This window comes from Sphaerisporangium flaviroseum (assembly GCF_039537005.1).
Classification (GTDB): Bacteria; Actinomycetota; Actinomycetes; order Streptosporangiales; family Streptosporangiaceae; genus Sphaerisporangium; species Sphaerisporangium flaviroseum.
Genome location: NZ_BAAAZR010000004.1, coordinates 524,119 through 581,789, shown reverse-complemented (window position 1 = coordinate 581,789; position 57,671 = coordinate 524,119). Strand labels below are relative to the sequence as shown.

General features: G+C 69.0%; 49 protein-coding genes, 1 tRNA gene and 1 pseudogene (1 of these 51 running past the window's edge). 36 read left to right on the top strand and 15 right to left on the bottom strand.

The genetic code is table 11. The annotated features are described in order from the left end of the window. The 14 genes from ABD810_RS14260 to pyk form a co-directional block, all read left to right on the top strand. On the top strand, positions 1-185 hold the 3' portion of the coding sequence (locus tag ABD810_RS14260) for a CD225/dispanin family protein (RefSeq protein ID WP_344938881.1). Its footprint begins 313 nt before the window's first position; 185 of the gene's 498 nt are visible here — the last part of the coding sequence; the start codon falls outside the window, past its left edge; its stop codon occupies positions 183-185. Continuing rightward, positions 185-622, top strand: coding sequence for a DUF2752 domain-containing protein (locus ABD810_RS14255; protein WP_344938878.1), 438 nt, complete (start codon positions 185-187; stop codon positions 620-622). Before ABD810_RS14260 ends, ABD810_RS14255 begins: the two co-directional genes overlap by 1 nt. A 189-nt stretch (positions 623-811) precedes the next feature. Then, positions 812-1,636 carry an indole-3-glycerol phosphate synthase TrpC gene (gene trpC / locus ABD810_RS14250; RefSeq protein WP_344938876.1) on the top strand — a complete coding sequence of 275 codons (825 nt, stop codon included), beginning with the start codon at positions 812-814 and terminating at the stop codon, positions 1,634-1,636. 11 nt (positions 1,637-1,647) lie between these two features. After that, complete coding sequence (gene trpB, locus ABD810_RS14245; RefSeq protein ID WP_344939064.1) at positions 1,648-2,874, top strand: tryptophan synthase subunit beta; 1,227 nt, start codon at positions 1,648-1,650, stop codon at positions 2,872-2,874. A 31-nt stretch (positions 2,875-2,905) separates the two neighbouring features. Further along, positions 2,906-3,700, top strand: coding sequence for a tryptophan synthase subunit alpha (gene trpA, locus ABD810_RS14240; protein ID WP_344938874.1), 795 nt, complete (start codon positions 2,906-2,908; stop codon positions 3,698-3,700). Between the two features lie 278 nt (positions 3,701-3,978). Then, positions 3,979-4,533, top strand: coding sequence for a MauE/DoxX family redox-associated membrane protein (locus ABD810_RS14235; protein ID WP_344938872.1), 555 nt, complete (start codon positions 3,979-3,981; stop codon positions 4,531-4,533). After that, on the top strand, positions 4,533-5,285 hold the full coding sequence (locus ABD810_RS14230) for a DsbA family protein (protein ID WP_344938871.1): 753 nt from the start codon (positions 4,533-4,535) through the stop codon (positions 5,283-5,285). Before ABD810_RS14235 ends, ABD810_RS14230 begins: the two co-directional genes overlap by 1 nt. 26 nt (positions 5,286-5,311) lie before the next feature. Then, the gene (gene lgt / locus ABD810_RS14225; protein WP_344938869.1) at positions 5,312-6,610 is read left to right on the top strand and encodes a prolipoprotein diacylglyceryl transferase; all 1,299 of its coding nucleotides are present in this window, start codon (positions 5,312-5,314) and stop codon (positions 6,608-6,610) included. A gap of 145 nt (positions 6,611-6,755) precedes the next feature. Continuing rightward, positions 6,756-7,565, top strand: a complete 810-nt coding sequence (locus ABD810_RS14220; RefSeq protein ID WP_344938867.1) for a hypothetical protein — start codon at positions 6,756-6,758, stop codon at positions 7,563-7,565. Positions 7,566-7,576: 11 nt separating this feature from the next. Next, positions 7,577-8,227 carry a hypothetical protein gene (locus ABD810_RS14215; protein WP_344938865.1) on the top strand — a complete coding sequence of 217 codons (651 nt, stop codon included), beginning with the start codon at positions 7,577-7,579 and terminating at the stop codon, positions 8,225-8,227. A 328-nt stretch (positions 8,228-8,555) separates the two neighbouring features. Further along, positions 8,556-13,070 (top strand): glutamate synthase large subunit, encoded by a 4,515-nt coding sequence (gene gltB / locus ABD810_RS14210; protein WP_344938863.1) that lies wholly within the window; start codon positions 8,556-8,558, stop codon positions 13,068-13,070. A 14-nt stretch (positions 13,071-13,084) separates the two neighbouring features. Further along, positions 13,085-14,569, top strand: coding sequence for a glutamate synthase subunit beta (locus tag ABD810_RS14205; protein ID WP_344938861.1), 1,485 nt, complete (start codon positions 13,085-13,087; stop codon positions 14,567-14,569). Positions 14,570-14,762: 193 nt separating this feature from the next. After that, positions 14,763-16,493 carry a S8 family peptidase gene (locus tag ABD810_RS14200; protein WP_344938859.1) on the top strand — a complete coding sequence of 577 codons (1,731 nt, stop codon included), beginning with the start codon at positions 14,763-14,765 and terminating at the stop codon, positions 16,491-16,493. Positions 16,494-16,848: 355 nt separating this feature from the next. Next, complete coding sequence (pyk, locus tag ABD810_RS14195) at positions 16,849-18,282, top strand: pyruvate kinase (RefSeq protein WP_344938857.1); 1,434 nt, start codon at positions 16,849-16,851, stop codon at positions 18,280-18,282. Positions 18,283-18,597: 315 nt separating this feature from the next. Here the strand turns inward: pyk and ABD810_RS14190 are convergent, their stop codons facing one another. Together ABD810_RS14190 and ABD810_RS14185 are read right to left on the bottom strand one after the other, a co-directional pair. Next, on the bottom strand, positions 18,598-18,744 hold the full coding sequence (locus ABD810_RS14190; protein WP_344938855.1) for a hypothetical protein: 147 nt from the start codon (positions 18,742-18,744) through the stop codon (positions 18,598-18,600). Positions 18,745-19,979: 1,235 nt separating this feature from the next. Then, positions 19,980-20,052 (bottom strand) — tRNA-Leu (locus ABD810_RS14185). Between the two features lie 68 nt (positions 20,053-20,120). Here ABD810_RS14185 and ABD810_RS14180 point away from each other — a divergent pair. The 6 genes from ABD810_RS14180 (at position 20,121) to ABD810_RS14155 (ending at position 25,930) form a co-directional block, all read left to right on the top strand. Then, positions 20,121-20,693: an ANTAR domain-containing response regulator gene (locus ABD810_RS14180; protein ID WP_344938853.1), complete on the top strand. Its 573-nt coding sequence runs from the start codon at positions 20,121-20,123 to the stop codon at positions 20,691-20,693. A gap of 377 nt (positions 20,694-21,070) precedes the next feature. Continuing rightward, on the top strand, positions 21,071-22,231 hold the full coding sequence (locus ABD810_RS14175; protein WP_344939061.1) for a branched-chain amino acid ABC transporter substrate-binding protein: 1,161 nt from the start codon (positions 21,071-21,073) through the stop codon (positions 22,229-22,231). Positions 22,232-22,331: 100 nt separating this feature from the next. Continuing rightward, the gene (locus ABD810_RS14170) at positions 22,332-23,300 is read left to right on the top strand and encodes a branched-chain amino acid ABC transporter permease (protein ID WP_344938852.1); all 969 of its coding nucleotides are present in this window, start codon (positions 22,332-22,334) and stop codon (positions 23,298-23,300) included. Continuing rightward, positions 23,297-24,445, top strand: coding sequence for a branched-chain amino acid ABC transporter permease (locus ABD810_RS14165; protein ID WP_344938850.1), 1,149 nt, complete (start codon positions 23,297-23,299; stop codon positions 24,443-24,445). Before ABD810_RS14170 ends, ABD810_RS14165 begins: the two co-directional genes overlap by 4 nt. Further along, positions 24,442-25,224 (top strand): ABC transporter ATP-binding protein, encoded by a 783-nt coding sequence (locus ABD810_RS14160; protein ID WP_344938848.1) that lies wholly within the window; start codon positions 24,442-24,444, stop codon positions 25,222-25,224. Before ABD810_RS14165 ends, ABD810_RS14160 begins: the two co-directional genes overlap by 4 nt. After that, on the top strand, positions 25,214-25,930 hold the full coding sequence (locus ABD810_RS14155; protein ID WP_344938846.1) for an ABC transporter ATP-binding protein: 717 nt from the start codon (positions 25,214-25,216) through the stop codon (positions 25,928-25,930). The genes ABD810_RS14160 and ABD810_RS14155 overlap by 11 nt, the downstream gene beginning before the upstream one ends. 108 nt (positions 25,931-26,038) lie before the next feature. Here ABD810_RS14155 and ABD810_RS14150 read toward each other — a convergent pair whose 3' ends face one another. Next, positions 26,039-26,590 carry a DUF4352 domain-containing protein gene (locus ABD810_RS14150; protein ID WP_344938844.1) on the bottom strand — a complete coding sequence of 184 codons (552 nt, stop codon included), beginning with the start codon at positions 26,588-26,590 and terminating at the stop codon, positions 26,039-26,041. A gap of 189 nt (positions 26,591-26,779) precedes the next feature. Here ABD810_RS14150 and ABD810_RS14145 point away from each other — a divergent pair, with 189 nt between their 5' ends. The 3 genes from ABD810_RS14145 to ABD810_RS14135 are packed head-to-tail and all read left to right on the top strand — an operon-like array spanning position 26,780 to position 29,274. Beyond that, positions 26,780-27,613 carry an ABC transporter substrate-binding protein gene (locus ABD810_RS14145; RefSeq protein ID WP_344938842.1) on the top strand — a complete coding sequence of 278 codons (834 nt, stop codon included), beginning with the start codon at positions 26,780-26,782 and terminating at the stop codon, positions 27,611-27,613. Between the two features lie 3 nt (positions 27,614-27,616). Next, the gene (locus ABD810_RS14140; protein WP_344938840.1) at positions 27,617-28,468 is read left to right on the top strand and encodes an amino acid ABC transporter permease; all 852 of its coding nucleotides are present in this window, start codon (positions 27,617-27,619) and stop codon (positions 28,466-28,468) included. Between the two features lie 5 nt (positions 28,469-28,473). Then, on the top strand, positions 28,474-29,274 hold the full coding sequence (locus tag ABD810_RS14135; RefSeq protein ID WP_344938838.1) for an amino acid ABC transporter ATP-binding protein: 801 nt from the start codon (positions 28,474-28,476) through the stop codon (positions 29,272-29,274). Positions 29,275-29,565: 291 nt separating this feature from the next. Here the strand turns inward: ABD810_RS14135 and ABD810_RS14130 are convergent, their stop codons facing one another. Beyond that, the gene (locus tag ABD810_RS14130; protein WP_425566898.1) at positions 29,566-29,913 is read right to left on the bottom strand and encodes a PaaI family thioesterase; all 348 of its coding nucleotides are present in this window, start codon (positions 29,911-29,913) and stop codon (positions 29,566-29,568) included. A gap of 143 nt (positions 29,914-30,056) precedes the next feature. Between ABD810_RS14130 and polA the strand changes: the two genes are divergently transcribed. Beyond that, positions 30,057-32,759 carry a DNA polymerase I gene (polA, locus tag ABD810_RS14125; protein ID WP_344938836.1) on the top strand — a complete coding sequence of 901 codons (2,703 nt, stop codon included), beginning with the start codon at positions 30,057-30,059 and terminating at the stop codon, positions 32,757-32,759. Between the two features lie 17 nt (positions 32,760-32,776). Here polA and ABD810_RS14120 read toward each other — a convergent pair whose 3' ends face one another. Next, positions 32,777-33,538, bottom strand: a complete 762-nt coding sequence (locus ABD810_RS14120) for a DUF2127 domain-containing protein (RefSeq protein ID WP_344938834.1) — start codon at positions 33,536-33,538, stop codon at positions 32,777-32,779. A gap of 141 nt (positions 33,539-33,679) precedes the next feature. Between ABD810_RS14120 and ABD810_RS14115 the strand changes: the two genes are divergently transcribed. The 4 genes from ABD810_RS14115 (at position 33,680) to coaE (ending at position 37,667) form a co-directional block, all read left to right on the top strand. Then, positions 33,680-34,759 (top strand): polysaccharide deacetylase family protein, encoded by a 1,080-nt coding sequence (locus ABD810_RS14115; RefSeq protein ID WP_344938832.1) that lies wholly within the window; start codon positions 33,680-33,682, stop codon positions 34,757-34,759. A gap of 222 nt (positions 34,760-34,981) precedes the next feature. Then, on the top strand, positions 34,982-36,457 hold the full coding sequence (gene rpsA, locus ABD810_RS14110) for a 30S ribosomal protein S1 (RefSeq protein WP_344938831.1): 1,476 nt from the start codon (positions 34,982-34,984) through the stop codon (positions 36,455-36,457). A gap of 123 nt (positions 36,458-36,580) precedes the next feature. Continuing rightward, complete coding sequence (locus ABD810_RS14105) at positions 36,581-37,039, top strand: GNAT family N-acetyltransferase (RefSeq protein WP_344938829.1); 459 nt, start codon at positions 36,581-36,583, stop codon at positions 37,037-37,039. A gap of 19 nt (positions 37,040-37,058) precedes the next feature. Continuing rightward, positions 37,059-37,667 (top strand): dephospho-CoA kinase, encoded by a 609-nt coding sequence (gene coaE / locus ABD810_RS14100; protein ID WP_344938826.1) that lies wholly within the window; start codon positions 37,059-37,061, stop codon positions 37,665-37,667. A 156-nt stretch (positions 37,668-37,823) separates the two neighbouring features. Here coaE and ABD810_RS14095 read toward each other — a convergent pair whose 3' ends face one another. The 7 genes from ABD810_RS14095 to uvrB form a co-directional block, all read right to left on the bottom strand. Beyond that, positions 37,824-38,093 carry a small ribosomal subunit Rsm22 family protein gene (locus ABD810_RS14095; protein WP_344938824.1) on the bottom strand — a complete coding sequence of 90 codons (270 nt, stop codon included), beginning with the start codon at positions 38,091-38,093 and terminating at the stop codon, positions 37,824-37,826. A gap of 119 nt (positions 38,094-38,212) precedes the next feature. Next, complete coding sequence (locus tag ABD810_RS14090) at positions 38,213-38,668, bottom strand: hypothetical protein (RefSeq protein ID WP_344938821.1); 456 nt, start codon at positions 38,666-38,668, stop codon at positions 38,213-38,215. 9 nt (positions 38,669-38,677) lie between these two features. Beyond that, positions 38,678-39,367 (bottom strand): hypothetical protein, encoded by a 690-nt coding sequence (locus tag ABD810_RS14085; protein WP_344938819.1) that lies wholly within the window; start codon positions 39,365-39,367, stop codon positions 38,678-38,680. A 551-nt stretch (positions 39,368-39,918) separates the two neighbouring features. Further along, on the bottom strand, positions 39,919-40,878 hold the full coding sequence (locus ABD810_RS14080; RefSeq protein ID WP_344938818.1) for a small ribosomal subunit Rsm22 family protein: 960 nt from the start codon (positions 40,876-40,878) through the stop codon (positions 39,919-39,921). A gap of 15 nt (positions 40,879-40,893) precedes the next feature. Further along, positions 40,894-42,087 (bottom strand): MFS transporter, encoded by a 1,194-nt coding sequence (locus tag ABD810_RS14075; protein WP_344938817.1) that lies wholly within the window; start codon positions 42,085-42,087, stop codon positions 40,894-40,896. 523 nt (positions 42,088-42,610) lie between these two features. Then, entirely contained in the window at positions 42,611-43,522 is a 912-nt protein-coding gene (locus tag ABD810_RS14070; protein WP_344938815.1) for a hypothetical protein, read from the bottom strand. A gap of 1,161 nt (positions 43,523-44,683) precedes the next feature. Continuing rightward, positions 44,684-46,792 (bottom strand): excinuclease ABC subunit UvrB, encoded by a 2,109-nt coding sequence (uvrB, locus tag ABD810_RS14065; RefSeq protein WP_344938813.1) that lies wholly within the window; start codon positions 46,790-46,792, stop codon positions 44,684-44,686. Between the two features lie 374 nt (positions 46,793-47,166). Between uvrB and ABD810_RS14060 the strand changes: the two genes are divergently transcribed. Continuing rightward, entirely contained in the window at positions 47,167-47,541 is a 375-nt protein-coding gene (locus ABD810_RS14060) for a hypothetical protein (protein ID WP_344938811.1), read from the top strand. Between the two features lie 39 nt (positions 47,542-47,580). Here the strand turns inward: ABD810_RS14060 and ABD810_RS14055 are convergent, their stop codons facing one another. From ABD810_RS14055 to ABD810_RS14045, 3 genes are all read right to left on the bottom strand, one after another. After that, positions 47,581-48,189 (bottom strand): DUF4126 domain-containing protein, encoded by a 609-nt coding sequence (locus tag ABD810_RS14055; RefSeq protein ID WP_344938809.1) that lies wholly within the window; start codon positions 48,187-48,189, stop codon positions 47,581-47,583. A gap of 176 nt (positions 48,190-48,365) precedes the next feature. Further along, positions 48,366-49,514 carry a nitronate monooxygenase gene (locus ABD810_RS14050; RefSeq protein WP_344938807.1) on the bottom strand — a complete coding sequence of 383 codons (1,149 nt, stop codon included), beginning with the start codon at positions 49,512-49,514 and terminating at the stop codon, positions 48,366-48,368. Positions 49,515-49,671: 157 nt separating this feature from the next. Then, complete coding sequence (locus ABD810_RS14045) at positions 49,672-50,415, bottom strand: acyltransferase (protein ID WP_344938803.1); 744 nt, start codon at positions 50,413-50,415, stop codon at positions 49,672-49,674. A 155-nt stretch (positions 50,416-50,570) separates the two neighbouring features. Between ABD810_RS14045 and pyrG the strand changes: the two genes are divergently transcribed. The 7 genes and pseudogenes from pyrG to ABD810_RS14010 all read left to right on the top strand — a co-directional run. After that, complete coding sequence (gene pyrG / locus ABD810_RS14040) at positions 50,571-52,241, top strand: CTP synthase (RefSeq protein ID WP_344938801.1); 1,671 nt, start codon at positions 50,571-50,573, stop codon at positions 52,239-52,241. Continuing rightward, positions 52,238-52,888 (top strand): NUDIX domain-containing protein, encoded by a 651-nt coding sequence (locus tag ABD810_RS14035; RefSeq protein ID WP_344938799.1) that lies wholly within the window; start codon positions 52,238-52,240, stop codon positions 52,886-52,888. Before pyrG ends, ABD810_RS14035 begins: the two co-directional genes overlap by 4 nt. A gap of 32 nt (positions 52,889-52,920) precedes the next feature. Next, positions 52,921-53,835, top strand: coding sequence for a site-specific tyrosine recombinase XerD (locus ABD810_RS14030; RefSeq protein ID WP_344939055.1), 915 nt, complete (start codon positions 52,921-52,923; stop codon positions 53,833-53,835). Between the two features lie 124 nt (positions 53,836-53,959). Further along, complete coding sequence (locus ABD810_RS14025) at positions 53,960-54,853, top strand: ParA family protein (RefSeq protein WP_344939052.1); 894 nt, start codon at positions 53,960-53,962, stop codon at positions 54,851-54,853. 35 nt (positions 54,854-54,888) lie between these two features. After that, positions 54,889-55,812, top strand: coding sequence for a segregation and condensation protein A (locus tag ABD810_RS14020; RefSeq protein WP_344939049.1), 924 nt, complete (start codon positions 54,889-54,891; stop codon positions 55,810-55,812). Further along, positions 55,802-56,380: an SMC-Scp complex subunit ScpB gene (gene scpB, locus ABD810_RS14015; RefSeq protein ID WP_344938797.1), complete on the top strand. Its 579-nt coding sequence runs from the start codon at positions 55,802-55,804 to the stop codon at positions 56,378-56,380. The genes ABD810_RS14020 and scpB overlap by 11 nt, the downstream gene beginning before the upstream one ends. A gap of 272 nt (positions 56,381-56,652) precedes the next feature. Beyond that, a pseudogene (locus ABD810_RS14010) lies at positions 56,653-57,671 on the top strand (hypothetical protein); the annotation flags it as partial.

The window sequence follows — 57,671 nt, the reverse complement described above, 5'->3', positions numbered from 1 at the left end:
AGGTCAATTCGAAGTGGGCGGTAGGCGACTACCAAGGTGCCATCGCCGCGTCGGAGGAGGCGAAGACCTGGTGGAAGCGGGCGCTGATCTGGGGCATCGTCACCCAGGTGGTCATCATCGTGGGGTACTTCCTCCTGGTGGCCCTGGTGCTCTCGACGGCCGGCACCACCTCGTACAACTACTGATGACCTCACACGCGGAGCACACCGCGGGGCGTGGCACGGGCCGTCTGCGGTCCCTGCTCGCGCCCCTCGGTGCCGCGGCGCTCACGGGGGCGCTGTTCACCTATGTCGGCGCGGTGGATCCGAACGCGCCGGGCCACTACCCCACGTGCCCCTTCCTGTTCATCACGGGGCTCTACTGCCCGGGCTGCGGCACGCTGCGCACCGTCCACGCCCTGGCGCACGGGGACGTGATCGCGGCGCTCGGGCTCAACCCTCTCGCCGTGGCCACGATCCCCTTCCTGCTGTTCTGGTGGGGCCGCTGGGTCCTGCGCGCGTGGCAGGGGCGGCCCCGCCGCACGACTCTGGCCCACCCGGCCTACATCTGGGCCTTCCTCGCGCTCGTCATCGTCTACTGGATCGTGAGGAACCTGCCTTTCGGCAGATTCCTGGCACCGTGACCCCCGGAGATCCGGCCACCCTGTGGCGAGGCGACGGCGGTAAGCCCGATACCATCGGCAGGGCAAGGTCGGGAGAGGAAGCCGGCCTCCGAGTCGTTCAGCTGATCGGATGGCGAGGTGTCCTCGGCCCGCGGGCACTGTCGACCGGAGGGACCCTGATCGGGTGAGCGAGCCAAGCGAGGAGATCAAGTGAGCGTGCTCGACGAGATCCTGGACGGCGTGCGAGCCGACCTCGCCGAACGGCAGCAGGCCGTGTCGCTGGCGGAGCTCAAGGACCGTGCCCAGCGGGCGCCTGCCACCAGAGACGCGTACGCCGCGCTGGGCGGTGACAAGGTCTCGGTCATCGCCGAGGTGAAGCGGTCCAGCCCGTCCAAGGGCGCGCTGGCGGCGATCGCCGACCCCGCCGCGCTCGCCGGCGACTACGAAGCGGGCGGCGCGCACGTCATCAGCGTGCTGACCGAGCGGCGCAGGTTCGGCGGAAGCCTGGAAGATCTGGCCGCGGTGCGCGCGGCCGTCGACATCCCGGTCCTGCGCAAGGACTTCGTCGTCAGCTCCTACCAGCTGTGGGAGGCCCGGGCCCACGGCGCCGACCTGGCGCTGCTGATCGTGGCCGCTCTCGACCAGAACGCTCTGATCTCGTTGATCGAACGCGCCGAGTCGATCGGCCTGGTGCCGCTGGTCGAGGTGCATACTGAGGAAGAGCTCGACCGGGCTCTGGAAGCGGGCGCGAAGATCATCGGTGTGAACGCGCGGAACCTCAAGACCCTCGAGGTCGATCGCGAGGTCTTCTCCCGCATCGCACCCAAGATCCCGGACGGCGTCATCAAGATCGCCGAATCCGGTGTGCGCGGCCCGCACGACCTGCTGGCGTACGCTCGAGCGGGCGCGGACGCCGTGCTCGTCGGCGAGAGCCTGGTCACAGGCAAGGACCCGCGGGCCGCGGTGGTCGATCTGGTCACCGCCGGCGCACACCCCGCATCGCGACTCGACAACGGACCCGAGAGGCAGCAGTGACGACCGAAGGCATGCTGATCACCGCGGCCGACTTCGCGGGCAACGGCCCGGCAGGCAACGATCCCGACATCCGTGGCCGCTTCGGCGTCTTCGGCGGCCGGTTCGTGCCGGAGGCGCTGATCCCCGCCCTCGACGAGGTGGCCCGGGTCTACGAAGAGGCCAAGACCGACGCCGGGTTCCTGCGCGAGTTCGACCACCTGCTGCGCACATACGCGGGCCGGCCGACCACCATCACCGAGGTGCGCCGGTTCAGCGAGGCGGCGGGCGGCGCCCGCGTGATCCTCAAGCGCGAGGACCTCACGCACACCGGCGCCCACAAGATCAACAATGTGCTCGGCCAGGCCCTGCTCACCAAGCGCCTGGGCAAGACGCGCGTCATCGCCGAGACCGGCGCGGGCCAGCACGGCGTCGCCACCGCGACCGCCTGCGCCCTGCTCGGCCTCGAATGCGTCATCTACATGGGCGAGGTCGACTGCGAGCGCCAGGCGCTCAACGTGGCACGCATGAAGCTCCTCGGGGCCGGCGTCGTCCCGGTCGCCAACGGCAGCCGCACCCTCAAGGACGCCATCAACGAGGCGTTCCGCGACTGGGTCACCAACGTCGACAGCACCCACTACCTGTTCGGCACGGTCGCCGGGCCCCATCCCTTCCCCGAGATCGTCCGCGACTTCGCGCGCATCATCGGCGTCGAGGCCCGCCGCCAGGTCCTCGAACTCACCGGCCGGCTTCCCGACGCCGTCGCGGCGGCCGTCGGCGGCGGTTCCAACGCCATCGGCATCTTCCACGCCTTCATCGATGACGAGGGCGTCGCGCTGCACGGCTACGAGGCCGGCGGCCACGGCGTCGAGAGCGGCGAGCACGCTCTGACCCTCACCGAGGGCTCGGTCGGCGTCCTGCACGGCTCCCGCACCTACGTCCTGCAGGACGACGAGGGCCAGACCATCGAGTCCCACTCGATCTCCGCCGGCCTCGACTATCCCGGTGTCGGCCCCGAGCACGCCTGGCTGAAGGACTCCGGCCGCGCGAGCTACCACGGCATCACCGACGACGAGGCGATGGAGGCCTTCTCCATCCTCGCCCGCACCGAGGGCATCATCCCCGCGATCGAGTCGGCGCACGCGCTCGCCGGCACGATGAAGCTCGGCCGGGAGCTCGGCCCCGAGGCGACCATCCTGGTCAACCTCTCGGGCCGCGGCGACAAGGACATGGGCACCGCCATGAAATATTTCAACCTGTAGGCCCACAGACCTGTGAGCGGGACTTCCTGAAATGACGACTCTTCAGACGGTGTTCGAGAAGGCGCGGGCCGACAGGCGAGCCGCTCTCGTCGGATACCTTCCGGCCGGCTTCCCCTCCAAGGACGGCGCCGTCGCCGCCGCGACCGCCATGGTCGAGGCGGGCTGTGACGTCATCGAGATCGGCCTGCCGTACTCCGATCCGCTGATGGACGGTCCCACCATCCAGGCCGCCGTGCACCGGGCGCTGACCAACGGCACCCGCATCGCCGACGTGATGCGCACCGTCGAGGGAGTGGCCAAGACCGGCGCGGCCGTGCTGGTCATGACCTACTGGAACCCGATCGACCGCTACGGGGCCGAGCGTTTCGCCCGCGACCTCGCCAACGCGGGCGGCGTGGGCACCATCACCCCCGACCTCACGCCCGAGGAGGCCGGGCCCTGGTGCTCGTTCAGCGCCGACGCGGGCATCGACACGGTGTTCCTCGTCGCGCCCAGTTCCACCGATCCGCGCATCCAGGCCGTGGTCGACCGCTGCACCGGGTTCGTGTACGCCGCCTCGCTGATGGGGGTCACCGGCGCCCGCACGAGCGTGAGCGCGGCGGCCGAGGGCCTGGTGAAGCACTGCCGCGTCCACACCGACCTGCCGGTCTGCGTGGGGCTCGGTGTCGGCACCGGTGCCCAGGCCGCGGAGGTCGCGGGCTACGCTGACGGTGTCATCGTGGGGTCCGCGTTCATCCGCCGCATCCTCGACGCCCCCGACGAGTCCTCGGGCCTGGCGACGGTGCGCGAGCTCGCCGCCGAGCTGGCTGCGGGAGTGCGCGCCTGATCCCACTCGCGAGGCCTGCGCCGCAGGTCCACGCGGGTGCGCTCGCCGCCGCCAGGCGTCCCCCAAAGGTCGTTTACCGGGTTCTTATCGTGGTCATGATGGGCTGAGCAGCCGGTACTCTTCGGCGGAACGCCGGTGCCGGACTCGGTACCCGGTGCCCGGTGCCGGACTCGGTATGCGGTGCCCGGTGCCGGACGTCCGCGGCTGGATGTCCCGCAGACCGGCCTGTTCGTGACCAAGGAGATGAGAATGCCCGGACTTCCGAGGAGGCCGCGCCGATGAGGTCGCTTTACGTGCGCCCGGCGGTACCCTGGGTGACGACCGTCGCCCGGCTCGTCGTCGCCGGGGTGCTGATCGCGGCCGGCTGGCTGAAAATCGGCACACCCGCCCTCTCCGTCCAAGCGGTGAAGGCCTACGAGCTGCTGTCGGAGCCGGTCGCCACCGCGGTGGGCTACGGCCTGCCGATCATAGAGATAGTCGTCGGGGTGTTGCTTGTTGTCGGGCTGCTCACGCGTGTGGCGGGATCCGTCTCCGCGCTGCTCATGCTGGCCTTCGTGGTCGGCATCGCGTCGGCGTGGGCTCGCGGCCTGCGCATCGACTGCGGGTGCTTCGGCGGGGGCGGCAAGCTGGCGGCCGGGCAGAGCCCCTCTTATTTCTGGGAAATCCTCCGCGACGGCGGATTGTTCCTGTTGGGGGCGTGGATCGTCTGGTTCGGCCCGGGCCGCTTGGCGCTCGACTCCGCCCTGGGGCTGGCCCCGGCGCGGTCGCCGGGGCGCCCGGACCACGACGCCGACGGCACCGACGATGAGCCCGACACGAAGGAGAGTCTCTGATGGGAAAGGCTGCGCGGGACCTCTCGGCGCGCGATCGGATCAAGGCCCAGCGTGAGCAGGAGCGCAAGCAGGCGCAGCGCAAGCGCCTCGCCACCGTCGTCATCGTGGCGGTCGTGGTGCTCGCGGTCGTCGTGGGCGGCTGGTGGTATGTCCAGTCGGGCAAGTCGGAGACCCTCAGCGGGCCGCTCGCCCCGATCACCCAGCAGGCCGACGGCTCGGTGGTCATGGCCAAGCCGGGCGTCGAGAAGCCGGTCCTGGACATCTACGAGGACTACCAGTGTCCCGCCTGCCAGGGCTTCGAGCAGACCAGTTCGGCGACGGTGAAGAACATGGCGGCGGCGGGCCAGGTGAAGGTGGTCTACCACCCCATCAACATCTTCAGCGCCGAGCCCGCGCACAACAACACCATGCGCGCCTCCGCTGCCGCCCGGTGCGTGCCGGACGGCAAGCAGTGGATGGCCTTCCACGACAGGCTGTTCAAGGAGCAGCCGTCCGAGAGCGCGAGCGGCTTCGCGATCGACGACCTCGTCAAGTGGGGCAAGGAGGCCGGAGTCACCGACCCCGGGTTCGAGTCCTGTGTGAAGAGCCAGAAGCACCTCCAGGCCCAGACCGACTACAGCAAGAAGGTCCTGGACTCCGGAGTCATCACCCAGGGCACGCCGACCCTGCGCCTCGACGGCAAGGAGCTCGACAACAAGGTGGCCTTCAGCCCGGCCGCCCTGCGCCAGGCCATCCTTGATGCCGCGAAGTAGCCCAGGAAACGGTAACGTCACCTGACATGCCCCTGGCCTTCATTCCCAGCCCGTCAGAAGGGGTCTGGCACCTCGGACCGATCCCTCTGCGGGCCTACGCTTTCTGCATCGTGCTCGGTGTCATCGCCGCCGTCTGGATCGGCGAGCGCCGCTGGCGTGCCCGCGGCGGCGAGCCCGGCACCATCACCGACCTCGCCGTCTGGGCCGTTCCGTTCGGCCTGGTCGGCGGGCGGCTCTATCACGTCATCACCGACTGGCAGCTCTACTTCGGGCCCGACGCCCCCAACGAGCCGATCGACGCGCTGTACATCTGGCACGGCGGCCTCGGCATCTGGGGCGCGGTGGCGCTCGGCGGCGTCGGGGTGTGGATCGCCTGCCGAAGACGCGGCATCTCGCTGTCGGCGGTGGCCGACGCGGTGGCGCCCGGCATTGCGGTGGGCCAGGCCATCGGCCGCTGGGGCAACTATTTCAACCAGGAGCTCTTCGGCGGCCCGACCACTCTCCCGTGGGGCCTGGAGATCGATCCCGGCCGTCCCGGCACGGTCCCCGGCGTGGCGACCTACCATCCCACCTTCCTGTACGAGTCGTTGTGGGACCTGGCCCTGGCGGGCGTGCTCATCTGGGCCGGCCGGCGGTACGCACTGACTCACGGAAGGCTGTTCGCGCTCTACGTCGCGGGCTACACCGTGGGCCGCTTCTGGATCGAGGGCATGCGGGTCGACCCCGCCCACCAGATCCTCGGCCTGCGGCTGAACCAATGGACCTCCGTGGTGATCCTCATCGGCGCCCTGGTCTACTTCTGGCTCACCAGGAACAAGACCACCGAGGAGATCGTGGTGCCGCCGGCGGGTCCGGGAGCCGTGTCCGACCCGGCGCATCCCGCCGACCAGGCCGACGACCACGAGGTCGCCGAGGCGTCGACCGTAGCGGAAGGCACCGGTGCGCCGGATCCCTCCGCCGAGCCCGCACTCGCCCTGGGCGAGGAAGAGGGCGCGGCGGATCCGGCGCACCCCGCGAACCAGGCCGACCCGGGTGAGGTCCAGAACGTTCCCGCCCAGGATCCGGTCATCGGCGGGGACGTCGACCCGGCCCATCCCGCGGATCAGGCGGACGCCGGGGAGGCGATCCGTCCCTCCCAGGATCCCGTCATCGGTTCCGACGCCGGCGGGGACGTCGACCCGGCCCATCCTGCGGATCAGGCGGACGCCGGGGAAGCGATCCGTCCCTCCCAGGATCCGGTCATCGGCTCCGACGCCGGCGGGGACGCCGACCCGGCCCATCCCGCGGTGCAGGCGGTGTCCGACTCGGAGGCGAATTCACGATGATCCAAGGCGGCTCCTCGGGGGGGCACGCCGAGATGCGCCACAAGCACCGCGATATGGCCGGCGGATGGCTCCGCCCGGCCGTGTCCGGCGCCGTGGCCGGCGCCCTGATGCCCGGCCACGGCTCGCTTCCGGGTGCCGGCGGCCAGTGAGCGCGCGCGGCAGTAAGAGACGCCGGTCCTCGTTCGAGGTGGAGGCCCTGTCCGAGCGCGGGCTGACGCAGCGGCAGCAACGCATCCTGATCGCCGTCGGCACGGTCGTGGCCGTGCTGCTGGGAGGGTTCGGGCTCACCGCGATCATCAGCACGCTCGGCGTCTCCACGCCGCCCGAGCAGAGCGGCTCGGCCGACACCATCGGCCTTCCCCGTCCCGCCGAGTACCAGGCCTGGCCCTCGCTCAAGCTGTTCGCCCCGATCGCCGACCGCAAGGCCGACAGGGCGCCGCTGCGGGCCGAGGAGGTCTTCGCCACCAAGACGCTCAAGAGCGGCAAGCTGACCTTGAAGCTGCTCGGCCGCCGCCTCGACGATGCCTGCGCGCCCGCCATGTGGGGTGGCGGCGTGCTGGCCAAGCTCCCGGAGACCGGCTGCACGCAGGCCGTCCGCGGTGTCTACCTGAGTGCGGACCGCCGGTACATCGCCCAGTACACCCTGTTCAACATGGCCAGTTCCGAGGCCGCCGACGGGTTCGTGCGCGACATGGCCACCCTCTACCGAGGGGGCGGCTGGGTGCGCCCGCTGGAGTCGGAGGCCGCCTCCTTCGTGACCGACGGCTACACCGAGGCCAGCGGTCACGCGATGGGGCACTACGCCGGGTTCGTCTGGGTCGGGCGGGCCGACGGCCAGGAGCCGACGGCCAAGGACGACTTCGTCTCGCTGATCCTGGGCGCCCGGGGCGCCGAGAAGGCGATCTACCGCCGCGTCGTCGCCGTCACCGGGTCCGCGACCCCTCCCGCGAAGTAGGCTGACTGGCCATGCTCAGCCGTACGTGGATCGCCGTCGCGGTCGCCGGAGTGCTCGCCGGCGCGGGGTCGATCCTGTTCGTCACCCTGCGGCCGGAGACGGGCCCGAGCCCGGCGACGTTCCGGGGTGAGCGCACATCCGCGCTGTACGACCCGATCGCCACCCGGGCGAAGGACCCCCGCCCGGTGAGCGAGCAGGAGGTGTTCGGGCAGGCCGCCACGCTCACCTCCTCGGGCGTGGCCATGAACCGCCGCCAGGTCACCGTGTCCACCGACTGCGCGGAGGCGCTGTGGGGGAGTGGCCCGACCAGCGCCGTCACCGGCTGCGCCCGCGTCGTGCGCGCGAGCTTCTCCAGCTCCGACGGCGCCGTCTCCGGCCAGTACGCCGTGTTCGACATGGCCGACGGCGCCTCGGCCGACCGGCTCGTGACCGCGCTCGACCCCAAGGACGGCGAGGGGTTCCTGCGGCTCGCCCCCGGCCAGCCGCCGTCGTTCGACGCCGGCCACAGCAGGGCGGAGGTGCGGGCACTCGGCCACTTCGCGGTGGTCAACTGGGTCGGCCCGGTGGGCGACGAGGGCAGAGCCGATCTCACCTTCCCGCAGCTCGCCCTAGAGACGCTCAGCGGGTTCGTCCAGCGGCGCGTCCTGAGCGCCGGCGGCTGAGCGCGCCGCCGGCGGGGCCACGGCGGCCGGCCGACGCGGTGTGTCTTGACCGGAACATGGGCCTTACCAGGCAACATGGCGACAATCTGTCCCGGAATAACGTCGTTCCGTGAGTCGTTCTGCTAACTGCGGCCCGGGACGTACGACACCGGACACTCCAGTGTCCTCACCACCTACACGGTGAATGTTCGCGATCACCACCTGGCGGGCACTATTCCGACAGGGTGCGGTAGTCTCTACACACCTAACAGCAGCAGGGCCAACGTCGTCCCTCTTGCCTGCACTCGCCAAGCCAGACGAAGCAGACGAAGACGACGGGAGGGATTCAATGCCTGCTGCCCACCTCGGTTCCCCCGAGCCCCAGGGCCTGTATCACCCTTCGCAGGAGCATGACGCGTGCGGTGTCGCCATGGTGGCGGATGTCGCCGGGCGCCGCAGTCACGACATCGTAGCGAAGGCCCTGACGGCACTGTGCAACCTGGATCACCGAGGGGCCAAGGGTAGCGAACCGGACACCGGCGACGGAGCCGGAATCCTGACGCAGATACCCGACGCGTTCCTCCGCGAATCCGTGGACTTCCCGCTTCCCCCGGCCGGCTCCTACGCCGCCGGCATCGCGTTCCTGCCGAACGACGAGCAGGCCCGCGCGATCGGCACCGGGATGATCGAGGAGATCGCCGCCGAGGAGGGACTCACGGTCCTCGGCTGGCGCGAGGTTCCCGTCGACCACGCCCATGCCGGGCCGAGTGCCCGTGCGGTCATGCCGGCCTTCCGGCAGCTCTTCGTCTCCTCTCCGGACGGCGAGACCGGGCTGCAGCTCGATCGCCGGGTCTTCTGCCTGCGCAAGCGCGCCGAGCACGAGGTGGACGTCTACTTCCCCTCCCTGTCGTCGCGGACGATCGTCTACAAGGGCATGCTGACGACGCCGCAGCTCGAGCCCTTCTTCCCCGACCTGTCCGACGAGAGGTTCGCCAGCGCGATCGCCCTGGTGCACTCACGTTTCTCCACCAACACCTTCCCGTCGTGGCCGCTGGCCCACCCCTACCGGTACATCGCGCACAACGGTGAGATCAACACCGTCAAGGGCAACCGCAACTGGATGCGGGCCCGCGAGGCGATGCTGCGGACCGACCTGATCCCCGGTGACCTCGCGCGGCTCTTCCCGATCTGCGACCCGGACGCCTCCGACACCGCGTCCTTCGACGAGTGCCTGGAACTGCTCCACCTCGGTGGCCGCAGCCTCCCGCACGCGGTGCTCATGATGATCCCCGAGGCGTGGGAGAACCACACCGAGATGGATCCCGCGCGCCGCGCCTTCTACGAGTACCACTCCACGTCGATGGAGGCGTGGGACGGTCCTGCGTCGATCACCTTCAGCGACGGCACTCTCGTGGGCGCGGTCCTCGACCGCAACGGCCTGCGTCCCGGCCGGTTCTGGGTGACCGACGACGGCCTGGTCGTGCTCGCGTCCGAGGCCGGCGTGCTGGACATCGAGCCGTCCAAGGTCGTCCGCAAGGGCCGGCTGCAGCCCGGCAAGATGTTCCTCGTCGACACCGAGCGCGGCATGATCATCGAGGACGACGAGGTCAAGGCCGAGCTCGCCGGCGAGCACTCGTACGGCGAGTGGCTGCACGCCGGGCTCGTGCGCTTCGAGGAGCTGCCCGAGCGGCAGCGCCCGATCGTCACCCACGAGGCCCTGGTCAAGCGCCAGCAGACCTTCGGCTACACCGAGGAGGAGCTGCGCGTCATCCTGGCCCCGATGGCCAAGGCCGGCGCCGAGCCGATCGGCTCGATGGGCACCGACTCGCCCGTCGCCGTCCTGAGCGAGAAGCCGCGGCTGCTGTTCGACTACTTCAGCCAGCTGTTCGCCCAGGTGACCAACCCGCCGCTGGACGCGATCCGCGAAGAGCTCGTCACCTCGCTGCAGACGACCATCGGCCCGGAGGGCAACCTGCTCGAGCCCGGCCCGGCGTCCTGCCGCAGGCTCGTCCTGCCGTATCCGGTGATCGACAACGACGAGCTCGCCAAGGTCATCCACATCAACGACGAGGGCGCGCTGCCCGGATTCCAGCCGCACGTCGTCTCCGGCCTGTTCGAGGTGGCCGGCGGCGGTGAGGGGCTGCTGCACCGGCTGGAGGAGATCTGCGCGGAGGTCTCGCAGGCGATCGCCGGCGGGGCCCGCATCATCGTGCTCTCCGACCGGGGCTCCGACGGCCGGATGGCCCCGATCCCGTCGCTGATGCTGACCGGCGCGGTGCACCACCACCTGATCCACGAGAAGTCGCGCACGCGCGTCGGCCTGGTCATCGAGACCGGCGAGGCCCGCGAGTGCCACCACATGGCGCTGCTGATCGGCTACGGCGCCTCCGCCGTCAACCCCTACCTGGCGATCGAGACCATCGAGGACATGGTCGCCACCGGGGCGCTGAGCCTCGACCCGCGTGCCGCCGTGCGCAACCTGATCAAGGCGTACGGCAAGGGCGTACTGAAGATCATGTCCAAGATGGGCGTGTCCACGGTCGCCTCCTACACCGGCGCGCAGATCTTCGAGGCGCTAGGCCTCGGCCAGGACGTCATCGACGCCTGTTTCGTAGGCACCACCTCCCGGCTGGGCGGCGTCGGCTTCGACGTGCTCGCGAAGGAGATCGGCCTGCGGCACCTGCGGGCCTACCCGCGCGCCGAGAACGCCCACCGGCGCCTGGAGGTCGGCGGCGAGTACCAGTGGCGGCGCGAGGGCGAGCCGCACCTGTTCAACCCGGAGACGGTGTTCAGGCTGCAGCACGCCACCCGCACGCGGCGGTACGAGATCTTCAAGCAGTACACCGGCCTGGTCGACTCGCACGCCGAGAGCCTGATGACGCTGCGTGGGCTGTTCAAGCTGCGCGAGGGCGTGCGCCCGCCGGTCCCGATCGAGGAGGTGGAGCCGGTCGAGAGCATCGTGAAGCGCTTCTCCACCGGCGCCATGTCCTACGGGTCGATCTCGCAGGAGGCGCACGAGACCATCGCGATCGCGATGAACCGGCTGGGCGCCAAGTCCAACACCGGTGAGGGCGGCGAGGACCCCGAGCGGCTCAACGACCCGGTGCGCCGCTCCGCGATCAAGCAGGTGGCCTCCGGCCGGTTCGGCGTGACCAGCGAATACCTGGTCAACGCCGCCGACCTGCAGATCAAGATGGCCCAGGGCGCCAAGCCCGGCGAGGGCGGCCAGCTGCCCGGTCACAAGGTGTACCCCTGGATCGCCAAGACCCGGCACTCCACGCCCGGCGTCGGCCTCATCTCGCCGCCGCCGCACCACGACATCTACTCCATCGAGGACCTGGCCCAGCTGATCCACGATCTGAAGAACTCCAACCCCGCCGCGCGCGTCCACGTGAAGCTCGTCGCGGAGGTAGGGGTCGGGACCGTGGCGGCCGGGGTCAGCAAGGCGCACGCCGACGTGGTGCTCATCTCCGGGCACGACGGCGGCACCGGCGCCTCGCCGCTGACCTCGATCAAGCACGCGGGCACTCCGTGGGAGCTCGGCCTGGCGGAGACCCAGCAGACGCTGCTGCTCAACGGCCTGCGCGACCGCATCGTGGTGCAGGCTGACGGCCAGCTCAAGACCGGCCGCGACGTGATCGTCGCCGCGCTGCTCGGTGCCGAGGAGTTCGGCTTCGCGACCGCCCCGCTGGTGGTGTCCGGCTGCGTCATGATGCGCGTCTGCCACCTGGACACCTGCCCGGTCGGCGTCGCGACGCAGAACCCCGAGCTGCGCAAGCGGTTCACCGGCAAGCCGGAGTTCGTGGTCAACTTCTTCGAGTTCGTCGCCGAGGAGGTCCGCGAGTACCTGGCCGCGCTCGGGTTCCGCTCGATCGACGAGGCCGTCGGCCACGCCGAGTTCCTGGACACCGCCGCGGCGGAGGACCACTGGAAGGCGGCGGGTCTCGACCTGTCCCCGATCCTGCACGTCCCCTCGCTGCCCGAGGGCACGCCGCTGCACCGCACGGTGGCCCAGGACCACGGCCTCGACAAGGCGCTGGACAACACGCTCATCCAGCTCGCCGAGGGTGCGCTCAAGTACGGCGACCGGGTGACGCTGGAGCTGCCGATCCGTAACGTCAACCGCACGGTCGGCACCATGCTCGGTCACCAGGTGACCACGCGGTTCGGCGGGCAGGGCCTGCCCGACAACACGATCGACGTGAGCTTCACCGGGTCGGCGGGCAACTCCTTCGGCGCGTTCGTGCCCAGGGGCATCACCCTGCGGCTGACCGGCGACGCCAACGACTACCTGGCCAAGGGCCTGTCCGGCGGGCGCGTCACGGTGCGGCCGCACCCCGACGCTCCGTTCAGCGCCGAGACGCAGGTCATCGCCGGGAACGTCGGCCTGTACGGCGCGACCTCCGGCGAGGTGTTCATCCGGGGCGTGGTGGGCGAGCGGTTCTGCGTCCGCAACTCCGGCGCGACCGCCGTCGTGGAGGGCGTGGGCGACCACGGCTGCGAGTACATGACGGGCGGCCGGGCGATCGTGCTCGGCCCGACCGGGCGCAACTTCGCGGCGGGCATGTCGGGCGGCGTCGCCTACGTGCTCGACCTGAACCTCGTACGCGTCAACCGCGAGATGGTCGAGGTCGAGGAGCTGACCGAGGAGGACTCGGAGTTCCTCAGGGACATCGTCGAGCGGCACCTGGCGGAGACGGGGTCCACCGTCGCCAAGACGCTGCTCGACGACTGGGACGGCACCCTCACCCGCTTCGGCAAGGTCATGCCGATCGACTACAAGCGGGTGCTGAAGGCGGCCGAGGCCGCGCGTGCCGAGGGCAGGGACATCGACGAGGCGGTCATGGCCGCCGTGCACGGCTAAGGGAGGTTTCACCGATGGCTGACCCCAAGGGTTTTCTGACGTACGAGCGTGAGTTGCCGGCGCGCCGCCCGGTCGACGTCCGCATCCGCGACTGGCGGGAGGTCTACGAGGACTTCCCCAAGCCGGCCCTCACCAAGCAGGCCGCGCGCTGCATGGACTGCGGCATCCCGTTCTGCCACAACGGCTGCCCGCTCGGGAACCTCATCCCCGAGTGGAACGACCTCGTGTTCCGAGACGACTGGCGCGAGGCGATCGAGCGGCTGCACGCCACCAACAACTTCCCCGAGTTCACCGGCCGCCTGTGCCCGGCTCCCTGCGAAGCGGCGTGCGTGCTGGGCATCAACTCCGACCCCGTGACCATCAAGCGGGTCGAGGTCGAGATCATCGACCGGGCCTTCGCCGAGGGCTGGGTGACCCCCCAGCCGCCGGCGGCCAGGACCGGCAAGAAGGTCGCCGTCGTCGGATCGGGGCCCGCGGGCCTGGCCGCGGCCCAGCAGCTCACCCGGGCCGGGCACGACGTGGTGGTGTTCGAGCGCGCCGACCGGATCGGCGGCCTGCTGCGCTACGGCATTCCCGAGTTCAAGATGGAGAAGCGGCACGTCGACCGGCGCCTCGCGCAGATGCGCGCGGAGGGCACCGAGTTCCGCACGGGCGTCAACGTCGGCGTGGACGTCACGGTCGAGCGGCTCCGCGAGGAGTTCGACGCGATCGTGCTCTCCGGCGGCGCCACCGCGTGGCGCGACCTGCCCGTGGCCGGCCGCGAGCACAAGGGCGTCTACCAGGCCATGGAGTACCTCCCGCTGTCCAACAAGGTGCAGGAGGGCGACCTCGCCGTCTCCCCGGTGTCCGCCGAGGGCAAGCACGTCGTGGTGATCGGCGGCGGTGACACCGGTGCCGACTGCGTCGGCACCGCGATGCGCCAGGGCGCGATCTCGGTGACCCAGCTCGAGATCATGCCCAAGCCCCCGGGCCTGCGGCCGGAGGCCCAGCCGTGGCCGACGTACCCCATGCTGTTCAAGACGGAGAGCGCCCACGAGGAGCTCGAGGACGGGGGTGGCGCGCGGGTGTACGCCGTCTCGACCACCGAGTTCGTCGCGGACGACCAGGGACGGGTGAAGGCCCTGCGCCTGGTGGACGTGGAGGGGCCGGCCAGCGGCTTCAGGCCCATCCCCGGCACCGAGCGCGAGATTCCTGCCGAGCTGGTCACGCTGGCCATGGGCTTCCTGGGCCCCGAGAAGGGTCCCCTGCTCGCCGACCTGGCCGCCCTGGCCGGCGACCCGGACTCGTTCTTCGACGCCCGGGGCAACGTCGCACGGAACAAGTCGTATATGTCGGGTGTGGACGGTGTCTTCGTCGCCGGTGACATGGGTCGTGGCCAGTCGCTCATCGTGTGGGCGATCGCGGAGGGCCGCTCGGCGGCCGCCGCCGCGGACCACTACCTCACCGGCCAGACGGCGCTCCCCGTCGCGATCCCGCCGACGGCACGGCCGCTGATCTGATGGACTCGAGGACGGCGTCCCGGGCCAGGGGCGCCGTCCTCTTTGTGCTGTTTCAAGCATTCAACCGGTAACTTGGCGCTATATATCTCTATAACGGGTGGATTGCCGGAGGATTTCATCGACAATTTGCTTTGGTCCTCGATCCGCTGAAAGATGCTGCCTCGTCGTATGACAGGGCATGAGGAGAGGGTCCATGGTGCGGGGGTACAGACGCCTGAGGGGCGCTGTCGTTTCAATCGCTGTCGCGGGCACGCTGGCCGCGGGCTCTCTCGTGACGGGCGCCGGTCCGGCCGTCGCCAGGCCGGCGCCGGGGGAGGCGAGCCAGTACCTCGTCTTCTACGCCCAGGGCAGGCAGGCCGACGCGCTGAGCGCGATCAGGTCCGGCGGCGGCGTCGTCGAGGCCGTGGACGCCAAGCTGGGGTACGCCCTGGTGCACGGTCCGGGCACGGCCTTCGCCGAGCGGCTGGGCGCGAGCTCGTCCATCGTCGGCGTGACCGACAACCGCAGGGTCGGTTCGGCCGCCGCCCTCCCGGCCCAGGGCCCGGTCTCCGTGCCCGCCGTCGCCACCCCCGCCGCGGAGGTCTCGGCGCCGGCCCAGGGGGCCTTCCCCGCCGCCGCGTCCTCGTCCCAGGCCGCCGCCGCCGCGACCCGCGGCGACCCGCTGTCGGCCCGGCAGTGGAACATGAAAATGATCGGCGCCACGCCCGGCGGCTCGTACGCCAAGGACCGCGGCAGCAAGAGGGTCCTGGTCGGCGTCATCGACACCGGCGTGGACGGCAGGCACCCCGACATCGCCCCCAACTTCGACCGCAGGCTCAGCCGCAACTTCGTGGTCGACCGCCCGAAGGACTCCAAGGGCAAGACGCTCGACGGGCCCTGCGAGTACAAGAACTGCAAGGACCCGGCCGATGTGGACGACGACGGCCACGGCACCCACGTGGCGAGCACCATCGGCTCGCCGCTCAACGGCATCGGCGTCGCGGGCGTCGCGCCCGGCGTCTCGCTCGTCAACATCCGCGCCGGCACCGACTCGGGCTTCTTCTTCCTCAAGCCGGTACTGGACGCGCTGACCTACGCCGGTGACGCGGGCATCGACGTGGTCAACATGAGCTTCTTCGTCGACCCGTGGACCTTCAACTGCGCCCGCAACAAGGCCGACTCCCGCGCCGAGCAACTGCAGCAGGCCGGGATCATCACCGGTGTCCAGCGCGCGCTCGACTACGCCCGCGGCCACGGCGTCACGCTCATCAGCGCGCTCGGGAACGGCTCCACCGACCTCGGTCACCCCACGACGGACAAGGACAGCCCCGGCTACCCCGCCGGTTCCGAGCGTGACCGCACGATCGACAACTCCTGCCTGAACGTGCCGGCCGAGTCGCGTGGCGTCATCTCCGTCTCCGCCGTCGGGCCCAGCAAGCGCAAGGCCTGGTACTCCGACTACGGGACCGAGCAGACCGACCTCGCCGCTCCCGGTGGCGACCCCACCGACGCGGGCACCTCGCTGAAGGGCACGGCTAGGGAGATCCTGGCCGCCGCGCCGACCCGGGCGCTGCGCAAGCAGAAGCTGATCGACGGTTCGGGCAAGCCCACCGGCTCCTCGGTGGTGCGCGACTGCCACCAAGGGAAGTGCTCGTACTACCAGTACCTCTCCGGCACCTCGATGGCCTCGCCGCACGCCGCCGGCGTCGCCGCGATCCTGATCAGCCGCTTCGGCAAGCCGGGCAGGGGCGGCCTGGCCCTCAGCCCCGCGCGGGTGCAGGAACTGCTGTACGCCACGGCCGACCGAGTCGGGTGCCCGTCGTCCGGCTCCATCACCTACTCCGTGAGCGAGCAGAAGCACCTCTGCGCGGGCCCCACGTCGAAGAACGGCTTCTACGGGCACGGTCTGGTCAACGCCTACCGCGCCGCCACCGCCAAGCACTGACCCGCCTGAGGGCGGGCCGCATACGGCTCCCGGCCCACGCGCACGCGTGGGCCGGGAGCCGTTTCGGTGTGGCGGGCCGACCGGCCGCATGGTGAACACCGGATGAACGGCCATGGCCGGTTCGCCGACGCGGCTGACCCGCGCTCGCGTGACGCCTATCCTGAGAGGCACACGCACACTGAATACGGACCTGGAGCGCCCGGTCGCATACGTCGGGGTTCACGTCCAGGCATCGACTTCTGCCTGCGACGACGTGCCCGGGGCAGCCCGATGGCGGGCTCGCGCCACCTGGATTTCCCCAAGGGCGATGGAGTTCGTCATCACCAAGTGGTCTGTACCAATTAGGGTAGGACTTGTGAGTCGTCGAGCGAAGATTGTCTGCACACTGGGCCCCGCCACCTCCTCTCCGGAGCGCCTGCGCGAGCTGATCGCCGCGGGTATGAACGTCGCGCGGTTCAACCTCAGCCACGGAAGCCATGAGCTCCACAAGGAGGTTCACGCCAGGGTGAGGGAGGCCGCCGCCGAACTGGGCAAGGCGGTCGGCGTTCTAGCGGACCTCCAGGGGCCGAAGATCCGGGTAGGCCGGTTCGCCGAGGGCCCCGTGCGCCTCGGCTTCGGCGACGTCTTCACCATCACCACCGAAGACGTCCCCGGCGACCGCAACCTGGTCTCCACGACCTACGACGGCCTTCCGAACGACGTGCGCCCCGGCGACACGATCCTGGTCGACGACGGCCGCCTGGTGCTGGAGGCCACGGAGGTCGACGGCCCGCGCGTCGTCACCAAGGTCGTCGTCGGCGGCATGATCTCCGACAACAAGGGCCTCAACCTGCCCGGTGTCGTGGTCTCCGCCCCCGCCCTCACCGACAAGGACGAGGAGGATCTGCGCTGGGCCCTGCGCACCGGCTTCGACATGATCGCCCTCTCCTTCGTGCGCAGCCCCGACGACGCCCAGATCGTGCGCGCCATCATGGACGAGGAGGGCGTCCACCTGCCGCTGCTCGCCAAGATCGAGAAGCCGCAGGCGGTCGAGCATCTCGAGGCGATCGTCGACGCGTTCGACGGCATCATGGTCGCCCGCGGCGACCTCGGCGTCGAGCTCCCGCTGGAGCAGGTCCCGGTCGTGCAGCGGCGCGCCATCGCCCTGGCCAGGGAGAAGGCCCACCCGGTCATCGTGGCCACCCAGATGCTCGACTCGATGATGAGCGCTCCCCGGCCCACCCGCGCCGAGGCCTCCGACGTCGCCTACGCCGTGATGGACGGCGCCGACGCCGTCATGCTCTCCGGCGAGACCTCGGTCGGCAGCTATCCCATCGAGTCGGTCGCGACGATGGCGCGCATCGCCTCGGCGGCCGAGGCCGACTCGCTCCAGTCGACGCACACCTTCGAGCGGCTCCCCGAGACCACCGGCGGCGCGATCGCCCGCGCGGCGGCCGAGGTCGGGGCGATCGTCGGCGCCAAGGCCCTGTGCGCCTTCACGATGTCGGGGGAGACCGCGCGGCGGCTCGCCCGCTACCGCTCCCCGATCCCGCTGCTGGCCTTCACCTCCGCCCCGGAGGTGCGCGGCCAGCTCGCCCTCACCTGGGGCGTGGAGACCTTCGAAGTGCCGTTCGTGCACCACACCGACGACATGGTGCGCCAGGTCGAGTCGGCCCTGCTGTCCACCGGCCGCTACGAGAAGGGCGACAAGGTCGTCGTCGTCGCCGGATCGCCTCCCGGCAACCACGGCTCCACCAACGCCCTGCGCGTCCACACCATCGGCTCGGCCGTCTCCAGCGGCGGCGCCTGATCCTCGTACGCGCGGGCGGACCCTGTGCGGCCGTACGCCTTCGGTAGAGGTCCGGTGGGGAGATCACCAAGAGCCGCATGTGAGGCGGTTCGCCGTAACACGACCGGCTTCAATCGGTTCCATGACGGTGGCCGGGAGTCGCAAGGGAGAGGCCGGCCGGCCGAGGGTCGGCCGTCTCTGGAGCCGGCGGCCCCTCTGGACATCGCGGGTGCTCGGCCATCCGGCGGCCCCGCTGGCCTTCGTGGCGGCGCTGTACGGGCTCGCCCAGCTCGCGTTCGTCGGCAACGGCCTGCGCTGGGGCTGGGACGAGATGGTCTATCTCAGCCAGGTCAGCCCTAGCCTGCCGGATGCCGCGTTCACCGCTCCGCGTGCCCGGGGGATCACCTGGCTGGTCGCCCCGGTGGCGTTCTTCTCCGCCTCGCCGTCGGTCGTGCGGCTCTGGATGACGCTGCTGTCCTCCACCGGCCTGTTCGTGGCCTATCTGCCCTGGCTGCGCGTGCTGGCCCACCGTGGGCACCCGGCCGTGGTGGCGCTCGCCGCGCTGCTGTTCGCCGGTCTGTGGGTGGTCCAGTACTACGGCGGCGCCGTGATGCCGAACCTGTACGTCGCCTACGCCTCGGTGGCGGCCACCGCGTTCTTCCTCCTGGCCGTCCGGGACCCCCGCGCCGCCGGCGATCCGGACGTGGCCGCGTCCTCCCGGACGGCCCAGGGCCCGCTCCTCGGCCTGGCGGCCGGCGTGGCCGTGGCCGCGCTGCTGCGGCCCGGCGACGCGGTGTGGCTCGTGCTGGCGCTCGGCCTCGCCTGGCCGGCCGTACGCGCGTGGCGCCGGGCGGCCGTCCTGCCGGCCCTGGTGGGTGGGCTCGCGCTGGGACTCGCGCCGTGGATCGTGGAGGCCTACACCCGGTACGGCGGGCTGTTGCACCGCGTCCACGAGGCCAGCCGGATCCAGGGCACGCTGCGGCCCACGTGGGGTGTGCTCCACGAGTTCACGGCGCTCAACGGGCCGCTGCTGTGCCGCCCGTGCGATATCCCGGTGAAGTACCCCTACCTGGTGCTTTGGTGGCTGGTGCTGCCCTTCGCCGCCGCGGGAGGGGTTCTCGTGGCGCGCCGGATCGGCGTGGCCGGGCCGTACGGCCTGGCCTGCGCCGCCGGGGCCGGCCTGGCGGCGCAGTACCTGTTCCTGGTGGGATACGGCGCGCCGCGCTTCCTGCTGCCCGCCTACGCCCTGCTGGCCCTGCCCGTGGCCCTCCTGCTGGTGCGGCTGGCCTGGTCCCGGCGCTCGGCCGCCGTGGTCGTCGGGACCGCGGTGGCAGGCCAGTTGGTCACCCAGCATCTGATCCTCGATCGCCGGGTGGAGCGATCGCACGCCTACAGGGCGGGGGAGCGGGCCGTCGCCGAGACGCTGCGGCGGTCGGGGCTCTCGGCGCCGTGTGTCGTCGGCGGCCCGGCCGCGACCCTGCCCATGGCCTACGAGGCGGGCTGCGGGTTCCGCACCTTCCGGCGGAAGGCCCTGACCCGGCCGGACGAGCGAATGGCCGCCTACGTCACCCGTGTGCCGGAGGCGGCCGTCGCGGGATGGGTCTCACGGAGCCTGCGGACCGCCGACGGGCGGATGTGGTACCTGTGGCTGCCGGCCGTGCGAGCCGGCGAAAATGCCGAAACCGCGCGGCCTAAACCACGCGGTTTCGCCGGGTCAGTGCCCCGAGTGGGATTCGAACCCACACTGTATGGATTTTGAGGCCATCGACTCTGCCGTTGGTCTATCGGGGCGCCGCCGTGCTCGTGTCCCTAATCTAGCGGACATCGGTACTCTCTTGGTCGTGAGTACGCAGCGGCGAGTGGTGATCGTGGAAGACGAGGCGCTGATCCGCCTCGACCTCAAGGAGATGCTCGAAGAGGAGGGCTATGCCGTCGTCGGAGAGGCCGGAGACGGCGAGACGGCGATCAAGCTGGCTCTGGAGCAGCGGCCCGATCTGGTGATCCTTGACGTGAAGATGCCCATCCTCGACGGCATTTCGGCCGCCGAGCGCATCGTTTCCGAGCGCGTCGCCCCGTGCCTGATCCTCACCGCGTTCTCCCAGCGCGATCTCGTCGAACGGGCCAGGGACGCCGGCGCCATGGCCTATCTCGTCAAGCCGTTCACCAAGTCCGATCTGGTCCCGGCGATCGAGATGGCGGTGAGCCGCCACGAGGAGATCACCGCGCTGGAGCGGGAGGTCTCCACGCTCGGCGAGCGCCTGGAGACGCGCAAGCTCGTCGAGCGCGCGAAGGGCCTGCTGATGGCCGAGCACGGATGGACCGAGCCCCAGGCGTTCCGCTGGATCCAGAAGGCCTCGATGGACCGCCGCATGAGCATGCGCCAGGTCGCCCAGGCCGTCGTCAACGAGTCCGGGGGACCCGAGGAGTCATGACCATCATGTGCGGCCGTACATCACGGCCCCCGGGGTCCCCCGGAGGCCCACGCTCGGTGGCGGCATGCTCGTGACCGCAAGTCAAGGTCTGCGGGCTCTTTCTCGGCGCGCGGCCGTTCGCGGAGCGGCGGTCGATCTTTTTGAACGCGCCGCCGTCGATGTGACCTTTACTTTTCGGATCGATCGCCGAAGAGGACCGGTGTGATAACGAAGCGGTAACGTGATGGGTCTCTGTACCGACCTGTGACTTGAGCTGGGTGTAATGTCGTCAACGAGCCCTGGCCAGACCGCCAGGGTGGTTCTGTGAACCCGATCCCGACGCGGGATCAGGCGAAAGGAAGGCAACCTTGCGGCCCAAGATTGCTCGCCTCGGGGGCGTGCTCGCCGTCGGTGTGGCGCTTACCGTTGGTCTCGCCGCTTGTGGCGGAGGCTCAGAGCCGACGCCGGGCGGCGGCGGCGCCTCCGCGCCGACCACATTGAAGATTGGGTTTATGGGTGACCTGTCGGGTGAGAACTCCGGCATCGTCATCCCGCCGAGCAACGGCGCCCAGCTTGCCGTCGACGAGTACAACGCCACCAACCCCAAGGTCAAGGTGGAGATGATCAAGTACGACAGCCGCGCCGACGCGACGACGGCTGTCTCCCTGGCCCAGAAGGCGATCAAGGACGACAAGATCGTCGCGCTGGTCGGGCCGGCGTTCTCCGGCGAGTCCAAGCAGGCCGTCCCGCTGCTGGAGGAGGCGAAGATCCCGAACATCTCCGCTTCGGCCACCAACGCCGACCTCGCCAAGAACGGCTGGAAGTTCTGGCACCGCGTCGTCCCCAACGACGGTGTGCAGGGTCCGGCCATCGCCGACTTCATCTCCGGTGCGGCCGCGGCCAAGAACGTCTTCGTCGTCGACGACAAGTCCGAGTACGGCAAGGGCATCGGCGACGCTGTGCGGGCGCAGCTCAAGTCCAAGGGCGTCACGGTCACCGACGACGCGCTCGACCCGGCGGCGACCGACTACTCCTCCACCGTCAACAAGGCCGCTGCGGCCAAGCCGGACGCCATCTTCTTCGGCGGGTACTACGCCGGCGCCGGCAAGCTGATCAAGCAGCTGCGCGACAAGGGCGTGGACGCGAAGTTCTTCTCCGGCGACGGTTCGCTGGACAAGGGCATCATCGAGGGCGCCGGCGAGAAGCAGGCGGAGGGGACGCTCATCGGCTGCCCGTGCCGCATCCCGACCCCGGACGAGTCCGACGAGAAGGTGAAGAAGTTCGCCGCCGACTACAAGGCGAAGTTCGGCGCCGACCCGCTGATCTACGCCACCGAGGGCTACGACGCCATGACGACGTTCCTCAAGGCGATCGGAGCGGGCGCGACCACGACCGAGACCATCAACGACGCGATCGGGAAGTCCGACTTCCAGGGCATCTCCAAGCAGATCAAGTTCGATCCGACTGGTGAGCCTTCCGCGAAGTCGATTTACATGTACCAGGTCAAGGGTGGACAGATCGGCCTGCTCGGTGACACGACGACGGCCAAGCTTGGCTGACGGACGAAAGTAATCGGCCAGGTAATGAGGGGGCGGGAACGCCGCGGCGATCCCGCCCCTCCCCGTTGTCGCCTGAAGGCTTCCCTGAAAGCGAAACCTCGTGTTCGATAATCTCCTCGGCTCCTTCTGGCCGTACACGATCGACGGCCTCATCGTGGGCGCGATCTACGGCCTCGTCGCCCTCGGCTACACAATGGTCTACGGCGTGCTGCGGCTCATCAACTTCGCGCACTCCGAGGTCTTCATGATCGGCACCATGGCGTCCGCGTTCGTCGTGATGACGCTCGGTATCACCACGCCGCTGACCGGCTTCGCCCTCATCGGCGGCCTGCTGCTGATGGTGCTCGTGGGTGGCGCCGCCTCCGCGGGTTCGGCCATGTTGCTGGAGCGCATCGCCTACCGTCCGCTTCGCAAGCGTGGCGCCTCCCGGCTCGCCGCGCTGATCTCGGCGATCGGCGCCTCCCTGTTCCTCCAGGAGCTCTTCGCCCTGGTGATCATCCCGCAGGTGTTCGACCGTCCGCAGCAGGGCCGCAACCAGATGGGCGTGGCCCGCATCATGGACAAGGAAGTCTTGTTCACGATCGGCGGCGCGCAGATCAGGGTGGACCAGATCCTGATCTTCGTCGCGGCGATCGGCATGATGGTCCTTCTCGACCTGCTGGTGAACCGCACCAAGATCGGACGTGGCATCCGCGCCACCTCCCAGGACCCGGAGACCGCGGTCCTGATGGGCGTGGACATCGACAAGATCGTGCGGATGACGTTCCTCATCGGTGGCCTGATGGCAGGCGTCGCGGGCGCGCTGTTCGTGCTCCAGTTCGAGGTCACCAAGTTCTCCATCGGCTTCCTCCTCGGCATCAAGGCCTTCACGGCCGCGGTGCTCGGGGGCATCGGCAACCTACGTGGAGCGCTGGTCGGCGGTCTGTTCCTCGGTCTCATCGAGAACTACGGTGCCGCCGTCTTCGGCTCGGGATGGAAGGATGTCATCGCTTTCTCGGTTCTCGTCCTGGTCCTGATGTTCCGTCCCACCGGCATCCTCGGTGAATCCCTCCAGCAGGCACGCGCATGAGCACGAACTCCACGATCACCAACGGCAGGAACGCCTTCTCGGCGTTCATCGACGGCATCCGCGATCGGTGGGCCGCCGCCCCCAGCTGGCAGCGCTGGACCGTCTACATCATGCTGTTCGTCATCGCACTGCTGCTGCCCAACGAATCGTTCGGCCGGTTCATGTCGCCGTACAGCGACTGGGCGAGCGTCCTGTTCTTCCCGATCGGTACCTATGTGGTCCTGGCGATCGGCCTCAACGTGGTCGTCGGCCAGGCCGGCCTGCTCGACCTCGGATTCGTCGCGTTCTTCGCCATCGGCGGCTACTCGATGGCGTTGCTCGGCACCGAGCTGGGGCTGAACTTCTGGGAGATCCTGATCCTCGGGGTCATCCTGTCGGCGCTCTCCGGAGTGATGCTCGGCGGCCCCACACTCCGCCTGCGAGGTGACTATCTGGCGATCGTCACGCTCGGCTTCGGAGAGATCGTCCGCCAGACGGCCGAGAACACCGACGCCATCGGCGGCCCGCGCGGCATCGCCGGCATCCCGCACCCCCCGAGCATCGAGGGTGTCGAGCTGTTCGGCATCGAGATCTTCAAGTACGGCGTGCTGGACCCGAGGCCCTACTACTACCTGCTGGTCGTGGTCGCCACCGCGATCATCATCTTCGTGAAGCGGTGGGAGAAGAGCCGGGTCGGCCGCGCGTGGGCGGCCATCCGCGAGGACGAGGACGCCGCCGAGGTCATGGGCGTGCCGACCTTCAAGTTCAAGCTCCTCGCCTTCGCGATCGGCGCCTCGATCGGTGGCGCCATGGGAGTCGTCTGGGCCGGCAAGACCATCTCGATCAATCCGAACGACTTCCTGTTCATGCTGTCCGCGACGATCCTCGCGGCGGTCGTGCTCGGCGGATCGGGCAACATCCCCGGTGTCATCCTGGGCGCGTTCCTCGTCGCCTGGCTCCCGGAGCGGTTCCGTGGCCTGTCCGACTACCGCATCCTGGTGTTCGGCGCCGCGCTGGTCGCCTTGATGATCTTCCGTCCGGAGGGCCTGTTGCCTTCCCGGCGCCGAAGAGCGGAGCTGGCGGAGGGTACGGGCGGCATGGGCAGCTTGGGCGCGGAGGTTCCCGGTCCCGAGACCCAGCGCGCAGCCGAGGGAGCAGGGAAATGAGCGATGCGCGTCCGCTTCTGCAGCTGCAGAAGGTCAAGATGCAGTTCGGCGGCGTCGTCGCCCTGCGTGAGGTCGAGCTGACCATCAACGAGGGTGAGATCTTCGCCCTCATCGGGCCGAACGGCGCGGGCAAGACGACGGTGTTCAACGTCGTCACCGGCGTCTACCGCCCGACGTCCGGCCAGGTGATGTTCGACGGCGACCGCATCGACGGCATGAAGCGGTTCAAGGTCACCAAGCGCGGCGTCGCCCGCACCTTCCAGAACATCCGGCTGTTCCACAACATGTCCGCGCTGGAGAACGTCATGGTGGGGGCCGACGCCCACCACCGCACGGGCATGTTCAGCGCCGCCCTCGGGCTGCCGTGGCACCGCCACGAGGAGCGCGACGGCAAGGCGCTGGCCATGGAACTGCTGGAGTTCGTGGGCATCGGCCACCGCGCCGAGGAGACGGCCAAGAACCTTCCTTACGGCGACCAGCGGCGGCTCGAGATCGCTCGCGCGCTCGCGACCAAGCCCAAGCTCCTCCTTCTGGACGAGCCCGCGGCGGGCATGAACCCGGCCGAGAAGGAATCCCTGCAGGGCCTGATCCGCAGGATCCGCGACGCCGGGCGCACGGTCCTGCTGATCGAGCACGACATGGCCCTGGTCATGGGCATCAGCGACCGTATCGCGGTGCTGGACTTCGGCCAGAAGATCGCCGATGGTCTTCCCGCCGAGGTCCAGAACGACCCGAGGGTCATCGAGGCGTACTTGGGGGCTCCCGCAGATGCTTCTTGAGATCAAGGACATCCACGTCCACTACGGCAAGATCGAGGCCATCAAGGGCGTCTCGCTGGAGGTCGGCGAGGGCGAGATCGTCTCCCTCATCGGCGCGAACGGCGCGGGCAAGACCACGACCCTGAAGACGATCTCGGGCCTGCGGGCGCTGACGTCGGGCTCCGTCATCTTCGACGGCAAGGACATCAGCAAGCTCGCCGGGCACAAGCGGGTGCTGGCCGGCATCGGGCAGTCTCCGGAGGGACGTGGCGTCTTCCCCGGCATGACCGTCACCGAGAACCTGCTGATGGGTGCCTACACCCGCAGCGGCGACCTCACCAAGGACCTCGACGAGGTCTTCGAGCTGTTCCCGAGGCTGGCCGAGCGCAAGAACCAGGCCGGCGGCACGATGTCGGGCGGTGAGCAGCAGATGGTGGCCATCGGCCGGGCGCTGATGAGCAAGCCGAAGGTGCTGCTGCTCGACGAGCCCTCGATGGGCCTGGCGCCCATGCTGGTCGCCCAGATCTTCTCGATCATCAAGGAGATCAACAACCGGGGCACCACCGTCCTGCTGGTCGAGCAGAACGCCCAGCAGGCTCTCCAGCTCGCCCATCGGGCGTACGTGCTGGAGACCGGCAGGGTGGTGAAGTCGGCTCCCGCGGCCGACCTTCTCGACGACCCGCAGGTGCGCGAGGCGTACCTCGGAGGCGAGCTCGGCACTCGCTGAGCGCCCCGAGATTCGACGCGCTCACCGAGCGCCGCGAGATGCGATGACACGGCCCGGCCGGGATCACCCGGCCGGGCCGCGGTCTCGTCTCGCCGGGCCCCGGCGGCGCTAGCGCAGCGGCACGTCGACGCCCTTGGAGGGGCCCACGGCTCCCAGGGGCGGATCGGCGAAGAACCGGATCTTCGTTACGCGGACGTCCTTGGGCACGTCGTACCACAGGTCGAACTCCATCCGCACGAAGCTGCCGACCGGTAGCTCGTCGGGCTGGCGCTTGATCGCCTGTGCGAAGGTGTCGATGCCGAACGTGCGGCCGTCGGAGGCCACCAGCAGTTGCTGCTTGGCGTCGAACTTCTGGTTGGTGCGGTCGGTGCTCTCGATGAGGACGCGCACCCGGACGTACTGACCCTTGGCGTTCCACTCGGCGTGGCTGCCGAACATGCTCGGCATGCCGTCGTGGAAGCCGAGGACGCGGAACCGCATCTGGCCGTCGACCACGGGCGCCGCTTTGATCACCGTCTCGTCGGGACGCACGGTCTGGGCGGGGATCATATATGTGGCGGCGGGGGTGGGGGTGGCGGCGGACTTGGCCGGGCCGCTGGAACAGCCGGTGGACAAGGTGGCGACGACCGTCAAGCCCAGCAGAACCAGGGGTGCTCGCACGAATCGCACACTAACTCGCCACTCAGGCGGGAGTTCCAGGCTGTCACACCTGTTGTGCGATCGTTTCTTTACGGTAATACCCCTGGTGACCAGGTGCGGGACCATGGCCAGGGTTACGGTAACTTAACTTAACTCCGACATACAGCTAAAGAGGAGGACGTTGTGGTCTTTAGGCCCAAGCGTCGCCGTATGACCCCGATCGGGGCGCTCGTTGTTAGCGCCGCGTTCCTTCTCTCCGCCTGCGGTGGCGGATCAGACTCGAGTGCGACAAGCTCCAACGCGCCCGCAGGGAGCGCGTCAGCAGCTTCCGGGATCAAACTGATCAATCCGGGCAAGCTCACTACCTGTACCAACCTGCCGTATGAGCCTTTCCAGTTCAAGCAGGGCGACAAGACCGTCGGCTTCGACGTCGACATCGTCGACCTGGCGGCCAAGAAGCTCGGTGTGACACAGGAAATCGTGGACATCGACTTCGCGGTGATCAAGAGTGGTGCCGCCCTCAACGCCGGCAAGTGTGACGTCGCCGCGGCCGGTATGACCATCACTCCTGAGCGTCAGAAGAACCTGTTGTTCTCCGACGCCTATTTCGACGCCACGCAGGCGCTGCTGGCCAAGAAGGGCACCGGCGCCAAGTCGCTCGAGGACGTGAAGGCCAAGGGGCTCAAGCTCGGCGCGCAGGCCTCGACGACCGGCCTCGACTACGTGAAGGGCAAGGGTCTCGACCCCACCGAGTTCGCCGACTCGCCCAAGGAGTTGCTGGGCCTGCAGTCCGGCCAGGCCGACGTGATCGTCCAGGACCTGCCGGTCGTGCTCACCTGGCTGAAGAAGCCCGAGATCGCCGACAAGTTCGAGCTGATCGCCAGCCTCGACACCGGTGAGCAGTACGGCGTCGGCATGAAGCTGGGCAACGACGCGCTGGCCAAGGTGATCAACGAGGAGATCGCGAAGGCCAAGTCCGACGGCACCTACGAGCAGATCTTCGTCAAGTGGTTCGGCAAGAAGCCCGGCGAGCTCGGATCCTGATCGATGACCGATCAGCCCACGACGGCTGAGCCGGTCGGCCCTGCCGGGCAGGTGCCCGGCAGGGCCAGGCTCAGCCCCCGCAAGAGGCAGCGGATCAGCCGCGGCATCCAGTACGCCATCCTCATCGCCGTGGTCGTCGCGGTCGCTTTCCTGGCCAACTGGAAAGGGCTGGGCGAGAACTTCGCCAAGATGGACGTGGCCGAGCAGTCGCTGCCCGAAGTGTTCACGGTGGCGCTCAAGAACACGATCATCTACACCGTCGGCGGATTCGTCTTCGGCTCCCTGGGCGGCCTGCTGCTGGCCCTCATGCGCCTTTCCTCCGTACGGCCGTACCGCTGGATCGCCACCGTCTACGTCGAGATCTTCCGTGGCCTTCCCGCGCTGCTGATCTTCCTGCTCATCCTCTTCCTGCCCCTGGCGCTTCCCGGCTTCGAGGTGCCCGGCGGGACGTACGGACAGGGCATCCTGGGCCTGACGATCGTCAGCTCGGCCTACATGGCGGAGACGCTCCGGGCCGGCCTCCAGGCCGTGCCGAGAGGGCAGACCGAGGCGGCGCGGTCGCTCGGCATGTCCCACTCGCGCGCGATGATCTCGGTGGTCATCCCGCAGGCGATCCGCATCGTGATCCCTCCGACGACCAACCAGTTCGTGTCCCTGCTCAAGGACTCCTCGCTGGTCCTGTTCCTCGGTGTCAGCGGCGACTACGTCGAGCTGACCAAGTTCGGCAACGACCTCGCGTCGACGACGAGCAACGCCACCCCGATCATGGTGGTCGGTCTCACGTACCTGCTCGTCACGATCCCGCTGGGCTACCTGGCCGGTCGTCTCGAAACCCGTCAGGCGAAGGGACGGTGACCCCGATGACGCACGCGGTCGAGATCAGGGACCTGCACAAGTCTTTCGGCGACCTGGAGGTGCTCAAGGGCATCGACTTCACCGTCGACGAGGGCCAGGTCGTCTGTGTCATCGGGCCTTCCGGGTCGGGCAAGTCGACGTTGCTCCGCTGCGTCAACCTGCTCGAGGTGCCCACCAAGGGCAGTGTCAGCGTGGGCGGCGTCGAGCTGACCGATCCGGATGTCGACATCGACGCGGCGCGGCGCAGGCTCGGCATGGTCTTCCAGTCGTTCAACCTGTTCCCGCACATGTCGGCGCTGGAGAACGTCATGCTCGCCCAGCGTCGGGTGCTCAAGCGGGGCAGGGCCGAGGCCGAGCGCATCGCGCGGGAGAACCTCGAGAAGGTCGGCGTGGCCGCCAAGTGCGACACCTTCCCTCCGCAGCTTTCTGGAGGGCAGCAGCAGCGCGTCGCCATCGCCAGGGCGCTGGCCATGGACCCGGCGCTCATGCTGTTCGACGAGCCCACCTCCGCGCTCGACCCCGAGCTGGTGGGAGACGTGCTCTCGGTCATGCGCGACCTCGCCCGTGACGGCATGACGATGCTGGTGGTCACCCACGAGATGAGCTTCGCCCGTGAGGTCGCCGACCGGGTCGTGTTCATGGACGGAGGGGTGATCGTCGAGGAGGGCCCGCCGGACCAGGTGATCGGCAACCCCCAGCACGCCCGCACGCGCACGTTCCTCAAGCGGGTCCTCGACCCGACGCACGCGCAGGACGACGCCGGCGTGGCCGACGACACGCCGGCGGCTCCGCCTCCGGTTCACTGAGGCGACCGGCGGTTCGCCGGGCGAGGGACGTTCTCTGGGACGTTCTCAGGGGCGGACGATCGCTCACCGAAGGGACAACGATCCCCGCAGGCCTGTGGCCTGCGGGGATCGCCCGTTTCGGGGGTGGTGCATGCTAGGAGCCCGCAGGTGATCTTTGGGGCCATGTAGGGCTTCCCCGGCCGCACACGTTGTCTACTCAATCACCTACGGGCTCTGGCGTCACAACGCTAGCGAGCTATGAGGCTCATGCGCAAAGAGAGTCGCAAAACGTGGTCCGATAAAGACCAAATATCACTTGGCGTCACGGAGCATGCAGGTGAGTCGCGACGTGCAGACGCGACGGCCGTCCTCGTCGGTGATCTCGATGTCGTACGTGGCGATGCTGCGGCCGCCGTGCAGCCGGGTGGCGACGCCGGTGACGTATCCCGAGGTGGCCGAGCGGTGGTGGGTCGCGTTGATCTCGACGCCGACGGCCTGGCGGCCCGGGCCGGCGTGCAGGGCGGCGCCGGTCGACCCGATCGTCTCCGCGAGGACGCAGGACGCGCCGCCGTGCAGGATGCCGTACGGCTGGGTGTTGCCCTTGACCGGCATGCGCGCGACGACGCGTTCCGCCGCGGCCTCGAGGAATTCGATGCCCATGGCCTGGATCAGGGTGCCCTTGTAGTCGCCGCCGTAGAGCGACTGGAGGCGGGCGTGGTCCTCGGGGTTCGTCATGGTCAAGGGGAAGCCTCCAGTTGCTCAGCCAGGAGTGTTCTGTCGTACATGGAGACTAGGCTGCGGGTGTGCCGAAGAAGGAACCGACCCCCGCCCGTGATCGCCTGCTCCTCCTCGACGGGCATTCACTCGCGTACCGCGCGTTCTACGCGTTGAAGGACGCGAACCTCACCACGACCGACGGCCAGCACACCGAGGCGGTGTACGGCTTCACCTCGATGCTGATCAATGTCCTGCGCGACGAGAAGCCGACCCACGTGGTGGTCTGCTTCGACCGGTCGGAGCCGACCTTCCGGCACGAGGCGTTCGGGCAGTACAAGGCCAACCGCCAGGAGACCCCCGAGGATTTCCGCGGACAGGTCAGCCTGATCTTCGAGGTGCTCGACGCGCTGCGCGTGCCCTACCTCTCGCTCGCGGGTTACGAGGCCGACGACCTGATCGCGACGCTCGCCCACCGCGCCGCCGCGCAGGACATGGACGTGCTCATCGTCACCGGTGACCGCGATGCCCTCCAGCTGGTGAACGACCGCGTCACGCTGCTGATGACCCGTCGTGGCATCAGCGACATGACGCGCTTCGACCCCGCCGCGGTCGTGGAGAAGTACGGCCTGACCCCGGAGCAGTATCCCGACTTCGCCGCGCTGCGCGGCGACCCCAGCGACAACCTCCCCAACATCCCCAGCGTGGGGGAGAAGACCGCCGCCAAGTGGATCAAGGATTTCGGCTCGCTCACCGAGCTGGTCGACCGGGTCGACGAGGTCAAGGGCAAGGTCGGCGACAAGCTCCGCGAGCACCTCGGCCAGGTGATCCACAACCGCCAGCTCACCGAGCTCCGCCGTGACGTGCCGCTCGACGCCGAGGTGGCCGAGCTCAAGATGGGCAAGTGGGACCGCGACGAGATCCACAAGCTCTTCGACTCGCTGCAGTTCCGCGTCCTGCGCGACCGGCTCTACCAGACCATCGGCACGGCCGAGCCTGAGGCCGAGGAGGGGTTCCAGGTCGAGGTCGTGACGCTGGCCCCGGGGGAGGTCGAGGCCTGGCTGGCCGCCGCGCCCGAGGGCCGGGCGGGGCTCGCCCTCAAGGGCTCCTATGGCAGCGGCACGGGCCGCGTCGACGGCATCGCCATCGCCGTTCCCGCCGACTCCGAAGGGCGGCAGCGCGCCGCCTACCTCGAACTGGTGTCCCTCGACCCCGCCGACGAGAACGCCCTGAGCCGCTGGCTCGCCGACGAGTCCAGGCCCAAGGCCCTGCACGACGCCAAGGGCCCCCTGCTGGGCCTGTGGGCCCACGGGCTCGACCTTCAGGGGCTCACCTGCGACACGGCTCTCGCGGCCTATCTCGCCATGCCCGGGCAGCGGTCCTTCCCGCTCGATGATCTCGTGCTGCGCTATCTCCACCGCGAGCTGCGCGCGGAGACCGAGTCCAACGGCCAGGCGGCCCTGTTCGACGATCCCGATGACGACGAGGGCCGGGAGCTGGCCATCCGGGCGCAGGCCGTGCTGGAGCTGGCCGACGCGGTGGAGGCCCATCTGGAGCCCCGCGGCGGCATCCGGCTGATGCGCGAGGTCGAGCTTCCGCTGGTCCGCGTGCTGGCCGAGCTCGAGCGCGCCGGCATCGCGGTCGACCACGACTACTTCACCGGGCTCGAGGCGGAGTTCGGCGCCGCGGTGAAGCAGGCCGTCGAGGAGGCCCACAGGGTCGTCGGCGAGCAGTTCAACCTGGGCTCGCCCAAGCAGCTCCAGGAGATCCTGTTCGTCAAGCTCGGGCTGCCCAAGACCAAGAAGATCAAGACCGGCTACACCACCGACGCCGACGCCCTGGCGACGCTCGCCACCCAGACCGACAACGAGCTGCCGACCATCCTGCTCCGCCACCGCGACCAGACCCGGATGCGCACCACCGTCGAGGGCCTGATCAAGGAGATCGTCGACGACGGGCGCATCCACACCACCTACAACCAGATCATCGCGGCGACCGGGCGCCTGTCGTCCGAGAAGCCCAACCTGCAGAACATCCCGATCCGCACCGCCGAGGGCCGCCGCATCCGGCAGGGCTTCGTCGTGGGCCAGGGTTACGAGACGCTGCTCACGGCCGACTACAGCCAGATCGAGCTGCGCATCATGGCCCACCTCTCCCAGGACGAGGCGCTGATCGCGGCGTTCGAGTCCGGGCACGACTTCCACCAGGCGACCGCGGCCCGGGTCTTCGACATCCCCCCGGAGCAGGTCGACGGCGAGCTCCGGGCGCGGATCAAGGCGATGAACTACGGCCTGGCGTACGGACTGTCCGACTTCGGGCTGTCGGGCCAGCTCGGCATCCCCGTAGCCGAGGCCCGCGCGCTGAAGGACGAATACTTCCAGGAGTTCGGCGGCGTCCGCGACTACCTCGCGGCGATCGTCGCGCAGGCCCGTCAGGACGGCTACACCGAGACCATCCTCGGCCGCCGCCGCTACCTGCCCGACCTGACCAGCGACAACCGCCAGCGGCGCGAGATGGCCGAGCGCATGGCGCTCAACGCCCCCATCCAGGGTTCGGCGGCCGACATCATCAAGGTCGCCATGCTCGACGTGCACCGTGCGTTGCATGCCGAGAAGCTGCGCTCCCGCATGCTGCTGCAGGTCCACGACGAGCTCGTGTTCGAGGTGGCCCCCGGCGAGCTCGACCGGCTGCGCGAGCTGGTGGTCTCCCAGATGTGCGCCGCCTACGAGCTCCGCGTCCCCCTCGACGTCTCAGTGGGCACCGGCGCCACCTGGCAGGCCGCCGGCCACTGATCCCCGCGTCGCGCCGCTCACTTCTGTCTCGCTGTGGCGGTGGCCGGGTGGTGGGGGGAGAGTGACCGTTCGAGGGCGGCGGTCTCCACCTCCAGCAGGCCGGTCTCGTGGCGTTCGGCCTCGTGCGCCGCGCGGCCGCCCCGCAGGCCGAACAGCCGCTTCGACAGCAAGATGTACAGCACGGCCGTGAGGTTGATCAGCAGGATGACGACACGCAGCCAGGTGACCTTCTCGACGATCTCGTAGATCTCGATCGGGACGAACAGCGACGTCGCCACCACCGCGAAGTACTCACCCCAGCGCTGGAGCAGCCACAGGCCCACGCCCTCGACCATGAGCAGCGCTCCGAAGACGAGCAGGCCGAGCACGATCCACGTCAGAGTGCTGGTCTCCGCGCTCAGCACCGCGCGCAGCGTGTGGACCACCCCCGACTCCTCCAGGTTCCACCCGAGCTTGTCGGCGAGCGGCTGGAGCAGGGGAAGATCCTCGTCGAAGGCCATGCTGATCGCGTCCTGGTGCGCCCGGAACCTCCAGATCCCGAACGCCGCCGCCAGCACCAGCAGCCCTTTCCCCCACCGGAACACCGCCAGCAGCCGCAGGATCGTGGCGTCGCGCAGTGCCTTGCCCCGAAGAACGATGGGAGCGTCCTCGGCGGGGCCGGAGCCGTGCGGCGCGCCGAGGGTGAAGTCTCCGCACCGCAGGCAGCGCCACGCCTCCCCGAGGGCCGTCTCGGCCCGCAGACGCTCCCGAAGTGCCTTCTCCACAGGGGCATAGGTCACGTGGCCATGACGGCCACAGGCGCGCAGACTCCAGTTCACGAGCAAATTTCAGCACATGCTGGGTGTGTACGCTGGCTCCGGACGTGGCCGAATGGACTGTCCTAGGGTGAATCTCGACCTGCCGGCGATCCAGGAGCCCAGTTGCGCAGCACACCTGCCCTGACACACGTCATCGGCATCGTGAACATCGGTGTCATGATCGTCGCCGTTGTGGTGCTGCTGGTGCTCCCCTTCAAGGAACACGAGGCCGGCCGGCCGGCCGCCAAGCCGGTGCCCAAGGTCGTGCTGCCCAGTGTGGCCCCGCCGTCCCCGCTGACGGCGACGGCGGAGTCGGCCAGGAAGGCCAGGGCCAACGAGGCCGGCCTGGTCCCGGTACTGATGTACCACCGGATCCAGAAGAAGCGGATCGCCTCCATCGACCGCACCCCCTCCCAGCTCCGCCGCGAGCTCCAGAAGCTCGCCGAGAGCGGCTATGTGCCCGTCACCGCGGCCGAGTTCGCGGCCGGCGCCATCAACATCCCGGCGGGCACCCACCCGGTCGTGCTGAGCTTCGACGACGGCCATCCCTCGCACTTCGCCCTCGACAGCGACGGCGTGCCGAAGAAGGACACCGCCGTCCGGATCATCTACGACGTCGCGAGGGAGCATCCGGGCTTCCGCCCGGTGGCGACGTTCTGGATCAACAGGAACCCCTTCGGCTTCATTGACAAGGGCCTGCAGGCGTCGGCCGTGGGGTGGCTAGTCCAGCACGGCTTCGAGGTGGCCAACCACACGTACGGCCACCCGGACCTCTACCGGCTGACCAGCAAGGAGGTCGCCGAGGCGATCGTGCGCGGGGAGCGGCTGATGAAGCAGCTCGGCGCTCCGGCGTCGGCCACCTTCGCCCTTCCGTACGGCAGCCGGCCCAAGAAGCGGGCCACCGCGCACGACGGTAAGTGGGACGGCACCGCCTACCACTTCGACGCCGTGTTCCTCGCCGGAGCCGAGCCGGCGATTTCGCCCTACGCGAAGGCCTTCGACCCCTATAACGTCCCTAGGATCCAGTCCAACGGTAAAAAGGGGGAGTGCCGGAAATGGTGCTCCGAGTACTGGCTGGAGTGGCTCAGAACGCACCCTGGTAGGCGATACACCTCGGATGGAGACCCGTCACACGTCTCCATACCACGTCGACTTCAGGGTAAGATCCGAGCAAAGCTCGTCGGGATGTTGATCTCCTACTGAGGGCTTCCGGTGTTGTGCTGGTGAGCGCCGGATTGACCACGCCCGCGTACTCTCATATGCTGATCGCTGCGCTGTGGGCTCGCGTGCGCCTCGGACGGAGCGGGCTCGCGCTCGGTCATGTCGACCACCGGTCATCTCGACCATCTTCGGCTTGAGCGATAAAGAGGGCCTGCCGCGCGTCCGCCACATCGACATCTGTCCGCGTTCGGAGCAATTCCACACATGACGAGCAGCACTGAGGCCACCTCGAGCACCCCGCAGGTAGCGGTCAATGACATCGGTTCCGAGGAGGCCTTCCTCGCCGCGATCGACGAGACCATCAAGTACTTCAACGACGGCGACATCGTCGAAGGCACCGTCGTCAAGGTCGATCGAGACGAGGTCTTGCTCGACATCGGCTACAAGACCGAGGGTGTCATCCCCTCACGCGAGCTCTCGATCAAGCACGATGTCGACCCAGCCGAGGTCGTCGAGGTCGGCGAGCACGTTGAGGCCCTGGTTCTCCAGAAGGAGGACAAGGAAGGCCGGCTGATCCTCTCCAAGAAGCGCGCACAGTACGAGCGCGCCTGGGGCACGATCGAAAAGATCAAGGACGAGGACGGCATCGTCACCGGCACGGTCATCGAGGTCGTCAAGGGTGGACTCATCCTCGACATCGGCCTGCGTGGCTTCCTCCCGGCGTCGCTGGTCGAGATGCGGCGTGTCCGCGATCTCCAGCCGTACGTCGGCCGTGAGCTCGAGGCGAAGATCATAGAGCTGGACAAGAACCGCAACAACGTGGTTCTTTCCCGCCGTGCCTGGCTTGAGCAGACCCAGTCCGAGGTCCGCCAGACCTTCCTCAACACCCTGCAGAAGGGTCAGGTCCGCAAGGGCGTCGTCTCTTCGATCGTCAACTTCGGTGCGTTCGTGGACCTCGGCGGCGTCGACGGTCTGGTTCACGTCTCCGAGCTGTCCTGGAAGCACATCGACCACCCCTCCGAGGTCGTCGAAGTGGGCCAGGAGGTCACCGTCGAGGTTCTCGACGTCGACATGGAGCGCGAGCGGGTCTCGCTGTCGCTCAAGGCGACGCAGGAAGACCCTTGGCAGCAGTTCGCCCGCACTCACCAGATCGGCCAGGTCGTCCCCGGGCGCGTCACCAAGCTGGTGCCGTTCGGTGCGTTCGTCCGGGTCGAGGAGGGCATCGAGGGCCTGGTCCACATCTCCGAGCTGGCCGAGCGCCACGTGGAGATCCCGGAGCAGGTCGTCCAGGTCGGCGACGAGATCTTCGTGAAGATCATCGACATCGACCTCGACCGCCGTCGCATCTCGCTGTCGCTGAAGCAGGCGAACGAGGGCGCGATCGGTGCCGACGTCGAGTTCGACCCCACGCTCTACGGCATGGCGGCGACCTACGACGATCAGGGCAACTACATCTACCCCGACGGGTTCGACCCCGAGACGGGCGAGTGGCTCGAGGGCTTCGAGAAGCAGCGCGAGGAGTGGGAGCGGCAGTACGCCGAGGCCCAGACCCGCTTCGAGGCTCACAAGTCGCAGGTCGAGAAGGCTCGCGCAGAGGAGGCGGAGGCCGCTGGGCCGTCCACCTACTCCGGTGAGACTCCTCCGTCCACCACGGGCGGCACGACTCCGGCCGCGGGCGCCCTGGCCTCCGACGAGGCCCTGGCCGCGCTCCGCGAGAAGCTGGCGGGTGGCCAGAGCTGACGCTCTGAGTCCGAGTAACCGATCACGGAGAGGACCTCGCTTCGGCGGGGTCCTCTTTCCGTTGCGCGGACCCGCTCACCGGCCCCGGCGCTACGGGGTGCCCCGCGCCCCTACAGTGGGCGCGTGACGCGGATCGAACGGGCACGGCCCGAGGACGCCGGAGAGATCCTCACCCTCCAGCGCGCGGCCTACGTGAGCGAGGCACAGCTCTACGGCGACCCGTTCATCGGCCCGCTGGTGGAGTCGCTGGAACGGATGCGCGCGACGATCGCGAGCGCCACGGTGCTCAAGGCCATGGGCGGTGAGCGGATCGTCGGAGCCGTACGCGGGCAACTGGCCGAACGCACGGGCATCATCGGGCGGCTCGTGGTCGCCCCCGACCAGCAGGGCCGTGGGGTCGGCACCACACTGCTGCGGGCCATCGAAGGCCTGCTGAGCCCGGAGGTGGACTCCTTCGACCTGTTCACCGGCCACCTCTCCGAGGGCAACCTGCGCCTGTACCGCCGCATGGGCTATCGCGAGACGCGGCGCGAACGCGTCCACGACCACCTCACCCTGGTCCACATGCGCAAGCCCGCATAGCGTTGGCTACTCTTCCTGCATGCTGAAGATCGGGCTGACGGGCGGCATCGGGTCCGGCAAGAGCGAGGTGTCCCGGCGTCTGGCCGATCACGGCGCCGTGGTGATCGACGCCGACAAGATCGCGCGGGAGGTCGTCGAGCCGGGTACCAGCGGCCTCGCCCTCATCGTCGACACGTTCGGCTCCGGTGTGCTCCGCGACGACGGCTCGCTGAACCGGGAGAAGCTCGGGCAGATCGTGTTCGCCGATCAGGAGAAGCTCGGCAGGCTCAACGCCATCGTGCACCCCAGGGTCGGGGAGCGGGTGGCCGAACTGCAGCGGGACGCGCCGGCCGGGGCCATCGTGGTGTACGACGTCCCGTTGCTCGCCGAGAACGACCTGGCGCCGATGTACGACGTGGTGATCGTGGTCGACGCCTCCGACGAGGTTCGGCTGTCCAGGCTCGTGGAACTGCGGGGGATGAGCGAGCAGGACGCCAAGGCGCGCATCAGGGCCCAGGCGTCCCGCGAGGACCGGCTGAAGATCGCCGACATCGTGATCCCCAACGAGGGCCCCCTCGACGACCTGGACGCGCGGGTCGCCGAAGTCTGGACAAAGCTCCGCGAACACCCGACCACCGAAAACGCCTGACGCCCTGACGCCCGCCGTGCCAGAACACGGCTGAGAGGCTCTGTAGGGGCACTCTCGACCTGTCTCTAGGGAGAAGTGGGCAACGGGGCGTTACGCGGCTCAAGGAAGCCTGTACGCGGGTGTTCAGGCGGCTCTTGGAGGTCTGTACGCGGGTGCTCAGGCGGGGTCGCGCTCGATCAGGGTGAGTTGTCGCAGGCTTGGCCAGATGGCGGTGGCGGCCCAGATGGCCGCGCCTGTGCCACCTCCGACGTCCAGTTGAGTCGCTGGTCGGAAGTCGGGCACGGAGGCGGCGGCCTGGGTGAGTGCCGCGGTGACGGCTGCATATGTGGCGGGCATGCGGGTGGCGGCGTAGGCGGCCACGTCGGTTATGGAGCGAAGAGCCGGCTCATGGGCGGGTCGCCGGTACGGGGCTCCACACAGACCCATGCACGTCGTCAGATCATCCGGGCGGGTGCACGTTGGTGATGAGTCGAACATTCGCGATCATCTAGCATTCGGTGTTCGCCGCGTCGGTGGGTGCGTGGCTCCGCTTGAATCGATGCGTGTTAGACGAGGTCGAGCAGATAGCGCGAGCCAGGCCCATGCCTGATCTGCCAGTCTGAGCAGCAACCAAGAATGCCGTCCTCCACGCAGCGAACGCCGATGCTCACCCAGCGGATCTCTTCGTCCCCTTCGCGAAAGCTGAACCCGATCGTGCACTCGAAACGGTCCGAACCGCACGGGCAGCTGATCTTCTCTGGCCCGCTGCCGTCGTCGTCCGCCATCCAGTAATCCTCGCTATCAAGAAGGAAGGCGTGACGTCCGCAGGCAGAGCAGATCCGACGAGCACACACGCCACCTGCGTCCAGCTCGATGCTGAAGACAGCACTTGAGCAGTCCAAGCATCTCGACGGCCGCGCCGTATGAATCGGGTAGCCGCCGGGAGCAAGTTCCTCGAGGTAGTCGGCGATGTCGGCGGCCGAATCGCCCTTCCACCATTCGCCCTCAATGTTGATCGCCATGCGGCGAACCTAGCTCACCGGAAGCGGCCCGACAGCCTCAGGACTTGCGATTAACGGGTGGGGTGGCCGTGTTCTAGGTACCGGGTGGTGCCGTCGGTCGGTGTGGGCGGCTTTGCCGTGGTGGAGACGGCGGGCTAGGCGGGGGTAGTCCTTGGCGGTGGCGCGGTCACCGGCTCGGGCGGCCGCGACTGCCCCGGGGAGGAGCAGGGTCCCGTAGATCGACAAGAGCGCGGGCCGGGACGAGTCCAGGCGCCGGTTCAGGAAGTCGGCTGCGGTGCGGGTCATGTTCATGGCGTCGAGGGGACGGCCGTGGGTGTGAAGCGCGTGGATCAACGAACGCATGAGGGAGCCGATGACGGCGGGGTCCTCGGATTGCTCTGCTGCTGCCAGGCCTCGTTGTGCTGCGATCCAGGCGAGATCCGGTTCTCCGAGCTTGGTGAGGATCATCGCCGCGGACTGGCCGGCGAGGGCCGCGAGCCGGAACGCGGCGAGCCGTTCGTCTTCGGTGTGAGCGTGGGCGGCGAGCTGCGCGCGAACGAGAAGGTCCGGGACCCGGCGTAGGACGAAGGAGTAGCGGGGCTGCTGGTAGGCGTCCATCACCTCGGCGAGATCCTGCTTGAGATGGTCGAGCCGGGGTGCGGTGCCGTCGCCATCGAGGGCGGCCAGCAGCGGGGAGAGCTGACGGTAGTCCAGGAGCACGGCTCGGAGATGGGAGAGGCCGGCCGGTTCATCTCCTCTGGCGTGAGGGGCCTGTTCGCCGACGAGGTCGAAGAGTGAGATACCGAGTGCTTCGGCCAGAGCTCTGATGACCCGAGCCCGGCGAGAACTGCTTGGGACATGCCGCGTCGGACCCGGTGCCCGGCGACGCGCTGTCCGGGGGTGAGGCCTTCGGGAGGGTCGGCCATCGGGTTCGCCTTCCAGGAGGGAGAAGTGGGCAACGGGGCGTTAAGCGGCTCTAGGAGGCCTGTACGCGGGTGCTCAGGCGGCTCTTGGAGGTCTGTGCGCGGGTGTTCAGGCGGCTCTGGAGAGCCTGTACGCGGGGTGTTCAGGCGGCTTATGGGGGCCTGTGCGCGGGCGTTCAGGCGGCTCATGGAGAGACCTGTGCGCGGGTGAGGCGGCTCATGGAGACCTGTACGCGGGTGCTCAGGCGGCTCTTGGAGGCCTGTGTACGCGGGCGCCATATCCGGTGCGGTCTTTGGCGGTGATGTCGGGTGCCGAGGCTCCTCGGCACCTGACATCACATATCCGTCCTAGGGCCATGGATCACCCCATGCCGCGTTCCGGGCGGCGCGGTGGGCGTCGCCATGTCGCTTGGACACGTTCTCCTCAAGCAACTCCTCCGAGCACAGGGTCAGTGTGACCAGACCCTTACGGGTACGTGGATGCCGGAGAATGCGGCTTTCCGGGGGATTCGCCGGCGTGGAGGTGGCGATGACGTAGGAGAACTTCTCGTCCTCGAACCCCAGTTCCGCTGCCTTGAGCCGGCGATGAAGTGCGGTGCGGGGTAGTCGAGCGGAGAAATGGCACCACTCACCTGCCGGAAGTGGGCAGGCGCCGGTGTGCGGGCAGGGCGCCGCGATTCGCCTACCGAGACCGATCAAGTGGTCCCGGGCGGCGAGGACTCGGGCATATCCATCGGGTGTGCCGGGCTCGACGATGGCCACCATTGTCCCGTGTTCGGCCGACCACCGTACGACTGCCTCCTGAGCGTCCGGTGGCATCTCCGCCAAGACGTAGGAGATCGTGATGAGATCCGCAGGCGGGGTGGCGAGGTCGGCCCGGATTGCCGATTTCCGCCATGTGGCGTGCCTGACCGCGGGATGGGCGGCCGCAGCCGCGAGTCCTTGACCGAACGCGATGACGGCGGGGTCGCGCTCGATCAGGGTGAGTTGTCGCAGGCTTGGCCAGATGGCGGTGGCGGCCCAGATGGCCGCGCCTGTGCCACCTCCGACGTCCAGTTGAGTCGCTGGTCGGAAGTCGGGCACGGAGGCGGCGGCCTGGGTGAGTGCCGCGGTGACGGCTGCATATGTGGCGGGCATGCGGGTGGCGGCGTAGGCGGCCACGTCGGTTATGGAGCGAAGAGCCGGCTCATGGGCGGGTCGCCGGTAGCGGGCGGTGAGCTCGCCGGCCGATCGGGCGAGATCATGCTCACGGTGGCCGGCCATCATGGTGTTCAGGGCATGCCTGAGCTCAGCGGGCAGTGTGATCATCGTGTCTCCCGGTGCTCAGGCCGCGCGCAGCGGTCGCCAGGCGGCCGCGGTGATGGCGGTCATGGCGGCAGCGGCTGCCCAGAACGGCGTGGTGATCATGGTGGCTTGGGCGATCAGGCCGCCGAGCAGCGATCCGGCCGCGGCGCCGCCCACCTGGGTGAGCGCGTAGACGCTGCCGACGCGTCCACGTAGTTCGTCGGGCACCGCGCGCTGGAACCAGGTGGTCACGACGATCCCCCAGTTCACGCTGTGCACGCCGAAGACGATCAGGATCGCCGCAGCGACCAGCGGCTCGGTGGTCGCAGCGAGTACGGCGTGGGTGATGATCTCGACGATCAGGCCGCCGCGCAGTAGTGCTCTGGCTCCGAATCGCCTCCCCAACCTCGGGGCGAGAATGCTGCCCGCCAGTCCGCCGATACCGAAGGTGGTGAGCAGGAGCCCGTATCCGATCTCGCTCAGGCCGAGCCGCTGTTGCGCGTAAAGCGCGAAGATCGCGAATGCGGCGCAGAATGCCACGTTGGCCACACCCATGCTCACCGCGAGCGTGCGCAGCAGCCGATGCCGCCATAGCCAGCGGAGTGCGGTCGCGATGTCTGCGCGCACGCTGTCACCGGCGACCGGCTTGGCCGGGGTGACGCGGATCGCTGAGGTCAACGCCGCCGCGACGAGGAAGCTCAGGGCGTCGGCCGCGAACGGCAGCGCCGGGCTGATGGCGAACAGCCAGCCGCCCAATGGTTTGGCCAGGATCTGGTTGCCCAGGGTGGTAGTGGTCGCCAGCCGGGAGTTGGCCGTGGTGAGTTGCTCGGGACCGACGGTGGCGGGCAACAGCGCGGAGAAGGCGGTGTCGGCGAGGGTCTCACCGACACCGAGCAGGAAGAACACGATGTAGATCAGCGGGACGGAAGCGGTCGAGGTGGCGACCGCGGCGGCCAGGACGGCCAGGGCCAGGCCGCGCAGGAGGTCGACGATGATGACGAGGCGGCGGCGGTCGAGACGGTCGACGTAGACGCCGCTGATCAACGCGAAGATCAGCCAAGGCAGTTGCTGGGCGAAGGCGGCTCCGGCGACGAGCACCGGCTCACTGGTCAGGGAGGCGACGAGCAGCGGTCCTACCGCCATGGTGATGCCGTCGCCGACGTTGGACACGGCCGAAGCGGTCCACAGTTTGGAGAAGTCCGCGCCGAGACGCGCGGACATGAGGGCACGCAAAACAGAGCTCCTCAGCAAAGGAAACGGTCACGAGGCCGGAGACCGTTCCGAGGCGAGGAGCGTCAGCCTGCTGCTTAGCGGGCGCGCCCTCGCATCGAAACGGCGGCCGTGACCTTGCTCTGCTGCATCAATACCTCCGGAGCCGCGATCAACATCACGGGAAGGCTAACCGACTTCTCCAACGCGATTCATCGGGATTTCTGCCCTCGGCCGGCCGCGTGCAGGCTCCAATGACTGGCTCTCACGGGTTGTCCTCTTAAGCGTCGATTCTCACGCCTGCCGGGCGTGAGGGCTTAGGTGGTGTCTCCGTATCTTCGTCGGGTGTAAGGGCTTGGGCGGGGTCCACGTGCCTTTGCCGGGTCGCGACTCTTCCCGCTGTCCTAGTGGTCTGTGTTTTCGGCGCCGGGTCGGCGAGGTTTGGTACGGCGATGGCGGCGCCGTCGTGCGGCGGCCAGCCCGGTGAACGGTCGTGGACCTAGGATCGGGGCTGCTGAGCAGCCGCGTCGTGGGAAGGCCGACTTGCCTAGCGAGAGGCCTGGAGACCGGTCGAGCCGACCGTGAGCACGGGAGCGCCCAGTTCGATCTTGGCGAGTTTCTCCAGGACCTTTTCCAGGTCGTCGAGAAGGATCCTCATCGCCGGAGGCTCATCGAGCTGCCTCTCCTCGATCATCTCCGCGACTTTTCGCGCACGTTTCAGCGACGCCGACACATAGCCGACGAGCACGATGATCCGGTCTTTGGGCGAGGAGAGAATGTTCTTGCCGAGCAGCGACTCCAGATCACGCTGTGCCTTGAGCGTGTCGGAGGTCATCACCGTGAAGGCACCCCAAAGATCATCCACGCGGGCGTTCTCGAACTGGGCGAGCAATGCCTCGTAGGCCTCGTTGCGGCGGGAGGTCGCTTCCAGCAAATCGCGAAGCACGTCGCTGAGTTGCGACCGGACATCGACCGGCAAGGTGAAGGAGTGCTGCGCCTCCTCGCTTCCGACGGCGCGGGCGAGGTTGGTGACGTTACTGAGCGCTTCGTCGAGGTCCTGCAGCACCACGCGTATAAGTGGAGAGGTGATGTAAAAGCGCGGGTCCTTGGTCTGGAGATCGAAATACTCGCAGGTGCGTTTGTTCGCCGAGGTTATGTTCCTGCTCAGCAGGGAGATCTGCTGATGAACACCGCTGGCGTGCAGCCGCCGCTGCATTTCCTGCTCCATCGCCTCGGCCACTTCGGTGACCCGCTCATCGCGGATCAAGGCCAATGCGGTGTCGACGTTCGCGCGACTGAACGCCTTGGCGAAGCAGAAGCCGGTCAGCGACAGCAGGGATCCGAGAAAGAAGTCGGGCTCCGCGTCGTAGATCTTCGCCAGACTGCCATGTGCCACCGAGGCGACCACGATGAGGATCGCGATGCCGGTGAATGCCCAGAAGAGTTGTCCGCGCGTCATGCGAGTTAACCATTTCGGCACGCTGGGCGAACGCATAGTCGGGCCTCCCGGTTTGTCTTTCTGTGATCAGCGCGCCGCATATCCGAGCATGCCGTCGGCGACTGCCACCGGCATGAGGGCGGGACACGGTGATCGATCGTTCCTACCCGTCGCCGTAATGATGACGGTTTCTCGGAACAGGCAACGAAACCCCTGCGAGATGGTCGATTATGGCAGGCGCGATCAGCTGACCGCCGATTTTCGACTGAATGAATCAGGACGACGCCGCAATGCCTGTGGCCTGGTGACGGTGGTGACCCAAGGTGCTCAGGTGGATGTCCCCACCCGTCGCCCGGTTGATCGCGAACCCGAGTGCTGCCCGCCCAAGGTCGTGACCTTCCGCAAGCGTTGGGGTGGGTTCACCGTCTCGTCGTTGGGGGGTGGTTTCTGTGCTGGGTGGGAATCACGTGGGTGCGTCGATCAAATGGGTGCCGGGGGGTCTTGGTCCGGTCGGCCGGCACCTTGCTTGAGGTGTGACGTTGTGATCCAAGGTGCTCAGGCGGATGTCCCCACCCGTTGTCGGTTGATCGCGAACCCACGTGCTGCCCGCCCAACATCGTGACCTCCCCCAGGCGTTCGGGGGTTCACCGTCTCGACGCTAGGGGGGTGCCCACGTGCTGCCCGTCCAACATCGTGACCTCCCACAGAGGTCCGGGTGGATTCACCGTCTAAACGCTGGGGGGCGGTTCCTGAGCTGGGGTGGGAGTCACGTGGGTGCCTCGATCAAATGGGTGCCGGGAGGGGTCTTGGTTCGTTCGGCCGGCACCTTGAGGTGTGACGTTGTGGCCCAAGGTGCTCAGGTGGATGTCCCCACCCGTCACCCGGTTGATCGCGAACCCGGGTGCTGCCCACCCAACATCGTGACCTCCCCCAGGCGTTCGGGGGTTCACCGTCTCGACGCTAGGGGGGTGCCCACGTGCTGCCCACCCAACATCGTGACCTCCCACAGAGGTCCGGGTGGATTCACCGTCTAAACGCTGGGGGGCGGTTCCTGAGCTGGGGTGGGAATCACGTGGGTGCCTCGATCAAATGGGTGCTGGGAGGGGCCTAGGCTCGGTCGGCCGGCACCTTGACGTGGGACGGCTCTGACCCAAGGTGCCCAGTTCGCGACCCTCCCGATGGTCAGTGGACCCCGGCCTCGCGCATGTCGCGGAGCTCGCGTTTGAGCTCCTTGATCTCATCGCGGAGACGGGCCGCCACCTCGAATTGCAGGTCGGCGGCCGCCGTGTGCATCTGCTCGGTGAGCGACTGGACGAGCGACTCGAGCTGGGCCCTCGGCATCTCGCCCACGATGGCCTTGGCGTGCTGCCCCGCCTGGCGGGAGGACAGGCCCGGGACCGGCGCCTTGCCACGGCTCTGCTGGCGGCCGCCGCCGAGGAGCTTCTCGGTGTCGGCGTCCTCCCTGACCATGGAGTCGAGGATGTCGGCGATCTTCTTACGGAGAGGCTGGGGATCGACGCCGTTGGCCTGGTTGTAGGCGACCTGCTTGGCCCGGCGCCGGTTGGTCTCCTCGATCGCGCGCTCCATGGACGGCGTCACACGGTCGGCGTACATGTGGACCTGGCCGGAGACGTTACGCGCGGCACGGCCGATGGTCTGGATCAGCGACGTCTCGCTCCGCAGGAAGCCCTCCTTGTCGGCGTCGAGGATGGACACCAGGGACACCTCGGGCAGGTCGAGGCCCTCACGCAGCAGGTTGATGCCGACCAGCACGTCGAACTCGCCCATGCGCAGCTCGCGGAGCAGCTCGATGCGGCGCAGCGTGTCGACCTCGCTGTGGAGGTAGCGGACGCGGATGCCGAGCTCCAGAAGATAGTCGGTGAGGTCCTCCGACATCTTCTTGGTCAGCGTGGTGACCAGGACCCGCTCGTCCTTGTCGGTGCGCTCGCGGATCTCGTGGACGAGATCGTCGATCTGCCCCTTCGTGGGCTTGACGACCACCTCGGGGTCGACCAGCCCGGTGGGGCGGATGACCTGCTCGACCACCTCGCCCTTGCTGCGGCCCAGCTCATACGGCCCGGGGGTCGCGGAGAGGTAGACGGTCTGCCCGATGCGCTCGAGGAACTCCTCCCACTTGAGCGGCCGGTTGTCGATCGCGGAGGGCAGGCGGAAGCCGTGCTCGACCAGGGCCCGCTTGCGCGAGGCGTCGCCTTCGTACATGGCGCCGATCTGGGGCACGGTCTGGTGGGACTCGTCGAGGACCAGCAGGAAGTCCTCGGGGAAGTAGTCGAGCAGGGTGTTGGGCGCGGAGCCGGCCTCACGGCCGTCGATGTGCCGCGAGTAGTTCTCGATGCCGGAGCAGCTGCCGACCTGGCGCATCATCTCGATGTCGTAGGTGGTGCGCATGCGCAGCCGCTGCGCCTCCAGCAGCTTGCCCTGCTTCTCCATGGTCTGCAGCGTCACCGCGAGCTCGGCCTCGATGTCGCGGATCGCCCGCTCCATGCGCTCGGGACCGGCGACGTAGTGCGAGGCCGGGAAGATGTAGAGCTCCTGGTCTTCGGTGATCACCTCACCGGTGAGCGGGTGGAGCGTCGCCAGCTTCTCGATCTCGTCGCCGAACATCTCGATGCGCACGGCGAGCTCTTCGTACTGCGGGATGACCTCGATCGTGTCGCCGCGCACCCGGAAGGTGCCGCGGGTGAAGGACAGATCGTTGCGGGCGTACTGCATGTCGACGAGGCGGCGCAGGAGCTGGTCGCGCTCGATCTCCTGGCCCACCTTGAGCCGGACCATGCGGTCGACGTACTCCTGCGGGGTGCCCAGGCCGTAGATGCAGGACACCGAGGCCACCACGACGGTGTCGCGACGCGTCAGCAGGGAGTTCGTCGCGGAGTGGCGCAGCCGGTCGACCTCGTCGTTGATCGACGAGTCCTTCTCGATGTAGGTGTCGGTCTGCGGGATGTACGCCTCGGGCTGGTAGTAGTCGTAGTAGGAGACGAAGTACTCGACGGCGTTGTTGGGCAGCATCTCGCGCAGCTCGTTGGCGAACTGCGCGGCGAGCGTCTTGTTGGGCTGCATGACCAGAGCCGGACGCTGCAGCCGCTCGATGAGCCAGGCCACCGTCGCCGTCTTGCCGGTGCCCGTGGCGCCCAGCAGGACATTGTCCTTCTCGTTGGCCTTGACACGCCGCTCCAGCTCGGCGATCGCGGCCGGCTGGTCTCCGGACGGGGTCATATCGGTGACCACCTGGAAAGGTGCCACCCTGCGCTGCAAATCTGTTACCGGCCTCACATCTCCATAACCTACGCGGAGCCTCCGACATTTCCCGGCCCGTCGCCGGAACGGCTCTGCCCTCGGTCCGGTGAGCGGAACCGGCCGAACCTCGACCGTCTGTTCACCGTGACGACGACGAGCCGACCGTCGACGAGGTCCCCAGGCTCTTCGAAGGCTTCGGCTTCCCTAGGAGGAACGCTCCTACCGCTCGAAGACCGCCGCGGCGTACTCGATCCGCCGCATGCCGCCACGTTTCAGGCGCTTCACGGAAGATCGTGAGAGATCGGGATGGCGGTAACATCAGCGCCATGCATCCCCCCGCGCCGCACACCCCGTGGAGCCGGCCGCCCCAACACGTTCCCTCCGCGGCGCAGGCGCATCTCGTTCTCGATATGAAGCGTCATTGGCTCGGCTTCATGTTGTCCATGATCACGCCCATGATCATCCTCAACGGCCACCGGATGCCGGGCCGATGGGGCCGCACCACGATCCCGCTTCCTCCCGGTCAGCATCATCTTCACGTCCACCTGCCCTATGTCCTGCCCTCGCAGATCGGGCCTGCGGACCTGACGGTCTGGCTCCAGCCCGGGATGGCACTCGAAGTCGAATACCGCGCTCCCATGTGGGCCTACTCACGAGGCGCGCTCGGCCCCGCCCCCCAGCCATGGAACGGGAAGGGCTGCATGATCGCCCTCCTGGTGGTCGCAGGCGGCGGGTTGGCGCTCCTGCTGGTCCTGATCGTCGCCATGGCACTTTCGCTCGGCTGACCGACCCTCCAAGCGCCGAGATGGCGGCACCCCTGTGGATCAGGAGGGGTGTGGAGCCCGCTGAAGCGTGTTGCGGCGGGCGCGGCGTCTGCGGAGGAGGCGGATCACCCACCAGGCGAGGGCCGCGAGCACGACCAGGGCGACGATCACCAGCACCGGGAAGAAGACCGCGATCAGGCTGATGCCCAGCGATCCGGCGTCCTCCACCGTGCTGACGACGGGAGCGCCGACACCGGCCGTCGAGACGTTGACCACCGGCCGGGCCGAGGCCTTCATGACGTGCACGGCCAGGGCGACACCGATGCCGAGGATCCAGCTCATCCACGGGTTCTGGTTCATCCAGGTGGAGTGGTCGAGCTGAGAGGCGGCCTGCGTGGCGCTGAAGACCACGCCACCGGCGGCCGGGCGCACCGCCGTCTGGATGATGTCGTTGACGTGGTCGACGACGGGCACCTTGTCGAGCACGACCTCGGCCAGCAGGAGCACGCTGATGATGGCGAGCACCCAGCCGTTGGTAAGCCACGAGTAGTCCTGTGGCAGCTTCACGGCATCGGTGAAGTTGGCCAGGAAACCGACCACGAGCAGCGGGATGTAGGCGTTGAGCCCCGCCGCCGTGGACAGCCCGAGGCCGGTCAGCACCGCGAGCATCACACCTCCACAGTCCTTGTGTTCTGTTAAGAAGACGAAGAACCCGATGCCCTGCGTTCCCCTCGCCAATCAGGAACGAGTGATCCCGCTCACATGGTTCGCTGCGGCCGTCGTCGCATGGACGGTGTGCCGCGGGCCGGGCCTGGTGGAGGCGGCCTGAGCCCCCGGAAGGCGGATCAGGCGCGAGTGATCTTGCTCATGCGTTCGGTGGCGGTGGACAGCTCCTCGATCATTTCGTAGACGACCTGGCGGGCCGGCTTCACCTGGTTCAGCTGCCCGACCACCTGGCCGACGAAGTAGTTCGCCAGCTCCCGGGCGCCGGGCTCGCCGCTCTCGGCCGCGGCGCCGATGCGGGCGAGGGCTCCCTCGGCCAGGAGCATCTGCAGCGGCATCGGCAGCGCTCCCGGGCTCTCGGTGGCCTCGTCCCACTCCTTGGTCCAGGCGGACACCAGCTGCCTGGCCGGCTTGCCCGTACGCGACCGGGAGCGCACCGTGTCGAGGGAGGTGGCGGCGAGCATCTTCCGCTTGACCACCGGCGGCGTCTCTGCCTCCTCGGTGGTGAGCCAGACCGAGCCGCACCACACGCCCTCGGCTCCGAGGGCGAGCGCGGCGGCCATCTGCCTCCCGTTCGCGATGCCGCCCGCCGCGAGCACGGGGACGGGAGCGACCGTGTCGACGACCTGGGGGACCAGCACCATCGTGGACACCTCGCCGGTGTGGCCGCCCGCCTCGGTGCCCTGGGCGACGATCAGGTCGGCGCCGGCGCCGACCTGGCGGCGGGCGTGCTCGACGGTGCCGACCAGCGCGGCCACGGGCACGCCCGCGGCGCGCGCCTTCTCGACCATCACGGGGGGCGGCGTGCCGAGCGCGCTGGCGATCAGGCCGATGGGGTGCCTCAGGGCCACGTCGATGAGCCCTGTCGCCCCCGAATGCGTGACCCTGCGCCCGAGCTCGTCGGCCGTGGTGGGATGCGGGCCCGCCTGCCCGGCCGTGAAGGTCCTGTCCGAACTGACGCCGTACTTGGCGAACAGGTGGGCGACGAAGTCGCGATGGACCTCGGGGATGAAGTCGAGGAGCCGGGCGCCGGGGTCGGAGGCCGACTCGTCGATCTTCCCGGGGACCAGCACGTCGACCCCGTACGGCCGGCCGCGCACCTGCCTGTCGATCCACGACAGCTCGCGGTCGAGCTGCTCGGGGGAGTAGGCGACCGCGCCCAGCACGCCGAACCCGCCCGCCTTGGTGACGGCCGCGACCACGTCACGGCAGTGGCTGAAAGCGAACAGAGGGAACTCGATGCCGAACCGGTCGCAGATCTCTGTTCGCATGCCGTGACGGTAACTTCCCAAGGCCGGTCCGGTCCAGGTCACGGGCGGAGGTCGTCCGCCGGTGACCGGCGGGAAGGGCCGTCCCCCGGGCAGGCGGGGCGGTGTGGTCAGGGGGCAGGCGGGGCGGTGTGGTCAGGGGGCGGGTGGGGCGGTGTGGTCAGGGTTGGGGGAAGGGGGCGGTGAAGCTGGGGAACGGAGACTCAGGTCCGGGGGAGCGGGGCTCAGAGGCGGGGAGGATCGTCCCGAGAGGGCCGGGCATCCCGGCCGGGAGAGGGGGGTGCCACCCCCCCTCGGGGGAGTACCGGCGGACGACCTTGGCGGGGACGCCGGCGATGACGCAGTGGTCGGGGAACTCCCCGCGGACCACCGCGCCGCCCGCGACCACCGACTGCCTGCCGATCCGCGTCCCCGGAAGGATGATCGCCCCGGCGCCGATCCAGGAGCCCGCCCCGATGGCCACCGGGTTGTTGCGCGGCCACTGGCGGCCGATGGGCAGTTCCGGGTCCTCGTACACGTGGTTCTGGTCGGTGATGTACACATAGGGCCCCGTGAAGACGTCGTCGCCGATGTCGATGGACTGGTGGCCCACGATGTGGCTGCCCCGCCCGATCGAGCATCCTCCGCCGATGCGGACGATGGAGTCCGGCCCGAGATCCACGCCCGGGCCCATTCCCGCGGAGATGGAGACGCGTTCGCCGACGAGCGTGTGGTCGCCGATCTCGATCCACGCCTCTCCGAAGATCGCGCCCTGGGGGAAGGACAGGCAGGTGCCCTCGCCGAGACGGCGGAACCGGTACCCGGCCGGGCTCTTAGGGGTGATCGCGCCGGCGACGCGCACCGCGCCCCAGATTCGGTGGATAAATCCGCCGAACATCCGGCGTAGTGCATCACGGGGTGACATAACCGGAAAAGTTACCGCCTGGTTAGGATGCAGGGAACGGACGCCCGGAGGATGTCCGGGCACTTCGCAAGCGTCCTTTGATATCCTGAGAGCCCGTGGACACGGGTCGCCCGGTCGGGACGGCCACGATCACAACGGACCACGGGAGACCCTCCTTGCGCAGCGCCGCAAACACCAAGCATCTGTTCGTCACCGGAGGCGTCGCCTCCAGTCTCGGCAAGGGACTCACAGCCTCGAGCCTGGGGCGCCTGCTGAAGCTTCGCGGCCTGCGGGTCACCATGCAGAAGCTCGATCCCTACCTCAACGTCGACCCCGGCACGATGAACCCCTTCCAGCACGGTGAGGTGTTCGTCACAGACGACGGCGCCGAGACCGACCTCGACGTCGGCCACTACGAGCGCTTCCTCGACACCGAGCTGCACGGCTCGGCCAACGTCACGACCGGCCAGGTGTACTCCAACGTCATCGCCAAGGAGCGACGCGGCGAGTACCTCGGTGACACGGTCCAGGTCATCCCTCACATCACCAACGAGATCAAGGACCGCATCCGCGGCATGGCCGGCCCCGATGTGGACGTGGTCATCACCGAGGTCGGCGGCACCGTGGGCGACATCGAGTCGCTGCCGTTCCTGGAGGCGGTCCGTCAGGTCCGTCACGAGGTCGGCCGTGACAACGTCTTCTTCCTCCACGTCTCGCTCCTGCCGTACATCGGCCCGAGCGGCGAGCTGAAGACCAAGCCCACTCAGCACTCGGTCGCCGCGCTGCGCAGCATCGGCATCCAGCCGGACGCCATCGTCTGCCGCTCCGACCGGCCCATCACCACCTCGCTCAAGCGCAAGATCAGCCTGATGTGCGACGTCGACGAGGACGCGGTCGTCTCGGCGATCGACGCGCCGAGCATCTACGACATCCCCAAGGTGCTGCACTCCGAAGGCCTCGACGCCTACGTCATCCGCCGCCTCGGCCTGCCCTTCCGCGACGTCGACTGGCACGAGTGGGACCAGCTGCTCCGCCGGGTGCACCGCCCGGCGCAGGAGGTCACGATCGCGCTCGTCGGCAAGTACATCGACCTGCCCGACGCCTACCTCTCCGTGACCGAGGCGCTGCGCGCGGGCGGCTTCGCGTGCGACGCCCGGGTCAACATCCGCTGGGTCAAGAGCGACGACTGCGAGACCGCCGAGGGCGCCGCCCGCGAGCTCGACGGCGTCGACGGGGTGCTCATCCCCGGAGGGTTCGGGGTCCGGGGCATCGAAGGCAAGGTCGGCGCGATCACGCACACCCGCGAGAGGCGGATCCCGCTGCTCGGCATCTGCCTCGGCATGCAGTGCATGGTCATCGAAACCGCCCGCAACCTCGCCGGCATCGAGGAGGCGAACAGCACCGAGTTCGATCCCGACACGGTCGACCCGGTGATCTCCACCATGGCCGACCAGGAGGACGTCGTGGCCGGCGAGCGCGACATGGGCGGCACGATGCGGCTGGGCCTCTACCCGGCCAAGCTCTCCGAGGGGTCGATCGTCCGGCGGCTGTACGGCACGGCCACCGCCGACGAGCGCCACCGCCACCGCTACGAGGTGGGCAACGCCTATCGCGAGCGGCTGGAGCAGGTCGGCATGGTCTTCTCCGGCTTGTCGCCCGACGGCCGCCTGGTCGAGTACGCCGAGATGGACGCAGACGTCCACCCGTTCTTCGTGGGCACCCAGGCGCATCCGGAGTTCCGCTCCCGCCCGACGCGCGCGCACCCGCTCTTCAGAGGTCTCATCGAGGCGGCTCTGGCGTACGCGGACGTCCGCGAGACCGTGACGAAGGCCGGGAGGGGCGCGTGAGCACCGCTCACGGCCCGGCGGGCGAACTCACCCTGGACGACGTGCGCGACGTGCCGGCGTCCTGGGAGGTCCTCGACTCCAAGGATCGGTTCGCGGCGCGCGTGATCTCCGTACGCACCGACACCGTCCGCATGCCGGGGGACGAGGTCGCCGACCGCGACTACGTCGTCCACCCGGGCTCGGTCGCGGTGCTGGCGCTCGACGAGCATGACCGGGTGCTGGTGCTGCGGCAGTACCGCCACCCGGTCCGCGGGCTGCTCTGGGAGCTCCCCGCGGGCATCCGTGACGTCCCGGACGAGCCGCTGGTCGACTGCGCGGCGCGCGAGCTGGCCGAGGAGGCGGGCTACCGCGCGAAGACCTGGCACACCCTCCTCGACATCTACAGCTCGCCCGGCATGACCGACGAGCGCATCCGCATCTTCCTGGCCCGCGACCTCGCGGAGATCCCCCACGAGGAGAACCTCTTCGTGCACCGGCACGAGGAAGTCGACATGCCGGTCTTGTGGATACCCCTGGCAGATGGGGTGAACAGGGTGCTGGCGGGAATGATCCACAATTCACCGGCGGTCGCGGGTATTCTCGCCGCGTACGCCGCTTTGTCGGGCGGCTTCGCCGCCCTGCGTCCCGCCGACGCCGAGGAGGCCTGACAGGAGGGTCCGTCCTGAGCGCCCACGCCGACATCGAGGCCGTACTCGCCGGTTACCTCGCTCACCTCGCGGTGGAGCGAGGGCTGGCGGCCAACACCCTCGCCTCCTACCGGCGCGATCTCAGCCGATACCTGCTCCATCTGCGGTCCCGCGGCCGCCTGTCCCTGGCCGAGGTGACCGAGGCCGACGTGCTGGCGTTCCTGACCACCCTGCGTGAAGGCGACGAGCACCACCCCGCCCTGGTGGCCAGCTCGGCGGCCAGGGCCGTCTCCGCCGTACGAGGGCTCCACCGGTTCGCGTTCCGTGAGGGGGTCTCGGCGCACGACCCGGCCCACAAGGTGCATCCGCCCAGCAGGCTGCGCCACCTGCCCAAGGCCATCGGGGTCGCGGAGGTGGAGCGGCTCATCGCCGCCGCGGGCCCGGACGGCGCGCCGCTCACCCATCGCAACCGGGCACTGCTGGAGGTGCTGTACGGCACGGGCGCGCGGATCTCCGAGGCCGTCGGCCTCACCGTGGACGACATCGACGCCGGCCAGGTACGGCTGCGCGGCAAGGCCGGGCGCGCGAGGGTCGTCCCCCTCGGGCGGTTCGCCCGTGAGGCGCTGGGCGCGTACCTCACCGGGGCGCGCCCCGCCATCTCCGCGCACGGGCGTGGCACCGCGGCGCTGTTCCTCAACGCCAGGGGCGGGCGGCTCACCCGCCAGGGGGCGTGGGAGGTCCTCCAGTCGGCCGCCGAGCGTGCGGGCCTGGCCGGGGTCTCCCCGCATATGTTGCGCCATTCGTTCGCAACTCACCTCCTTGACGGAGGAGCTGACGTTAGGGTTGTGCAGGAACTGCTCGGCCACGCCTCGGTGTCGACCACCCAGGTCTACACACTGGTCAGCGTCGACAGGCTCCGTGAGGCCTACGCGGCAGCCCATACCGGGGCTCGGCAGCCAAGTTCATAGCACTTAGGGCGCGTCGCCTTGCCGCATACGTGCCTACCCCATAGTGTCCGTCCGGACGGCCCGGTTCGGGGCTGTCAGGGAGGTTCAACTGGTGACTGCGACCACAGACGCTTCTATCCGGGAGATGCCCGGTGCGCCCGACGCATCATGGGGCGAAACCAGGAATGAGGGAATTCTGGGTCCCACCGGGCGTCCGCGTCCCGTCTTTCCAGATCCGATCCCGCCGACCACGCATGGTCCCGCGCGGGTCGTGGCCATGGTCAACCAGAAGGGCGGCGTCGGCAAGACGACCACGACGATCAACCTCGGCGCCTCGCTGGCCGAGTGCGGTCAGCGCGTGCTTCTCGTCGACTTCGACCCGCAGGGCGCCCTGTCCGTGGGGCTGGGCATCGACCCGCGCCCGCTCGAGTCGACCGTCTATGACCTGATCATGGAAGAGAACGACGTCACCGCCGAGGACGTGCTCCTCAGCACCAGCGTCGAGGGCATGGATCTGCTGCCCAGCAACATCTTCCTGTCCGGCGCGGAGATCCGGCTCGTCAACGAGGTCGCCAGGGAGTACGCCCTGGGCCGCTCGCTGGAGCCGTTGCTGCCCGACTACGACATCTGCCTCATCGACTGCCAGCCGTCGCTCGGCCTGCTGGCCGTCAACGCCCTGACCTGCGCACACAGCGTGATGGTGCCGCTCGAGTGCGAGTTCTTCGCGCTGCGCGGCGTCGCCCTGCTGATGGAGTCGATCACCAAGGTCCAGGAGCGGCTCAACAAGAACCTCGAGATCGACGGCATCCTGGCCACCATGTACGACCCCCGCACGCTGCACGCGCGGGAGGTCCTCCAGACGATCATGCAGGGTTTCGGGGACAAGGTGTTCCATACGGTGATCAACCGCACCGTCCGGTTCCCCGACGCCACGCTCGCCGGTGAACCGATCACCCAGTTCGACCCCGCGTCGATGGGCGCCACCGCCTACCGCGAGCTTGCCCGCGAGGTCCTCGCCCGGTGGTCGCAGGGCGACTGACCGTCCCGACGGCCGGCGTGCGCCACAATGGGCCGGTGACCACCGAACGGCCCGCGACCGGCCAGACCAGGCCTGATGCCTTCCAGGTTCACCTGGAGGTCTTCGAGGGTCCGTTCGACCTGCTGCTCGGGCTGATCTCCAAGCACAAGCTCGACATCACCGAGGTCTCCCTGCACCAGGTGACCGACGAGTTCATCGCCCACATCCGCGCGCGCGGCACCGAGTGGGATCTCGACCAGGCGAGCCACTTCCTGCTCGTCGCGGCCACGCTGCTCGACCTGAAGGCCGCAAGGCTCCTGCCCACCGGTGAGGTGGAGGACGAGGAGGACCTGGCCCTGCTCGAGGCCCGTGACCTGTTGTTCGCCCGCCTGCTGCAATACCGGGCCTACAAGGAGGTGGCGAAGGTCTTCGCCGGGTGGATGGCCGATGAGGCGCTGCGCTTCCCCCGGGTGGTCCAGATGGAGCCGCGGTTCGCCGGGCTGCTGCCCGAATTGGTGCTGGGCATCGGCCCCGAGCGCCTGGCGAAGGTCGCCGCACGGGCCTTCACGCCCAAGCTCCCGCCCTCGGTCTCCACCGCCCACATCTACCAGCCGGTCGCCAACGTCCGCGAGCAAGCGGCTATTGTTGTGGAACGGCTCCGGCGCATGCGCAGGGCGACGTTCCGGGCCCTGACCGCCGACTGCGCGGGCACCTTCGAGGTCATCGCACGCTTCCTCGCCGTCCTGGAGCTCTTCCGGGAGGCCGCGGTCTCCTTCGACCAGATCGAACCGCTCGGGGACCTGCATGTGACCTGGACCGGCACCGACGATGGGGACATCGCGGTCGCCGACGACTACGACGAGGACAATCCGGGCGACGAACGCCCGGAGAGCCGTGAGAGCACAACGAGCGCCGACGTGGCCGAGAGCCATGATCGCGCCGAAAGCCGAGAGAGCGAAGATGGAGCCGATGAGTCCTGAGGACATCAGGGAGACCTCCGATCCCGAGCCGGGCCTGCGCGCGGCTCTGGAGGCGATCCTGCTCGTCGTCGACGAGCCGGTGGCCGAGGTCACCCTGGCGCAGGTGCTCGAGCGTCCCTCGCGAGAGATCGCCGAGACGCTGCGGGCCCTTTCGGCGGAATACACCGAAGCGGGACGGGGTTTCGACCTGCGGGAGGTGGCGGGCGGCTGGCGTTTCTACACGCGCGCCGACTGTGCCGCCCTGGTGGAGCGCTTCGTCCGTGACGGGCAGCAGACCAGGCTGACGCAGGCCGCTCTGGAGACCCTCGCGGTCGTGGCCTACCGCCAGCCGGTGAGCCGCGCCAGGGTCGCCGCCGTCCGGGGTGTCAACAGCGACGGCGTCATGCGCACGCTGGCGGCGCGTGGGCTGGTCGAAGAGGCCGGCGCCGACCCCGAGAGCCAGGCGGTGCTCTACCGCACAAGTTCGTATTTCCTGGAGAGGCTGGGGCTGCGGAGTCTCGAAGAGCTCCCCGCGCTCGCCCCGTTCCTTCCCGACGATGTGGAAACCCTAGAGGAGCAACAGAAGTGAACAACAGGCGTGGTACCCCGTCCGGTGATGGACGCGGTCGAGGACGCGGCGGCGCCCCAGGCGGTGCCTCAGGCTCCCGAGGCGGAGCCGGGGCCCGAGGCGGGTCCGGCGGCTTCCGAGGCGGCGGCGGCTCGCGAGGAGGTGCCCAGGGCGGCTCCCGGGGCGCCCAGGGCGGCTCCCGAGGAGGGTTCGGTGGCGGAGAGCGCCGCGATGCCTTCCGGTCCGACGAGCGACGCGGCCCGGCCACGGGCCGCGGCGGCGACGAGCGCGACTTGCGTCCCCGCGACGAGTCCCGTACGCGTGAGGGCTTCCGCGGTGGATACCGCGACTCCGGAGCCTCCCCTGAGGCTTCCCGTAGCCGATACGGCAGGCCCGGCGACGACCGCCGAGCCCCGTCCTCCCGCGATGACCGCGGGGGTTCGTTCGACCGCGACCGTGGGAGTTCGTTCGACCGCGACCGTGGCGGTTCGTACGGCCGTGACCGCGGGGCTCCGTCCCGCGACGACCGTGGCGGTTCCTTCCGTGGTGACCGTGGCGGTTCCTTCCGTGGCGACCGTGCCGGGGCGCCCGGCGGCGACCGCCGTGGCCCCTCTCGCGACGACGACAGGGGCTCCTTCCGCGCGGGCCGTGGCGGCACCCGCGACAGGTACGCCCGGCCCGGCGGCGACGACCGCCGTGGTTCCTTCCGTGACGACCGCGCGGGCTCGCCCGGCGAGCGCCGGGGCTCCTTCCGTGACGATCGCGGGGCTTGGCCCCGTGACGACCGCGGGGCCGACGACCGCGGGGGTTCCTTCCGCGGTGACCGTGGTGGCTCGTCCGACCGCGGGGCTTCCTCCCGCGGCGGCTCCTTCGGCGGTGGCCGTGGCGGTTCGTCCCGCGACGACCGTGGCGGTTCCTTCCGTGGTGACCGTGGCGGTTCCTTCCGTGGTGACCGTGGCGGTTCCTTCCGTGGTGACCGTGCCGGGGCGCCCGGCGGCGACCGCCGTGGCTCCCGCGACGACGACAGGGGCTCCTTCCGCGCAGGTCGCAGTGGCGGCCGTGAGGGGTACGGCAGGGACGAGACCGGCCGTGACCGTCCGGTCCGCGAGGAGAGCCGCTACTCCGGCGACCGCGAAGGCGGCTCGCGTGGCGGTTCCTGGCGTGACGACCGGCGTGACGAGGTGCAGACCATCGGCGAGATCGGTGGCGGCGCCCGAGGCAGGTACGGCCGTCCCGAGCAGGGCCGGGCGGGTTCCCAGCCGGGCCGATCAGGCGCGCCGGCCCGCCGTGGCGCCACGGCGGGCCGCGGCAA

What these genes read in the sequence shown, in the direction of transcription:
- ABD810_RS14255 (WP_344938878.1), top strand. Translation starts at nt 185, where the DNA reads ATGACCTCACACGCGGAGCACACCGCGGGGCGTGGCACGGGCCGTCTG.
- trpB (WP_344939064.1), top strand. Translation starts at nt 1,648, where the DNA reads ATGCTGATCACCGCGGCCGACTTCGCGGGCAACGGCCCGGCAGGCAAC.
- trpA (WP_344938874.1), top strand. Translation starts at nt 2,906, where the DNA reads ATGACGACTCTTCAGACGGTGTTCGAGAAGGCGCGGGCCGACAGGCGA.
- ABD810_RS14235 (WP_344938872.1), top strand. Translation starts at nt 3,979, where the DNA reads ATGAGGTCGCTTTACGTGCGCCCGGCGGTACCCTGGGTGACGACCGTC.
- ABD810_RS14230 (WP_344938871.1), top strand. Translation starts at nt 4,533, where the DNA reads ATGGGAAAGGCTGCGCGGGACCTCTCGGCGCGCGATCGGATCAAGGCC.
- lgt (WP_344938869.1), top strand. Translation starts at nt 5,312, where the DNA reads ATGCCCCTGGCCTTCATTCCCAGCCCGTCAGAAGGGGTCTGGCACCTC.
- ABD810_RS14215 (WP_344938865.1), top strand. Translation starts at nt 7,577, where the DNA reads ATGCTCAGCCGTACGTGGATCGCCGTCGCGGTCGCCGGAGTGCTCGCC.
- gltB (WP_344938863.1), top strand. Translation starts at nt 8,556, where the DNA reads ATGCCTGCTGCCCACCTCGGTTCCCCCGAGCCCCAGGGCCTGTATCAC.
- ABD810_RS14205 (WP_344938861.1), top strand. Translation starts at nt 13,085, where the DNA reads ATGGCTGACCCCAAGGGTTTTCTGACGTACGAGCGTGAGTTGCCGGCG.
- ABD810_RS14200 (WP_344938859.1), top strand. Translation starts at nt 14,763, where the DNA reads ATGGTGCGGGGGTACAGACGCCTGAGGGGCGCTGTCGTTTCAATCGCT.
- ABD810_RS14165 (WP_344938850.1), top strand. Translation starts at nt 23,297, where the DNA reads ATGAGCACGAACTCCACGATCACCAACGGCAGGAACGCCTTCTCGGCG.
- ABD810_RS14160 (WP_344938848.1), top strand. Translation starts at nt 24,442, where the DNA reads ATGAGCGATGCGCGTCCGCTTCTGCAGCTGCAGAAGGTCAAGATGCAG.
- ABD810_RS14155 (WP_344938846.1), top strand. Translation starts at nt 25,214, where the DNA reads ATGCTTCTTGAGATCAAGGACATCCACGTCCACTACGGCAAGATCGAG.
- ABD810_RS14145 (WP_344938842.1), top strand. Translation starts at nt 26,780, where the DNA reads ATGACCCCGATCGGGGCGCTCGTTGTTAGCGCCGCGTTCCTTCTCTCC.
- ABD810_RS14140 (WP_344938840.1), top strand. Translation starts at nt 27,617, where the DNA reads ATGACCGATCAGCCCACGACGGCTGAGCCGGTCGGCCCTGCCGGGCAG.
- ABD810_RS14135 (WP_344938838.1), top strand. Translation starts at nt 28,474, where the DNA reads ATGACGCACGCGGTCGAGATCAGGGACCTGCACAAGTCTTTCGGCGAC.
- ABD810_RS14130 (WP_425566898.1), bottom strand. Translation starts at nt 29,913, where the DNA reads ATGGGCATCGAATTCCTCGAGGCCGCGGCGGAACGCGTCGTCGCGCGC.
- rpsA (WP_344938831.1), top strand. Translation starts at nt 34,982, where the DNA reads ATGACGAGCAGCACTGAGGCCACCTCGAGCACCCCGCAGGTAGCGGTC.
- coaE (WP_344938826.1), top strand. Translation starts at nt 37,059, where the DNA reads ATGCTGAAGATCGGGCTGACGGGCGGCATCGGGTCCGGCAAGAGCGAG.
- ABD810_RS14095 (WP_344938824.1), bottom strand. Translation starts at nt 38,093, where the DNA reads ATGGGTCTGTGTGGAGCCCCGTACCGGCGACCCGCCCATGAGCCGGCT.
- ABD810_RS14090 (WP_344938821.1), bottom strand. Translation starts at nt 38,668, where the DNA reads ATGGCGATCAACATTGAGGGCGAATGGTGGAAGGGCGATTCGGCCGCC.
- ABD810_RS14080 (WP_344938818.1), bottom strand. Translation starts at nt 40,878, where the DNA reads ATGATCACACTGCCCGCTGAGCTCAGGCATGCCCTGAACACCATGATG.
- ABD810_RS14070 (WP_344938815.1), bottom strand. Translation starts at nt 43,522, where the DNA reads ATGACGCGCGGACAACTCTTCTGGGCATTCACCGGCATCGCGATCCTC.
- ABD810_RS14060 (WP_344938811.1), top strand. Translation starts at nt 47,167, where the DNA reads ATGAAGCGTCATTGGCTCGGCTTCATGTTGTCCATGATCACGCCCATG.
- ABD810_RS14055 (WP_344938809.1), bottom strand. Translation starts at nt 48,189, where the DNA reads ATGCTCGCGGTGCTGACCGGCCTCGGGCTGTCCACGGCGGCGGGGCTC.
- ABD810_RS14050 (WP_344938807.1), bottom strand. Translation starts at nt 49,514, where the DNA reads ATGCGAACAGAGATCTGCGACCGGTTCGGCATCGAGTTCCCTCTGTTC.
- ABD810_RS14045 (WP_344938803.1), bottom strand. Translation starts at nt 50,415, where the DNA reads ATGTCACCCCGTGATGCACTACGCCGGATGTTCGGCGGATTTATCCAC.
- ABD810_RS14025 (WP_344939052.1), top strand. Translation starts at nt 53,960, where the DNA reads ATGCCCGGTGCGCCCGACGCATCATGGGGCGAAACCAGGAATGAGGGA.
- scpB (WP_344938797.1), top strand. Translation starts at nt 55,802, where the DNA reads ATGAGTCCTGAGGACATCAGGGAGACCTCCGATCCCGAGCCGGGCCTG.